The sequence below is a fragment of the uncultured Prevotella sp. genome (genome assembly GCF_946407605.1).
In the GTDB taxonomy this organism is placed as follows: domain Bacteria; phylum Bacteroidota; class Bacteroidia; order Bacteroidales; family Bacteroidaceae; genus Prevotella.
On record NZ_CAMJOS010000028.1, the window covers coordinates 1 to 44672 of the forward strand.

The 44672-nt window shown below is 50.1% G+C and carries 40 protein-coding genes; 20 read left to right on the top strand and 20 right to left on the bottom strand.

All coding sequences use genetic code 11. From position 1 onward, the window contains the following. The 4 genes from Q0R57_RS11155 to Q0R57_RS11170 all read right to left on the bottom strand — a co-directional run. A partial coding sequence (locus Q0R57_RS11155; RefSeq protein WP_294747488.1) for a 6-phosphofructokinase occupies positions 1-742 on the bottom strand: 742 nt, incomplete at its 3' end. 46 nt (positions 743-788) lie between these two features. After that, positions 789-2162, bottom strand: a complete 1374-nt coding sequence (gene nhaD / locus Q0R57_RS11160) for a sodium:proton antiporter NhaD (protein ID WP_294747491.1) — start codon at positions 2160-2162, stop codon at positions 789-791. 23 nt (positions 2163-2185) lie between these two features. After that, a complete protein-coding gene (locus tag Q0R57_RS11165; protein WP_294747493.1) occupies positions 2186-2794 on the bottom strand; it encodes an OmpH family outer membrane protein in 609 nt (202 codons plus the stop codon). Positions 2795-2809: 15 nt separating this feature from the next. After that, a complete protein-coding gene (locus Q0R57_RS11170) occupies positions 2810-3022 on the bottom strand; it encodes a hypothetical protein (protein WP_294747495.1) in 213 nt (70 codons plus the stop codon). A 67-nt stretch (positions 3023-3089) separates the two neighbouring features. Between Q0R57_RS11170 and Q0R57_RS11175 the strand changes: the two genes are divergently transcribed. Genes Q0R57_RS11175 through Q0R57_RS11185 form a run of 3 tightly spaced genes read left to right on the top strand, consistent with a single transcriptional unit; the run spans position 3090 to position 7883 of the window. Continuing rightward, positions 3090-4541: an aminoacyl-histidine dipeptidase gene (locus Q0R57_RS11175; protein ID WP_294747497.1), complete on the top strand. Its 1452-nt coding sequence runs from the start codon at positions 3090-3092 to the stop codon at positions 4539-4541. 19 nt (positions 4542-4560) lie between these two features. After that, the gene (uvrA, locus tag Q0R57_RS11180; protein WP_294747499.1) at positions 4561-7413 is read left to right on the top strand and encodes an excinuclease ABC subunit UvrA; all 2853 of its coding nucleotides are present in this window, start codon (positions 4561-4563) and stop codon (positions 7411-7413) included. Then, the gene (locus Q0R57_RS11185; RefSeq protein WP_294747502.1) at positions 7410-7883 is read left to right on the top strand and encodes a cytidine deaminase; all 474 of its coding nucleotides are present in this window, start codon (positions 7410-7412) and stop codon (positions 7881-7883) included. Before uvrA (Q0R57_RS11180) ends, Q0R57_RS11185 begins: the two co-directional genes overlap by 4 nt. 7 nt (positions 7884-7890) lie before the next feature. Here Q0R57_RS11185 and Q0R57_RS11190 read toward each other — a convergent pair whose 3' ends face one another. From Q0R57_RS11190 to Q0R57_RS11225, 8 genes are all read right to left on the bottom strand, one after another. Then, a complete protein-coding gene (locus Q0R57_RS11190) occupies positions 7891-9240 on the bottom strand; it encodes a right-handed parallel beta-helix repeat-containing protein (protein ID WP_294747505.1) in 1350 nt (449 codons plus the stop codon). A gap of 81 nt (positions 9241-9321) precedes the next feature. Continuing rightward, positions 9322-9879, bottom strand: a complete 558-nt coding sequence (locus Q0R57_RS11195) for an NADH peroxidase (protein WP_294747508.1) — start codon at positions 9877-9879, stop codon at positions 9322-9324. 125 nt (positions 9880-10004) lie between these two features. Continuing rightward, positions 10005-10484 carry a D-Ala-D-Ala carboxypeptidase family metallohydrolase gene (locus tag Q0R57_RS11200; protein WP_294747509.1) on the bottom strand — a complete coding sequence of 160 codons (480 nt, stop codon included), beginning with the start codon at positions 10482-10484 and terminating at the stop codon, positions 10005-10007. Beyond that, a complete protein-coding gene (locus tag Q0R57_RS11205; RefSeq protein ID WP_294747511.1) occupies positions 10481-10858 on the bottom strand; it encodes a hypothetical protein in 378 nt (125 codons plus the stop codon). The genes Q0R57_RS11200 and Q0R57_RS11205 overlap by 4 nt, the downstream gene beginning before the upstream one ends. Positions 10859-10877: 19 nt before the next feature. Continuing rightward, positions 10878-13157 carry a hypothetical protein gene (locus tag Q0R57_RS11210; protein WP_294747514.1) on the bottom strand — a complete coding sequence of 760 codons (2280 nt, stop codon included), beginning with the start codon at positions 13155-13157 and terminating at the stop codon, positions 10878-10880. Next, a complete protein-coding gene (locus Q0R57_RS11215) occupies positions 13154-13537 on the bottom strand; it encodes a hypothetical protein (RefSeq protein ID WP_294747516.1) in 384 nt (127 codons plus the stop codon). The genes Q0R57_RS11210 and Q0R57_RS11215 overlap by 4 nt, the downstream gene beginning before the upstream one ends. A 115-nt stretch (positions 13538-13652) precedes the next feature. Further along, positions 13653-13937, bottom strand: a complete 285-nt coding sequence (locus Q0R57_RS11220) for a hypothetical protein (protein ID WP_294747519.1) — start codon at positions 13935-13937, stop codon at positions 13653-13655. 142 nt (positions 13938-14079) lie between these two features. After that, the gene (locus Q0R57_RS11225) at positions 14080-15216 is read right to left on the bottom strand and encodes a hypothetical protein (RefSeq protein ID WP_294747521.1); all 1137 of its coding nucleotides are present in this window, start codon (positions 15214-15216) and stop codon (positions 14080-14082) included. Between the two features lie 677 nt (positions 15217-15893). On the opposite strand from Q0R57_RS11225, the gene Q0R57_RS11230 reads away from it, so the two are divergent. From Q0R57_RS11230 to Q0R57_RS11245, 4 genes are read left to right on the top strand one after another with little or no spacing between them, the layout of a single operon-like run. Further along, entirely contained in the window at positions 15894-16754 is an 861-nt protein-coding gene (locus tag Q0R57_RS11230; protein WP_294747523.1) for a BRO family protein, read from the top strand. A gap of 10 nt (positions 16755-16764) precedes the next feature. After that, positions 16765-17478: an SDR family NAD(P)-dependent oxidoreductase gene (locus Q0R57_RS11235; RefSeq protein WP_294747524.1), complete on the top strand. Its 714-nt coding sequence runs from the start codon at positions 16765-16767 to the stop codon at positions 17476-17478. Positions 17479-17528: 50 nt separating this feature from the next. Continuing rightward, positions 17529-18440, top strand: coding sequence for a hypothetical protein (locus tag Q0R57_RS11240; RefSeq protein WP_294747527.1), 912 nt, complete (start codon positions 17529-17531; stop codon positions 18438-18440). Positions 18441-18470: 30 nt separating this feature from the next. Then, positions 18471-18815, top strand: coding sequence for a hypothetical protein (locus Q0R57_RS11245; protein ID WP_294747530.1), 345 nt, complete (start codon positions 18471-18473; stop codon positions 18813-18815). A gap of 40 nt (positions 18816-18855) precedes the next feature. Here the strand turns inward: Q0R57_RS11245 and Q0R57_RS11250 are convergent, their stop codons facing one another. Then, positions 18856-19170 carry a nucleotidyltransferase domain-containing protein gene (locus Q0R57_RS11250; RefSeq protein ID WP_294747533.1) on the bottom strand — a complete coding sequence of 105 codons (315 nt, stop codon included), beginning with the start codon at positions 19168-19170 and terminating at the stop codon, positions 18856-18858. A 566-nt stretch (positions 19171-19736) separates the two neighbouring features. Here Q0R57_RS11250 and Q0R57_RS11255 point away from each other — a divergent pair. Both Q0R57_RS11255 and Q0R57_RS11260 read left to right on the top strand, forming a co-directional pair. Next, positions 19737-20339, top strand: coding sequence for a DNA-binding protein (locus tag Q0R57_RS11255; RefSeq protein WP_294747536.1), 603 nt, complete (start codon positions 19737-19739; stop codon positions 20337-20339). Between the two features lie 461 nt (positions 20340-20800). Continuing rightward, complete coding sequence (locus Q0R57_RS11260; protein WP_294747539.1) at positions 20801-21613, top strand: Fic family protein; 813 nt, start codon at positions 20801-20803, stop codon at positions 21611-21613. Positions 21614-22141: 528 nt separating this feature from the next. On the opposite strand, the gene Q0R57_RS11265 is transcribed toward Q0R57_RS11260, so the two are convergent. Further along, positions 22142-22891: a hypothetical protein gene (locus tag Q0R57_RS11265; protein WP_294747542.1), complete on the bottom strand. Its 750-nt coding sequence runs from the start codon at positions 22889-22891 to the stop codon at positions 22142-22144. A 113-nt stretch (positions 22892-23004) separates the two neighbouring features. On the opposite strand from Q0R57_RS11265, the gene Q0R57_RS11270 reads away from it, so the two are divergent. After that, positions 23005-24783, top strand: a complete 1779-nt coding sequence (locus Q0R57_RS11270) for a biotin/lipoyl-binding protein (protein WP_294747545.1) — start codon at positions 23005-23007, stop codon at positions 24781-24783. A gap of 103 nt (positions 24784-24886) precedes the next feature. Next, positions 24887-27283 (top strand): ferrous iron transport protein B, encoded by a 2397-nt coding sequence (gene feoB / locus Q0R57_RS11275; protein ID WP_294747548.1) that lies wholly within the window; start codon positions 24887-24889, stop codon positions 27281-27283. A 24-nt stretch (positions 27284-27307) separates the two neighbouring features. On the opposite strand, the gene uvrA (Q0R57_RS11280) is transcribed toward feoB, so the two are convergent. Further along, the gene (gene uvrA / locus Q0R57_RS11280) at positions 27308-30184 is read right to left on the bottom strand and encodes an excinuclease ABC subunit UvrA (RefSeq protein WP_294747551.1); all 2877 of its coding nucleotides are present in this window, start codon (positions 30182-30184) and stop codon (positions 27308-27310) included. Then, positions 30159-30866 carry a gliding motility-associated C-terminal domain-containing protein gene (locus tag Q0R57_RS11285; protein WP_294747553.1) on the bottom strand — a complete coding sequence of 236 codons (708 nt, stop codon included), beginning with the start codon at positions 30864-30866 and terminating at the stop codon, positions 30159-30161. The genes uvrA (Q0R57_RS11280) and Q0R57_RS11285 overlap by 26 nt, the downstream gene beginning before the upstream one ends. 76 nt (positions 30867-30942) lie before the next feature. Here Q0R57_RS11285 and Q0R57_RS11290 point away from each other — a divergent pair, with 76 nt between their 5' ends. The 4 genes from Q0R57_RS11290 to Q0R57_RS11305 are packed head-to-tail and all read left to right on the top strand — an operon-like array spanning position 30943 to position 35591. Next, positions 30943-32286 (top strand): LysM peptidoglycan-binding domain-containing protein, encoded by a 1344-nt coding sequence (locus Q0R57_RS11290; RefSeq protein ID WP_294747555.1) that lies wholly within the window; start codon positions 30943-30945, stop codon positions 32284-32286. Positions 32287-32292: 6 nt separating this feature from the next. Continuing rightward, positions 32293-33042 carry a porin family protein gene (locus Q0R57_RS11295; protein ID WP_294747558.1) on the top strand — a complete coding sequence of 250 codons (750 nt, stop codon included), beginning with the start codon at positions 32293-32295 and terminating at the stop codon, positions 33040-33042. A 2-nt stretch (positions 33043-33044) separates the two neighbouring features. Further along, on the top strand, positions 33045-34604 hold the full coding sequence (locus Q0R57_RS11300; protein ID WP_294747560.1) for a peptide MFS transporter: 1560 nt from the start codon (positions 33045-33047) through the stop codon (positions 34602-34604). A gap of 21 nt (positions 34605-34625) precedes the next feature. Next, a complete protein-coding gene (locus tag Q0R57_RS11305) occupies positions 34626-35591 on the top strand; it encodes an endonuclease/exonuclease/phosphatase family protein (protein ID WP_294747563.1) in 966 nt (321 codons plus the stop codon). On the opposite strand, the gene Q0R57_RS11310 is transcribed toward Q0R57_RS11305, so the two are convergent. From Q0R57_RS11310 to Q0R57_RS11325, 4 genes are read right to left on the bottom strand one after another with little or no spacing between them, the layout of a single operon-like run. Then, positions 35592-36173: a Maf-like protein gene (locus Q0R57_RS11310; RefSeq protein ID WP_294747566.1), complete on the bottom strand. Its 582-nt coding sequence runs from the start codon at positions 36171-36173 to the stop codon at positions 35592-35594. It abuts the gene before it with no gap. 35 nt (positions 36174-36208) lie between these two features. Beyond that, positions 36209-36727 (bottom strand): HAD hydrolase family protein, encoded by a 519-nt coding sequence (locus tag Q0R57_RS11315; RefSeq protein ID WP_294747569.1) that lies wholly within the window; start codon positions 36725-36727, stop codon positions 36209-36211. Beyond that, positions 36720-37493: a Rossmann-like and DUF2520 domain-containing protein gene (locus Q0R57_RS11320; protein WP_294747572.1), complete on the bottom strand. Its 774-nt coding sequence runs from the start codon at positions 37491-37493 to the stop codon at positions 36720-36722. The genes Q0R57_RS11315 and Q0R57_RS11320 overlap by 8 nt, the downstream gene beginning before the upstream one ends. Continuing rightward, the gene (locus Q0R57_RS11325; RefSeq protein WP_294747574.1) at positions 37493-38020 is read right to left on the bottom strand and encodes a nitroreductase family protein; all 528 of its coding nucleotides are present in this window, start codon (positions 38018-38020) and stop codon (positions 37493-37495) included. Before Q0R57_RS11325 ends, Q0R57_RS11320 begins: the two co-directional genes overlap by 1 nt. Positions 38021-38108: 88 nt before the next feature. Here Q0R57_RS11325 and Q0R57_RS11330 point away from each other — a divergent pair, with 88 nt between their 5' ends. The 5 genes from Q0R57_RS11330 to Q0R57_RS11350 form a co-directional block, all read left to right on the top strand. Next, entirely contained in the window at positions 38109-39092 is a 984-nt protein-coding gene (locus tag Q0R57_RS11330) for a GNAT family N-acetyltransferase (RefSeq protein ID WP_294747576.1), read from the top strand. Positions 39093-39193: 101 nt separating this feature from the next. Beyond that, on the top strand, positions 39194-41491 hold the full coding sequence (locus Q0R57_RS11335; RefSeq protein ID WP_294747580.1) for a carboxypeptidase-like regulatory domain-containing protein: 2298 nt from the start codon (positions 39194-39196) through the stop codon (positions 41489-41491). Between the two features lie 128 nt (positions 41492-41619). Further along, a complete protein-coding gene (locus Q0R57_RS11340) occupies positions 41620-43689 on the top strand; it encodes a DUF4842 domain-containing protein (RefSeq protein WP_294747582.1) in 2070 nt (689 codons plus the stop codon). Between the two features lie 164 nt (positions 43690-43853). Further along, positions 43854-44264 (top strand): methylmalonyl-CoA epimerase, encoded by a 411-nt coding sequence (gene mce / locus Q0R57_RS11345; protein ID WP_294747585.1) that lies wholly within the window; start codon positions 43854-43856, stop codon positions 44262-44264. A gap of 43 nt (positions 44265-44307) precedes the next feature. After that, the coding region (locus Q0R57_RS11350) for a carboxyl transferase domain-containing protein (RefSeq protein WP_294747588.1) at positions 44308-44672 on the top strand (365 nt) is incomplete at its 3' end.

Consider the following 44672-nt stretch of genomic DNA (forward strand, 5'->3'; position numbering starts at 1 on the left):
GACCCATCACCTTGATGAAGTGCCAGTACTTACGGGCAGAGTTACAGTCGCGCTCAATGTTACCAATCAGCTCAGAGTATGTCTTACAAGCGGTATCGAAACCGAAAGAGGTCTCAATCTGCTCGTTCTTCAGGTCGCCGTCGATGGTCTTAGGACAACCGATTACCTGTACGCCGTAGTTCTTGGCAGCATAGTACTCAGCCAGCACACAAGCGTTGGTGTTAGAGTCGTCACCACCGATAATCACGATAGCCTTGATGTTCAGCTCGCGGATAATCTCGAGACCCTTCTCAAACTGCTCTACCTTCTCCAGCTTGGTACGACCAGAGCCGATCATATCGAAACCACCAGTGTTACGATATTCGTCGATGATATCGGCTGTGAGCTCCATGTAGTTATGATCTACCAGACCGCCAGGACCCAGGATGAAACCGAACAGACGGTTCTCGGGGTTCAGCTTCTTAATCTGGTCGAACAGACCTGTGATGACGTTGTGTCCGCCAGGAGCCTGACCACCAGAAAGGATGACACCAACATTCATCTTCGTTGTGTTGGCCTCGGTAGCGGGTTCAAACTCCACGATAGGCATACCGTAAGTGTTGGGGAACAATTTCTTGATTTCCTCCTGATCGGCCACACTCTGGGTGGCAGCACCTTCTTTCACCTTCACAGCGCCCTGCAAAGCCTTAGGCAGTTTGGGCTGATAGGCGGCTCTTGCAATCTGCAATGCACTTTTCTCCATAGTCGTTTTCTTGAATTAAATAATAAATATGTTATTTTTGTTCGCTTTACACAAAACACAGGACCTCTGCTCCAAGGACAGCCAGTCCCAGCAACCAGCCCAGCAGCACCTTGAACGAGATGTTCTTGAAGTACCACCCGAAATGGATATGCTCCATCTTCATCAGGGCCAGGCCGCACACGCTGCCCACAGAAAGCAGACAGCCTCCCACCGCCGTACAATAGGCGATGATCTTCCAGTAGAGTCCGTTCTGGGCATAGTCGCCTGCATTCCACACATCATACATTGAAATACCAGAGGCAGCGATAGTGAACGAATCCACCAGACTGCTGATGATACCAGCCAACACACCTACAATCCACAGGTTGCCAAACGTTTCATCCACCCAGTCGGCCACATCGGTAAAGACGCCCGTCTCGGTAACGACTCCCAGACCCAGCATGATACCCATCACAAAGAGCATCTGCTGTATGGCCTCATACTGTATGACACGCGGAATACGTCGCTGCGACGTCTGGTCGGTATTCATCAGTTTGCGGTTAAACGCCTCGTTGACCACCCACAGCAGGGCCAGCACCACCAGTGCGCCGAGGAAGGCGGGCAACCGCGTAATACTCAGGAACGTAGGCACGAACCACAGTCCACCGATACCTACCACCAGCATCAGCATGCGCTGCCAGCGGTTCAGTCGCGTATCGTCGCCACGGAAGGGAGCAAAGCCCCACTCTATGTCAATACGGCTGGGCAACCGACGGCTAATCAGATAGGTAGGCACCACCCAGGCCACGATAGCCGGCAGAGCCAGATATGCCGAAAACTCGGTAGCCGTCACCGCCTCGTTAGCCCACAACAAGAGTCCCGTTGGGTCTCCAATCACCGTGAAGCAACCGCCACAGACGGCAGCCAGCACGATGGCCGAGCCGATGAGCATCCTTTGCGGACGACTCTTCACGATGCTATGCATGATGACCAGCATCACGATGGTCGTGGTGAGATTGTCCAGGTTAGCCGACAGGATGAATGTGGCCAGCGTGATGGTCCACAGCAGACGGTTAGGATTACGTGTCCTAATCCATTCGTTAATGAAGTCGAAGCACCCGTTGGTATTCAGTATCTCGATAATCGACATTGTAGCTAACAGGTACATCACAATGGCAGCAGCCTTTCCCACGTATTTCAGGAAGATGCTGTCATAGATAAAGTTCTTAACGGCATCGCTGCTAGCGGTCTCTTCGCCCAGGAATTCCGCATAGGCTCCCGGGTGCATATCCATCACGAAGTCAGTTCCCCAGATGATATAGACCACCCACCCTATGGCTGCCAGGAAGATGCTGATGGCAGCCTTGTTCACACCCGTGAGATGTGTGGTCGCAATCAGCAGATAGCTGAGCAGCAATAGCAGTACGATAATCAGCGTCATCGGAAACTCTTACTTCTTACCTTTTACTTCGTTTTGGTTGAATCAGCAGGAGCAGCGTCCTTGTTGTAGCGCTTGTTCATGCCATTCACCACCTCGGCGGTAATGTCAAAACGCTGATCGGCATAGAGCACAGCAGCCTTGTTGACAATCATGTCGTACTTCTTGTCCTTGTTATAGTCAGCCAGGAAATTGTCCAGACTATCCTGCAGGGCCTGCAGGAACTTCTGCTGCTCGTTGGCCAGCTCCTTCTCCAGACGCTGCTGCAATGCCAGGATGTTCTCCTGTTCACGCTGCAGACTGGCCTGCTCAGCCTCAGCCTGTTCGCGACTGGTGAAGCCGTTGCTCTGCAGTTTCTGCTGGAAGGCCTGAGCCTTACGTTCAAACTGCTGACTCTTGCTCTGGATGGTGTTGCGGGCGTTGGTACCCTTCTTCTCGAGTTCGAGCGACATCTGCTTGGCAAACTCATATTGTGAGGTCAGCGAGTCAATCTCGATGTATGCGATACGCATGCCAGAAGGCTGTGCTGCATTGTCGGCAGCAGGTTCGTCCATTTTAGGAGCAGAGTTGTTACAAGCGTTCATCAGTCCGGCAACAGCCAGAAGTGCGAAAGCACGGAAAATGTTCTTTTTCATTGTGACGTTATTGATTTAATTGTTTCTTTCTTTTACAGCCAGCCGACTCTTTGTCCGCTGTTCGCGATCTTGGTCCATCACACAGTGAATACCTCTCTCTCGCATCGCCTTCGAGTCGTGAATATGCTGCGAAGAAAAGCGTCCATCCTTGCGAAAAACCAGTTTTATGCACAAAAATGCCATCGAGATAGCAATTATTAACGTGCTTATTGCGATTATTTCATTCATTTTTACTACTTTTGCGGGTGCAAAGTTACGCATTTAATATCAAACATTAAAAATTAAAACATTAAAAATGAATAAAAGTGACTTAAAACCTGCCTCAGTATTCGAGCAGTTTGCAAAGATTAACGAAATCCCCCGCCCTTCGAAGCACGAAGAGAAGATGATTGAATACCTTAAGCAGTGGGGTGAGAGCCATCAGTTGGAGACCAAAGTCGACGAAACGGGCAATGTGCTCATACGCAAACCGGCCACCAAAGGCTACGAGAACCGTAAGACGGTGATTCTGCAGAGCCACATGGATATGGTGTGCGACAAGCTGGTCGATGTGGACTTCGACTTCAACAAGGATGCCATCCAGACTTATGTCGATGGTGAGTGGCTGCGCGCCAAAGGCACCACGCTGGGTGCCGACGACGGTATCGGCTGCGCCATCGAGCTGGCCATCCTCGAGGCCGACGACATTGAACACGGTCCGCTGGAGTGTGTCTTCACCCGCGATGAGGAGACAGGTTTGTCTGGTGCCGAGGGCATGAAGGCCGGCTTCATGACGGGCGATTACCTCATCAACCTCGACTCTGAGGACGAGGGCGAGATGTTCGTCAGCTGTGCCGGTGGCCGCAACACACAGGCCAAGTTCACCTTCAAGCGCGAAGAGGCTCCTGCCGGTTCGTTCTTCCTGCGTGCCCAGCTCAAGGGTCTCACGGGTGGACACTCTGGCGACGATATCAATAAGAAGCGCGCCAATGCCATCAAACTCTTAGGCCGTTTCCTGTTCCAGACCATGAACCGCTACGAGGGTGTGCGTCTGGCACAGTTCGATTCAGGTAAGCTGCACAATGCTATTCCTCGCGACGGACAGTTCGTCATTGCCGTTCCTAACGATGTGAAAGAGAACGTAAAGGCCGACTGGAACGTGTTTGCCGCACAGGTGGAGGACGAGTTCCACGTGACCGACACCCAGATGGTGTGGACAATGGAGTCTGCCGATGCCGAACCCGTCATCGAGGCTCAGGTGGCCAAGAACTTCGTGTGGGCGCTGCAGGCCATTGACAACGGCATCTACGCCATTTGTCAGGACCCCGAGCTCAACGGAATGGTCGAGACCTCGAGCAATATCGCTGCCATCCACTCTTCCGAGACCGAGATCAACATCCTCTCGTCGCAGCGTTCTAACGTGATGTCTAATCTCGACAATATGTGCGCCACCATCGTGGCTACCTTCCAACTGGCAGGTGCCGAAGCCCACAGCAGCGACGGCTATCCCGCCTGGAAGATGCGTGCCGAGAGTAAGCTGCGCGACACCGTCGTTGCCACCTACAAACAGCTCTTCGGTAAGGAGCCCATTGTGCGCGGCATTCACGCCGGTCTTGAGTGCGGTCTGTTCTCCGAGCGCTATCCCAACATCGACATGATTTCGTTCGGCCCCACCCTTCGCGATGTCCACACGCCCGACGAGCGTCTGTATATCCCCACCGTGCAGATGGTATGGGATCACCTGCTGTTGGTTCTCAAGTCACTCTAATACTCATTATTAATATAAGGTGAGTCAGTCATACATAGAAATCAAGGGAGCGCGCGTCAACAACCTCAAGAATGTTGACGTGCGCATACCCCGCAATAAGTTCATCGTCATCGCCGGCGTCTCTGGCTCGGGTAAGTCGTCGTTGGCATTCGACACGCTCTATGCCGAGGGTCAGCGCCGCTATGTGGAGAGTCTGTCCAGCTATGCACGACAGTTCCTTGGGCGCATGAACAAGCCCGAGTGCGACTTCATTCGCGGCATTCCGCCCGCCATCGCCATCGAGCAGAAGGTCATTGCGCGCAATCCCCGCAGTACCGTAGGCACCTCTACCGAAATCTACGAATACTTGCGCCTGCTCTTTGCTCGCATAGGCCACACCTTTTCTCCTGTCAGCGGCGAAGAGGTGCGCAAGCACACCACCGAGGACGTCATCAGCAAGATGCTGGAGTTCTCTCAGGGCACCAAGTTTATGGTGCTGGCACCCTTGAAGGTTCAGGAGGGCCGCACCACCGAGCAGCAGCTCAAGGCCTGCATCCTGCAGGGCTACAGCCGCATCTGCGTTGATAATGAGATAGTTAGGATTGACGATTATCTGGACTATATCGTATCACCAGACCCTGCGGTGTCTCATGTGGGACGACTGTTCCTCGTTATCGACCGCCTGTCGGTTGACGACTCTAAGGACAATATCGCCCGCCTGGTCGACTCGTCCGAGACGGCGTTCTACGAGGGTCAGGGCGAGATGCGCCTGCTGTTCCTGCCCTCAGGACTATGTTATGACTTCTCCACCCGTTTCGAGGCCGACGGCATCACCTTTGAAGAGCCCACCGACCAGCTGTTCTCCTTTAACTCGCCCGCCGGCGCCTGTCCTGAGTGTCAGGGCTTTGGCAGCATCATCGGCATCGACGAACATCTGGTCATCCCCAACACGTCGCTGTCGGTCTACGACGGCTGCGTGGTTCCCTGGCACGGTGAGAAAATGGGCGAATGGAAGAACTGGTTCATCCGCCATGCGGCCATCGACGACTTCCCCATCTTCGAGCCCTACTACAACCTCACCCAGCAACAGAAAGACTGGCTGTGGCACGGGCTGCCCTGCGACCACAACGAGAAAGAAAAGCCTTGCATCGACTCGTTCTTCGAGATGGTCAAGGACAACCAATATAAAATTCAGTATCGCGTCATGCTGAGCCGCTACAGGGGTAAGACCGCTTGTCCTACGTGTAGAGGTTCACGTCTGAAGCCCGAGGCCAACTACGTCAAAATCGACGGTCACAGCATCACCGATTTGGTGCAGATGCCTGTGGTTCGACTGCAGGATTGGTTCGCCCATCTGGAGCTTAACGAGCACGATGCTGAGGTAGCAAAACGACTGCTCATCGAGATTAAGTCACGATTGCAATTCCTTCTGGACGTGGGACTTGGCTATCTGACGCTCAACCGTTTGTCTAACTCACTCTCGGGTGGTGAGAGCCAGCGTATCAACCTCTGCACATCGCTCGGTTCCAGTCTTGTGGGCTCGCTCTACATCCTCGACGAGCCCAGCATCGGACTGCACTCTCGCGACACAGACCGACTGGTTCACGTGCTGCGCGAACTGCAAGCCTTGGGCAACACAGTGGTGGTGGTTGAGCACGATGAGGAGATTATCCGCCAGGCTGACTATCTCATCGACGTAGGTCCCGATGCGGGTCGCCTGGGTGGCGAGATAGTCTTTAGTGGAGAGTGTAGAATGGAGAATGGAGAGTTTGCTACCGCCTCTCCGTCTGCGCAGTCATCAATGGCGGCAGCAAACTCTAAACCAAGCCACACCCTCGACTATCTCAGCGGCAAGGAAACCATTCCCGTACCCACCTCGCGACGCCCCTGGAACCGCCACATCGACATTCTCGGGGCCCGCATGAACAACCTGCGCGGCATCAACGTGCAGATACCGCTCAACGTGCTCACGGTGGTCACAGGCGTCTCGGGCAGCGGCAAGTCGTCACTCATCAAGGGTATCCTCTACCCCGCCCTCAGGCGCCACTTGGGCGATATGTGCGATGCACCAGGCGAATACACCAGTCTGGGCGGCGATATCGACGCTATCCGTCGCATCGAGTTTGTAGACCAGAACCCCATCGGCAAGTCCTCACGCTCTAATCCCGCCACCTATGTGAAAGCCTACGACGCCATCCGAGACCTCTATGCCGAACAGCCACTGTCGCAGCAGATGGGCTTCAGCCCGCAGTATTTCTCGTTCAACGCCGACGGTGGCCGTTGCGACGAGTGCAAGGGCGCAGGCACCATCACCGTAGAGATGCAGTTTATGGCCGACTTGGTGCTCGAGTGCGAAGCCTGTCACGGTAAGCGTTTCAAGCACGACATCCTCGATGTGCGCTACGAGGGCAAGAACATCGACGACGTGCTGAATATGACCATCTCCGAGGCCATCGAGTTCTTCGGACAGCATAAGCAGAAGACCATCGTCAACCGCCTGAAGCCCCTCGAGGACGTAGGTCTGGGCTATATCCGCCTGGGCCAGAACTCCAGCACGCTGTCGGGCGGTGAGAACCAGCGCGTAAAACTGGCCTACTTCATTGGTCAGGAGAAGCAGGAGCCCACGCTCTTCATCTTCGACGAGCCCACTACGGGTCTGCATTTCCACGATATCAAGCGCCTCATGTCGTCGCTCGACGCCCTGATAGCGCGTGGCCACACGGTGCTGATTATCGAGCACAATATGGACGTCATCAAGCTGGCCGACCACGTTATAGACCTGGGACCTGACGGCGGCGATCGCGGCGGCAACCTCGTGGTGGCCGGAACGCCCGAGGAGGTGGCCCAGTGCAAGGAGAGTATCACAGGAAAATATCTTAAACCGAAAATATGAAAGAACTGAACCTAAAACCCGTCATCATGGAGTGTCAGATGGACGAGCTGCCCAGCGACGAACAGTATCTGGTGCAGAAAGCCATCGAGTCGACCAACAACAGCTACGCCAGGTACTCACACTTCTGCGTGGGTGCCGCCGTGCAGCTCGACAATGGCGAGGTGCTGCCAGGCTGTAATCAGGAGAATGCGGCCTTCCCTGCCGGCATCTGTGCCGAGCGGTCGGCCATCTTCGCTGCTGGCGCTCAGTATCCCAATGCCGCCGTAGAAAAGATTGCCATCGCAGCCCGCGAGCCCAACGGCAACCTCACAGCCGAGCCCGTGAGCCCTTGCGGCACCTGTCGTCAGGTGCTCATCGAGACCGAGACGCGTTTCCAGCGCCCCATCCGCATCCTGCTCTATGGGCGCAACCGCATCTACGTGATGGATGGCATCAGTCACCTCATGCCGCTCTCGTTTACTGAGTTCTAAAAAAGAGTTAATAGCAGCCCCAACCTTGGGCTGTCGATACCGAATCCAGGTGGAAGTCGTACTTCAGGTTCTCCTCGTCCACGAGTTTGAAGTGCATCTTTCCCTGTATGGAGTCTTTGGGCGTCTCCCAAAGAATATTCACAAAGGTAATGCTGTCGCTATCGCTGGGCTCCACCTTCGGCGTGCGCAGCAATGAGTTGTGGAACATATAGGCAAACACATTCGTTGTATCCGTTTGCTCGCCCATCACCACATCATCCTCATAGCCCGTCACGATGCTACTGTCGCACAGCAGTCCGTAGAGCGGCATCTTGTTGTGGAAGCGCAAGGCCGCGCCGCGACCGCCGGCAAAGGGATAGAACTGTGCCAGCGTGCAACGCCTGATGTCGGCCAGTCCGCCCACCACCTGCACGCAGTCGCCCTTCATGTTCGACACCAGACACTGGTAGAGCCTGATGTTGGCGTTGAAGCTCACCACACCCGCTCCGGCGCAGTTATGCACCACGCAGCGCTCCATATCCAGCCTGTACACCTGGTCGTCGAAGGCGGCCGAGTCGCACACAACGCCAAATTTTCCAGCATTACGTATTTCTGTAGCTCTCAATATGTTATTCGTTGACGATGAGCGGATTACGACACCGCCAGTCTGCCCCCACTGACCACTCACACGGTCGTATGGCAGGTAGTCGAACATATAGTCCAGACGGTCGCCGCGCATCACCACGCTGTCGGTCACCAGGCGTCCATACACCTCAATGCCCTTGCCGTCGTGGAAATACATCGTCGTGTTTCTAATGGTCAGCGTCACCGCGCTGTCAACGCGCAGACCGCCATACACCACCACCGGCCGCTGGCTCTCTATCAGCGAGTCGCTCTTCACCACCACATCGCGCATAAAGATTGCATCCCAGGCGTGACCCTGCAGCACCACGCGCTGCTCTACCCCGCTCTCCAGCTTGAATATCAGCTCGTCCTCTATCAGTTGAGGCTCCAGCTGTCCGTTCTCAGGTGCCGTCAGCTCCACAAACACGCGAATGCTGTCGTTCTTGCGCACCTCCAGGTCGCTGACTATCGAGCCCATGCTGTTGTCCAGATACGTGCCGTCCACGTTCACGCGGAAGCCCGTCTGGTTGCCCTGCTTCAGCCTCACGCTCTTCAGCCTGATGCCGTCGTCGGCGTTGTTATACACCCAGAAGTCGTAGGTGCGCGACCCGATGGACGAAAACACCGTATCCATCTTCACCGAGTCAACACCCATCGTCAGTCGTGCCGACGTGCTGGAGGTAAACGTGTCGTCGTCCTCACACGCCACCACCGCCGCCATTATAGCGAGAAAAAGAAAAAGCCGTCTTATCATATACAGATAAAACGGACTTTTCCTCATTTTATTGTTTCCTCCTTTTTACTTTTAGTCCAGTCTGCTTTCGCAGCCTTCACCTTACTTACCAAAGTACCTCTTCAGCAGTCCGGCAAAGCCAGCTCCGTGACGAGCCTCGTCCTTCGCCATCTCGTGAACGGTGTCGTGAATAGCGTCGAAACCGGCAGCCTTCGCGTTCTTGGCAATGCGGAACTTATCCTCGCAGGCACCAGCCTCAGCAGCAGCGCGCTTCTCCAGGTTGGTCTTCGTGTCCCATACGCACTCGCCCAGCAGCTCGGCAAAGCGAGAGGCGTGGTCAGCCTCCTCGAAGGCATAGCGCTTGAAGGCCTCAGCAATCTCGGGATAGCCCTCACGGTCGGCCTGACGGGCCATAGCCAGATACATACCCACCTCGCCGCACTCACCATTGAAGTGGTTGCGCAGGTCGTCTATCATCTCTTGGCTCACACCCTCGGGCTTGCCGTCGCCAATGCGGTGAACGGTAGCGTAGGTGGTCTCACCCTCGTCCTTCAGTTCGCTGAACTTCGAAGCAGGAGCCTTACAGATGGGGCACTTCTCGGGAGCTGCATCGCCTTCATAGATATATCCACAAACGGCGCAAATAAATTTCTTCTTCATACGTAATACATTGTTTAAGTTAATAATTGGGAAATCTTTTGCAAAGATACAAATTATTTTCGACACTCGCAACTTTTTCCCCAACTTTTTTCAATAATTGTTGCTATTGTTGCGGCACTTGGTATTTATGTCTGTATTAAACGTACCCTGCGCCTGTTGCCACTTGGCCTTACTGCAAAGTGCAGCCAATAGGTGCCCCTGGGTGAACGCTCTAACAATAACTCGTCGAAGTCCTCTTGCCTCTCATCGCTGATATCCAGCAGAGTGCTAGCATAATGGATGAGTTGTTCGAGGCCTGTAACGTGGATATCCACAGCACACCCCGTCAGGTGATTCGAATCCGGTACGCCCCCTACTGCCCTATTCACCTCTGGACTCCTATATCCACTATTAATGATGATTGGCTCTTCACTCCCCTCCCTAAGCAGGGAGGGGCTGGGGGAGGGTCTTCTTCTCAGCTCTTCCAGCCAGCCGCAGAGGCGCTTCAGGTTATTTACTTGTGCCTCGTTGGGCACGTTCTCTAAGTTCGCACTTGTCTTGCAGAGCTCCCCCAGCGTGAAATGCTGGGAGAGTCGTGCTTGCTTGTTGATTTCTACATTAGTCATAACTTCTTAACTCTTAACTTCTTGTTTACGTTAATTGGCGTGCTTTCAGGGAAAGCGATGCTGTAGGCTTTATCGAGGGCTTTCAGGTTTATCTTGTAGAAGCTGATGCCCGTTTTGAGAGATACGATAGCACGGAGTAATTCACGATGCTTACGGGGATAGAGCGAAGGTGCCTGCAACTCGTCCCAGCCTGCTTGATCGCAGAGGTTGCACACCTTCCAGATAAAGTCATCGTTGGCTTCGGCAGGAAACCACGACTTCAGAATACGACGGATGCAGAATCGCTTGCATTGCCCTCGGAGGAGCTGCCTCGTGCGCTCCAGCTTACGCCAGAGCACCACGAAGCATTCTTGATTATTTTCAACTCTAATCATAATTCTCAATTTTCAATTCTCAATTAGTTGAAAACTTCTTCTTGTACGATTCCGTCTTCACGTATCGTCCTGAGACCTCGTCATAGACAATGTACCCGCGACTCTGCCAACTGCGCAATGTGCCGTCACCGCTACCGCTCTTGCCCTGTTGCTGACGCATTTGTCGGTACTGGTCTTTAGTGAACTCATCGGACAACAGTTCCAGCAGGTTCTGAGGGCCAGACTGACGCTGAATTTCAATTTCCTCACGCAGTTCTTTCTCCAGCTGCTGACCAAAATACAGCATCTTGCACCAGAGGTTGTACTGCTGAGTCCACCTAACAAAATCCGCGATCTCCTTCGACCACTTGTAGCCGTGAGCCACATAGAGCACCATTCCTTTCAGCCAGGCAATCACGTTGGCACGATAACTGAACACGCGGTAGGCTTCGCTCTCATAGAGCTTTGCAGCATCCTTGTTCTCCTGCTTCATCTCTAGCGACAACTTCTTTGATTGAGGGCATTCAATCAGTCCGTTAGCTGCCTCCAGGCGGTCGATGTAGGGCTTCAGTTCTGCGGCAAACGTGTGGTCGTAGATGCCCAGAATAGGCTCCGCATCATCGTCCTCATCAGTCCTAATAATGGTCGATACATCCAGTCGGCTCACGGTACCGTCATTCACCATTCGCAAGAAAAATTTCTTTGCATTGGGAGGGGTCGTTGACGCGTTAAAGTTCCACCTTAAGGGTGCTATACCGCTGACCGAATCGGCCCCTACGCGCTCCTGGCCGGCATCAGAATTGTCAAAGGCTTTTCTGATCAGCAAGCCTACCTCATCCACCGTACCCTTCGATGTCACCTTCTTCAACCCCTCTATCTCGTCAACAATCGTATAGATAAATCGCTGACCGTTGTTGTTGGCATCTACGATGCGCTGATTAAAGACAGCGTCTGTCAAATTATCAATCAACATCTGAATACAAATATCAGTTGGTCTCGGGTCTTTCTTCTGCTTCGCGCCCGGGTTCTTCTGCTTCCAATCAGCCTCGCGCTGACGGTTAGGCTGGTCGCGCTGCTTGATGTCCTCCATGATGTACTCGATAGGCTTTTTGATGGTGCCTTTACCGATACTCTGACGACCTATCAGGACGTTCATGAAGGTAGCCTCGTGCTCCACGTTATCCCAGTAGCGGAACTTCACCCCGTGCAGATGAGCACCCAGCCCAGGGAATACCGCATTGGCCACAGCGGGCTTGTAGAACCAGGGGACGTTCTTCGTCAACAGCCTAATCAGCGGCGGCAACTTCTTGGGCATTGCTGGTGGCGTAGTCAGCGTACCACCACAAGCCTTGACTGCCTGCTGCGACTTCAACGACTGTAGCACCTGCTTCAACCTGTAAGGCATACCCTTGCGCGGCTCCTTCAGCGCATTCTCAATGGTCTTGCGCCACTCTGCCTCTTCCTCAGAAGTACACAAAGGGGACGGTTCTTTTTGTGTACTTTTTGCCCAGTAGTTGGGAATAACCTGCATCAGTTTTTCCAGCGAGTAGCCGCAGATGCTTCGGATGGTCACCGCCAGTTCAAATGTCAGCGCATTACGGTCGCCCTCCACAGGTTCCTTGCCACCATTGAACAATTCCCAATACTTCGCGATGATGTCCGCATACAGTACCCCGTTGTACCTCGCTTCAGGGTCGTAGGGTACTGGACACGGATAGTTCGGATTTGAACTGCAACACTGCAACGCTGCAACATCTTCATTTCGAGTACTCCCCTCTCTAAGCAGAGAGGGGCTGGGGGTGAGTCTGAATATCGCATCATCCAAATAAATCAGCTCCTGCTCAGTAGTGGTAAAAAACACGCGGGTAATGTCCTTTGCCTGGGCATCATAAGCAACCTCCAGCAGTTCCGATGCCCACTTCAAATTATCCACTTGGTCTAACTCAGGGCGACGCTTAAACACCAGATGATAGCCAGCCCCTCGGGCACTCTCCTCCAGCATTAGCAGGCCCAGTTCATCCTTCTTGGCGAGGATGCGCTCACGAACTACAGGCATCTCCTCTTTCGTCAAGTGGTCAATATCCATCCCTACCGTCGTGCTCATACACTTCGAGCCTTTCAGCGTGCCATCCTCATTAGGCAGGCAACTGTAGTTCATCTGCACCAGCTGCGACTTACGACTTTCTTCACCCGAACGGACAGCCTTCAATGTCTGCTGTTGTTTCTCGCTGTTGCGGCTCTGCAGATACTCCTCTCTCGAATGGATGGGGCGCATAAACTTTGCGCCACCATCGCCTTTGTAAATCTCGAATACACTCATACTGCCTGCTGTTTCAAAATCAATTCACGTATCACCTTTCTTGCTATCGCTCCGGCCTGCCTTACCAGCTTCTCGGGCAACTGCTCCAACTGATCCTCGTCGAGCGAGAAGTAGAAGTACCACCTCTTATCCTGTCCTTGCGACAGCGAAGCGTTATCATCGCGGAAGAGGGCCTTGTTGCGTATGCGCTTGGGCTTTTCCGTCATATACACATTGCCGTCACGCTTGATCTCCACCTTGAAAGTTCCTGAGAACGCCTGCATCTCAACATCCTCGCAGCACATAAAGTCTGCCGTCTTGAGTCCGTTTTCCAACATGCCTAAAGTCAAAAGACCATCGAGCATTATCTGTTTCTCTGTTGTAATAATAATTTTTTCCATAATAATCGTTTCGAAATTTGTGAGTGTCAGGAGAAAAGCGAAGATTTTAGTTTGAGCTCAATTACATCCAGATACGTTTTCTCCGTTCACGCCTTCGACCCGATTAAACTTTTTGTTAGCTGTTTATTTTTACGATATCAGTTACTAAGATTTCTTGGAACGTCTGTCCCTGATATTCGTGTGTAGAGAAACGAAGGGTGGCCACAACCACATCACCTTCGTAGAACCTGCACGCCGCCAGATTTCCCAGCATGGCGCACACATACTCGTTTTCAAACTTGCCGCCGCCCAGCTCCTTCAGCACAATGTTGCACTTCTGGATCTGGCCAGCCTCATTTTTACTTGACTGTACGCTAAAGGCCTCGCCCTGACGTACCACTTTTAAAATTTTTGTTTCCATAATGTATCAATAAGTCAAATAACACTGTCAATCAATCGTTGACGGTGCAAAGGTACAAACATACAAAAACAAAAAGCCCCTATATAGGGCCTATAATAGGGGCTATATAGGGGACTTACTATGCTGTTTATCAGCGAGTTAGCTAATTCTCAAAAATCTTGTCTATCTCTTCCGAACGTGCGGGCGACTTGCCCGTTTCCTGCATGTCCCATTTCTCCTGTGCCAGGTTGTTGATGTGCCACAGTTCTTGAAATGGTTTCCACTTTGAGCGCATCTGCAACTTGTCGGAAAACACATCGGCAATATACATGGCCTGCTTTCGTGACGTGGTGGGCAGCAGCTGGTAACATTCATCAACAAAGCCAGCCTTCTGCAACCCCTTCCAATAGTTTATCGCAATGCCGGTAGCCAACACATCGGGCAGCAGGCTATTATCTTCGTTCTCCTGCGGGGTGGCCTGCAACTTCTTGTATTCCTCCTGCGCCAACGAGATCTTGTACATATACTTCAGAAAGGCGTTTCGGTGCGCCTTGGCATTCTCCTCCTTACGGTTCGTATAAAAATGGCGCCCTACCTTCGCAGCGTTAACCACCAGACAACCGTCAACATAGTCAACCAACTTGCGAAACTCAGAATAATGTTTATGAACCGTCTTCTTCAGTTTATGGTCATCGTCCAGCAGACTGAAGTCAAACTCGGCAGGATAGCGCGTAGCACGCTGTATGTGTTCCACCTTGGTATTGAACACACCCTTTTCGAACATGTGTACTAGCTTCTCCGTCACATAGTCGTTGATATCCTCCATGCTGGGCTTCCCGTTGCACACGTCGTACAGCCATTCGTCAAAAGTCTGGCGAACCCGACGGGGCGTTCCCGAACTCAGATAACGGCGTTTCTCCTGCTCATACAGCCTGGCATACTCCTCATCCTTATGCCGACGCGCCAGTTGGTCGGCTATCAGCCCCAACGTGTTGCTCAGCACACCCAGCGCCTCGTTCCCCAGCTGTGTGTTCTCCTGCAAATCCTCCCTCGCGGCCGTCAGCTCCATAGCAAGCACACGCTCCGACTGCTCCGCGTAGTCAATCTCTGTGTCGGCATCGAGCACAGCCTCGCGGCTCACAACCTCGAGTACCTCCTTCGTCAACGTCTCGTTAACCTCCGTCACGTCGGCCACTAAACCCATCAGCCGGAACTTGCTTCCGGCCGTCACTTTCTCAACTCGGACCCTCTCTATCTCTTCAAAAAGGCCGGTAAACATATCGTTAAGGTCTATCTTCATATATTATTTCATTTTTTGCAAGGGAGTGCAAAGATACAAAAATTCCTGCTCACTTCTTACAGCAAGCAGGAACTATTTTTATTAAAAAAATCTAATGTCCTTTATTCGCCCTATTTCATGATTATCTTCTTGCCATTAATGATATTGATACCTTTCTGAGGCTCAGACTGGCGAACACCATTCATGTCGAAGTGTTTTGAATAATTACAAACCATTGTAAATCAGCTAATAACGAAGTAAGTACAAAATTGAAAGGTACAAAAAAGTGTAATTTCAATCTGGGGATGTTCGGCATGATTGGAGCACGAAATTCGGGTTGAAAAACCAAATAAAATTTAACATTTCATTGAGATTATTTAACGGTTGATTCTGGAACTTTTTAGGCTGTTTGTAAAGTCAGGATGACAGTAATGGGTGGAATTTACACCTTCATAACGTTGCCTTGCAACGTATAAACTGAGGTCAAAAAGGGGACGTTTGTACCGACGTTGTACCACGACTGCGATAATTGGCTGTTAGACAGCGTCGGTTAATAATTCAAGCCGAACTCATGCATGGCATTTTGATTCATTTTAGAGGGAAATGTGCACTATATCGTGTTAAAGTCTGTCATATCAGAACCTCCTTGAAGAATATTTTGTAACTTTGCAACCAAATTCACATAGGATTGTATCATCATGAACGAGAATTTCGCTATACAGCTCTTTGAGGGCAAGAAAGTTCGCATCGTATGGGATGCAGAACAGGAGAAGTACTATTTCTCCGTAACGGATATAGTGCAGGTCTTGACAGATTCCGTGAATCCGCGTGATTACATAAAGAAGATGCTTAGACGTGACCCAGAACTGAAATCCAAGTGGGGGACAATTTGTCCCCCTGTTGAAATGTTGGCTCCAGATGGCAAGCGACGCAAGACGCAAGCCGCTGATCTTGAAGGCATTTTTAGAATCATCCAGGCCATACCCTCCAAGAAAGCCGAACCGGTGAAACAATGGCTTGCTGAGTTGGGCAGTATGCGCGTTGACCAAATGATTGACCCGGAACTGACCTTTCAGATGGCCGTCGAGGACTATCGTCGCCAAGGCTACAGCGACCGCTGGATAAACGAGCGCATGCGCTCCATCGAGATGCGCAAGGAGCTGACCGATGAGTGGCATCGTTCCGGCATACATGAGCCTAAGGACTTCGCCATTCTGACAAATGTGCTGACAAAGGCGTGGAGCGGCATGACCACAGGCGAATACAAGCGTTACAAGGGGCTGACCAAGCAGAACCTGCGCGACAACATGACGAATGTGGAACTGGCACTCAACACACTTGCCGAGGTAGCTACCACGGAGTATTCTCGCCAATCTAATCCGCAGTCGATGGCCGAGAGCCAACGTATTGCAAAGGAAGGCGGCGAAGTAGCACGCGAAGCACGCGAGACGATGGAACGCCGTCTTGGCAGAAGCGTTGTTTCTTCTGAGCGTGCATCAGACTACATAAGGCCAATTGAGGACAAAGGGCAGAACGCTCTGCCCAAGGAGGACGAATAAGAACAATTCTATGAACATCATCATCATTGGAGCCACATCGGGCATTGGCAAAGCCTTGTTTGAGAAATATGCCATTGACGGAAACCGTATCGGTATCGTTGGGCGACGAACACACATGCTGGATGAACTCCGCCAGCAACACCCGGAATGCACTATCACGGCAACGGCCGACATCACCAAACAAGACGAGGTAGAGAGAGCCATCCATGACTTCACCAAAGAACTCGGCCATGTGGATTTAGCCATAGTCTGCTCTGGAACGGGCGAGATTAACCCCACGCTTGACTACGCATTGGAACGCCCTACGCTTGACACCAACGTGATGGGTTGGACATACGTCATTGACACGCTCTTCCATTTGTTTGAGCAACAGGCGCACGGTCATCTTGTTGCCATTACGTCGGCTGGTGGACTGAGAGGTGAGCCGATGGCACCAGCCTACAGCGCGACGAAGGCCTATCAAATCAACTATATGGAAGCCTTGCGCAAAAAGGCTTTCAAGTCAGGCGGAAAAGTCATCGTCACTGACATCCGGCCAGGTCTTGTCAATACGGCAATGGCCAAAGGCGAGGGTCTCTTCTGGGTGATGCCTGTCGAAAAGGTTGCCAGCCAAATATGTGCAGCCATTCGCAAGCGCAAGTCTAAAGTATATGTCACAAAGCGTTGGCACGTTCTCGCCATTATCAACAAGAATTTACCATTCACATTATATAAAAGAATGTAACTTCGTATTTTAGAAAATAGATAAATCGGAATTTACTTAAATACCTAATTATGAATAAGACAACTCAACTTGTTTTCGTGACCATAGCTTTAGTATGCGTTGGATGTTCGCAACAGTTTTGGGACAACCTTAAGATGATAAACGACGGCTATCAGAATGCTTTCACTTATCAAGGGGCACTCGAGAAGAAATACGCAGCAAACGGTTCCTATCAGGTGGAATCATATTCGTTGGCTGACAATGATGAGAAGATAAAGAGCCACGACATCTATTATCCAACGGTGTTGAAGACATCCACAAAGAAATGGCCACTCGTCGTCATAGCCAACGGTACAGGAATGCCAGCTAAATTTTACCCCGCCATCTTCAAACATCTGGCTTCGTGGGGTTTTATAGTTGTAGGCAATCAGGAAGAATGGACATGGGAAGGCAAGTCGGTGAGCAAATCGCAGGAAGTAGTCATCGCTGAAGGCAAAAACCCTAAGAGTCCGCTCTACAATAAGGTTGACACGGAACACATAGGACTTGTCGGTCACTCTCAGGGTGGTATGGCTGTCTATACAGCAGCATCGCGATTCAGCAACAGCCATCGCTACAAGGCACTATGCACACAAAGCGGCACGGCGGTCATGCTGGCCGACAGTCTCGGATGGGATTTTCTGAAAGGAGTAAAGGCCCCCATGCTGATGATGGGTGGCTGCGGAGGTGTTGATGCCAATGCGCTCAGCAAGCTTGATGATATGGTAAAATCATACAATGCCATCGGCTCGAAGCAGAAGGTTCTTGGAAGGATCAAGAATACGGATCATGGCGACATGCTAAAACGTGGCGATGCCTACATGACAGCATGGATGCGTTATTGGCTCTGTGGCGACAAAGAAGCCGCAAAGTGCTTTATCGGAACATCTGCAGAAATACTGTCCAATGGAAGCTGGCAGGACGTTAGACGGACAGGCCTTTAAATTCCAATTTAACGAATAACAAACAGCTTTATGGTTATCAAACAATTCACCCAGGAAGGAATAGACCTCGTTGCAAAGATGGCTGCGGGAGTCTGGGGTAAGGAACAAGGTGCTCATAGTTCTGAAGTAGCCCGTATCTTCTGCCAGCATTTGACCAGATACAGTTTGTATTCTGCTGATTTGGCATTTCAGGCAGAAGACGAAGAAGGCCTTCAGGCCATCGCCTTTGCATGGCTGCCAGGCGACACCAACGATGCTGCTTTATGGTTGCGGAGCCAATTTCCCAATATGACATACACAAAAAGAACCGTCCCTTTTGTGTACCTTTTGTGTATTGCTTCATCAATGGTCTCGTCTGCTCTTTCAATCCTGTAGCGGACAAGTGAACACCTGCTCTGTTCGTCTAAGGTCTCGTTCATATTCTTATGCCTTCATTCATTACATTAATATAGAAGGGAGTCTTAAACGGACGATTCTCCCATTGTTTGCGGAGCATAATCATTGGACTGACAAGGACGCCTGTGGCCAACTCAATTTCATACAGTTCGCCTGCCAATTCATCCTCATGCTTCAAATCACGGCGGTCTCCATCGAGCAGTATCAGCACGTCAATGTCGCTGTCGGGACGGGCATCGCCACGAGCCTCAGAGCCATAGAGGATAGCCGTCGCAGTTGGGTCAACGCGCCGTATAGCCTGACTAATTTGATTGACAATGTCTTTCCTGCTCATATTCGCCATTATATGTTTCACATTGCAAAGATATAAAGTATTTCTGAAACTTCCAAATTTTCGCTGAGAAATTACTGTGTTGCAGTTGTTGCAGTGTTGCAGTTCCAAAATAGGTTATATGAAAGTCAAAAATTAACTCTATATTTATATATAAATATAGAAGTATTTTTAGGGTGTGGGAATAGCTTCTCGAGAACTGCAACACTGCAACAACTGCAACAGTTTTTGTCAATATATTCTGGAATGAAAAAAATATCGCAGAAAAATGAAAAATTTCTTGTGAAGTATTCGTGAACCGCAATGAAAAGTTTTTACCTTTGCATTGTCAAATTGAAGAAGCGGACAGGCGGTCTTTAAAGGTAAAAATTGCGAGGATTAAATCTAGAAATTGCGCGCATTAATGGTAACAATTGTTTTCCTTAATGGTACCTTCTGGAAGTGAAACAAGGCGACAACGAGAGAATTAACAAAATTATTTACAAACATTTGAGCATTCCCGTCAAGCGGGAAAGCGGCGTAAGCCAAAAGGGCTCAATGTATTAAACTATTTAAAAACTAATTGAATTATGGCTATTAAAGTAATTGCACAGCGACGTGAAGTAAAGCTTGGTAAGAACCCTGGAAAGAAGTTCGTGATGCGTCCCGACCTCTACATCCCCATCCAGGAAAAGAAGGTGTTCGCAGAGGCCAGTACCCACAGCGGTATCTCTGCAGGTGTGATCAAGGCGGCTTGGGATGCCGCAGGTGAAGTAATCCGCACGTGGGCCACTGAGGGTCACAGCGTACCCCTGCCCGGTCTGGGAACGATGCGCTTCGGCGTCCGCTCTAAGGCAGTGGCTGACCTTGAGGACGTGAAAGCCAACCTGATTAGCACTCGCCGCATCATCTTCACCCCCAACGTGGACGTGAAAGACGAGCTGAAGAACACCAGTATCCAGATCACCTGTCTGGACGAGAACGGCAACGTGCTGAAGCGCGTGACCAGCGGCGACAGCGGCGAGATCGAGGACCCTGAGGAGAACGGTTCTACGGAATCTGGGAACAACGGATCTACGGAGAACGGCGGCAACAACTCGAACACGAATCCCACGAATCCCACGAATGGTGACAACACTGGAGGCAACTCTGGTGGCGACGGAGGCAACTCTGGCGACGACGGGTATAATTAAGGTGAAAGGTGAAAGGTGAAGGGTGAAGGGAGGATAGTTGAGTCATCCGGAGGGCTCGACACTCCTCAACCAGAAAACATTAAAGATTAAACATTAAGATTTTAATTATGAAAAAGAACAACGTTATCGAGATTGTGGCGAAGGTTCTAGTAGCCGCACTCACAGCATTCCTCACAGCCATAACAACTACCAGTTGCTTGGGACATGGACCAATAGCATTGTAAGAGGAAAGAGGAGCAAACAGAGAGATACACCGGCCCAGAGATGGGCCGGTGTGTTTGATATTGGTTTCTTAATTTATGCGAATTTTTAGGGTATTAGTGCATTGTTCGGGAAGAAAATAGTTACTTTTGCAGGAGAAAAAGGGTGCAAAATGGGCGAAAAAATGGCATTTGTGCACGATAAATTCAACATAGAATACCAATAACGAAACAAATATGTAAAGTTTTATGATAAAACCAATGTACCAAGTATCGGCAGAATCAATTAAGTTGATTGCCGAAATTTCAGAACAGATTGGAATACTGGAGACACTCACCGGTCACAAGCCAGAAGCGCGAGAAGAGGCGTTTAATCCTTTCGTGGAAGATGATCTTTTCCGTGCGCACGAAAATATGGTGGACGCATTGAGCGAGGGGATAGGTCGATACTATCAGAACGACCAGCGCATCAATCTGCACATGAAGATGCTCTTCGACTGGTTGAATAATACTGACGAGCATCCACTCATCAGCAGTTGCATTTTTCATTACGAAATGACCGCCATTCACCCCTTTTCCGAGGGTAATGAACGCCTGGGATTGTGCTGGCAGTGGTTGCTTTTGGTGCGTTGGCGCCCCATTCTGGCCGGTCTTCCATTCGAAACGACGGTAGTAGAGCGCCAGCAGGAATATCGCCGCGTATTGGCTTATATCGGTGAAAACGCAAAAACGAGCCATTTCATCGAGTTCATTTTGCGCTGTTTGCTGGATATCATACAACAGGAGGTAAAGAATAAAGTAGAGAATAAAGTAAAGAATAAAAGTAGAGAAAAAGTACAGGATAACTCGCAGAAAAAGGCCGTAGATGAGGACATTGAGACCCATTTGACCAAGTCAGAAGGGCGTATAGTCAAGCTGCTGGCCGAAGATCCTCGTATTACCATAGGAGCTATATCCCACAAACTACAGCTGTCAGAGGCCGGCGTAAACAAGGCTTTAGCGGGTTTGCGCAAGAAGGGAATCATAGAACGTATAGGCGCCAACAAGAACGGCTCCTGGAAAGTAAACATCTAACGTTTTACTAAAAGATATATTTTATAAAATACTCGGAATCAAACTATTATAATTAAAAGCAAAGAGAGGATTGCAGTCAACTGCGGTCCTCTCTTTTGACTTCTGAGCCGCACTTTTACCCCCTCTGACACCAGCCTCAGCGCCCTCGACGACTGCGATTCCGATTATTTTACACTTTCACGCGCTCAACATCTTCCATTTTCACCACCCTCTTAATGAATTTTTAGCCACACCAACCAACAGTCTCCTAACCCTTCTTTAACACTCCCCTACCCTTCGACCGAAATCTCGTCATCAAGAAAAAGCACCTATAGCCACCATAGACCTCAGCCTCAACCAAGCGACCCAAGCAAGTACGAACGACCGCTCGTTAGTCCTGCACACCAACGCATAACAAAGAAAATAATCTTGACAGAAAAATAAAGGCTCGCCAAGCGGCAAGCCTTATAATAATGTTAAATATTTTCTTTCGTGTTAATTTGACACTATTACAATCTCACACCCCGAACCGACAAAAAACGGGTTGTGTTACTCCTCTATCTTCTTATAGTAAGCGTGAGGTCCGTCGGGGAATTGGAAGACGAGAGAGTCGGGTGTAAGCATCAGGAGATGGGTGGTGTCGACAGAGAGAACGGTTTCGTTGCCCAGCGTGTCGAGGCCGACCTCAGTGAACAGAAAATTGCCCCCAGCGATGTGCCACTCACGATAGCGCTTCAGCTTCGGATATTCTACGGGCAGCACCTCGTCGGTGGTGTGGGCGCGCTGCGAGCCACGGGTGAAGCACATATTGTCGGGCTTGATGACGAAGGTGTACTCCTGGGGGATGCTGAGCAGCTCGCGGATGGAATCGGGCAGGCTGTTTTCCTTCTGACGCTGCGAGAGGCCCTCCATATCGGCACGCTCGCGCAACGTGGGCAGCACCTGACGGCCCCACTGTCCCATGAGGTCCTCGATGACAATAACCATATCGGCCAGCGTGCTGTCCTGCGCGTTGGGCACGATAGCCAGTTTGTCGCCAATGCGAATCTGTCCAAACACCTGATGGCAGCGTGAGGCCTCAAGGATATTGAGGGTATCGGGATCGCTGCCGTCGTAGTCGAGGGTCAGGAACACGAGGATGGTGTCGTTACAACCGTCGCAGGCCAGTCCATAGATGGTCTCGTCGGCTATAGCCTCAGCATTCTCGGTCTGCAGCGCAGCGGCTTCCCCACCCGCTTTTTCTCCGGCACAGCCCACCATGAGGGCCGTCATCATCATCGGAAATAATGCTTTCTTCATTGCTTTCTGTCTAATTTTGGGGCAAAGTTAATAATTATTTCACAATATACAATTGATAATTGACTTTTTTTTTGTACCTTTGTCGCGTTTTATGAAATCATCATATACAGATTATGGCAAAAAAGAAAATTAAGTTTAGTCTCGTCTACCGCGATATGTGGCAGTCGTCAGGCAAGTTCCAGCCGCGCAAGGACCAGCTGGAGCGTATAGCACCCGTTATTATCGACATGGGCTGTTTTGCCCGCGTAGAGACCAACGGTGGCGCTTTTGAGCAGGTGAACCTGATGGCAGGTGAGAATCCTAACGACGCTGTGCGCGCCTTCTGTAAGCCCTTCAACGAGGTGGGCATCCAGACCCACATGCTGGACCGCGGTCTGAACGCCCTGCGAATGTATCCTGTGCCCGATGATGTACGTGAGCTGATGTACAAGGTGAAGAAGGCCCAGGGTGTGGATATCCCCCGTATTTTCTGTGGATTGAACGATACCCGCAACATTATCCCATCGATCAAGTGGGCCAAGGCCGCAGGCATGATTCCCCAGGCCACACTCTGCATCACCACCAGTCCGGTGCACACCGTAGAGTACTATAGCAAGATTGCCGACGAGGTGATTGCTGCCGGTGCCGAGGAGATCTGCTTGAAGGATATGGCCGGTATTGGTCAGCCCGCCATGCTGGGCGCTCTGACGAAGGCCATCAAGACCAAGCACCCCGATATCATCATCCAGTATCACGGCCACTCTGGCCCCGGACTGTCGATGGCTTCTATCCTCGAGGTCTGCAACAACGGCGCCGACATCATCGACACCGCCATCGAGCCACTGAGCTGGGGTAAGGTGCATCCGGATATCATCTCGGTGCAGTCGATGCTGAAGAACGAGGGCTTCGAGGTAGAAGATATTAATATGAACGCGTACATGCAGGCGAGAACCCTGACTCAGGAGTTCATTGACGACTGGCTGGGCTACTTCATCAATCCCGCCAACAAGCACATGTCGTCGCTCCTGCTGGGCTGCGGACTGCCTGGCGGCATGATGGGAAGTATGATGGCCGACCTGGGCGGCATACAGACCATGATCAACAAGCTGCGCGAGAAGAAGGGCGAGCCCGTGCTGACGATGGACGACATGCTGGTGAAGCTGTTCAACGAGGTAGAGTACGTATGGCCACGCGTGGGTTATCCCCCATTGGTGACCCCGTTCTCACAGTACACCAAGAACATCGCCCTAATGAACCTGCTCACAATGGAACAGGGCAAGGGTCGCTACGTCATGATGGACGACGCCATCTGGGGTATGATTCTGGGCAAGAGCGGCAAGATTCCTGGCACCATCGCTCCCGAGCTCGTAGAGCTGGCTCAGCAACAGAAGCGCGAGTTTACCGATGTAGACCCGCACACGCTGATTCCCAATGCCCTCGACGGCTTCAAGAAAGAGATGGACGAGAACGGCTGGGACTACGGTAAGGACAACGAAGAGCTGTTTGAACTGGCTATGCACCCCGAGCAGTACCGCCCCTTCAAGAGCGGACAGGCCAAGAAGCAGTTCCTGGCCGACCTGCAGAAGGCGAAGGACGCCAAGCTGGGCTCGAAGATGAGCGCCGAGGAGCTGGCTGCCTTCAAGCACGCCAAGGCCGATGCGCTGGTGGCTCCCTCTGCCGGACAGATATTCTACGAGTTCAACGGCGAGGGCGAGTGTGCTCCGTGCGTAGAGCCGTTTATCGGTCAGAAGTACGAGGAAGGTCAGACCTTCTGCTACCTGATGGAGAAATGGGGCGAGATTGTTCCCATCCCCGCAGCACTCGGCGGCAAGCTCGTTGAGGTGAGCGCCAAGCAGGGTGCTAAGGTGAGCAAGGGCGACGTGCTGGCCTGGATTGAGCGTACAGAAAAGTAAGTACACATCATCATTATTAGGTATAAGCCATCGATTCTTTCATGTTTCGATGGCTTATTTAGTTTTTATTTTGTAACTTTGCAGCCGAATAGCAGAAAGGCGTATGAAGTTGTCGGAACTGAAAACGGGCGAGAAGGGCGTCATCGTGAAGGTATTGGGTCACGGTGGCTTCCGCAAGCGCATCATCGAGATGGGATTCATCAAGGGAAAAGTAGTAGAGGTGCTGCTCAACGCCCCGCTGCAAGACCCCGTGAAATACAAGGTGATGGGCTACGAGGTGTCGCTGCGTCATCACGAGGCCGAGCAGATAGAAGTGGTGAACGAGGGTTCGCTGCAACAGACAACCATCAACGAGGCCGAGATTGTTGTTGACAACGAGACGATGCTGCAGCACCGAGCCCTGCACGAGCGCAGAACCCTTAACGTTGCCTTAGTGGGCAACCCCAACTGCGGCAAGACATCACTCTTCAACTATGCCTCAGGAGCACACGCCCGAGTGGGTAACTACTCAGGAGTGACCGTCGATGCCACAGAGGCACACGCCTCGATGTTCGGCTATGAGTTCCTGCTGACCGACCTGCCCGGCACCTACTCCCTCTCGTGTTATTCGCCAGAAGAGCTCTACGTCAGAAAGCACCTCAGCGAGAAGATGCCTGACGTAGTGATCAACGTCATCGACGCCTCGAACCTGGAGCGCAATCTCTACCTAACCACTCAGCTGGTGGACATGAACGTGAGAATGGTGTGTGCGCTGAATATGTACGACGAGTTTGAACGTCGAGGCGACAGCGTGGACATCAAGGTGCTATCATCACTTTTCGGTATGCCGATGGTACCCACATCGTTCAAGAGCGGTATGGGCGTCAAGGAGCTGTTCCGCGCCGTCATCCAGGTGTACGAACGACAGGAGTCATCGCGACATATCCACATCAACTACGGACACGAGATTGAGCAAGGTATCAGTCATATACAGAAATACCTCAAGGCCGACGAGCACATCAGTCAGCGATACTCTACACGCTATCTGGCCATCAAACTGTTGGAGCACGACAGCGACGTGCTGCAATATGTGGGCAACCACCTGGCCGACGAGCACAGACCCGAAGACCGCAAACAACTGCTGCAGGCGCGCGACGTTGCTGCCGCTCGTGTGCAGGAAGAGACGGGCAGCGACTCGGAAACGGCCATCATGGACGCCAAGTACGGCTTTATCAACGGCGCTCTGAAAGAGGCACGCTACAAGACGGGGTCGAAGGAAGACACCTATCGCGTGACTCACATGATAGACAACGTGCTGTCGAACCGCATTCTGGGCTTCCCCATCTTCTTCGCCATCCTCTTCGTGATGTTCCAAACCACCTTCGCCTTAGGACAGTACCCGATGGACTGGATTGAGGCAGGCGTCGACTGGCTGGGCGGCTGGATAGAGGATGCAATGGTCGACGGTCCGCTGCGCTCCATGCTGGTAGAAGGCGTCGTGGGCGGTGTAGGCAGCGTCATCGTGTTCCTGCCGCAGATTCTGATTCTTTATTTCTTCATCTCGCTGATGGAGGATTCGGGCTATATGTCGCGTGCGGCTTTTATCATGGACCGCCTGATGCACAAGATGGGACTTCACGGCAAGTCGTTCATACCGCTGGTGATGGGATTTGGCTGTAATGTGCCCGCTGTGATGGCCACTCGCACCATTGAGAGCCGACGCTCGCGCATCATCACCATGATGATACTGCCGTTTATGTCGTGCTCGGCGCGTCTGCCCATCTATATCATGATTGCTGGCACGTTCTTCGCCCTGCAGTACAGGTCGTGGGTCATGATATCACTCTATGCCGTTGGCATCGTAATGTCGGTCATCGTCAGCAAGATTCTTTCCACATTCGTCATCAAAGGCGAGGACACACCCTTCGTGATGGAGCTGCCGCCCTACCGCTGGCCTACGGCAAAGGCCATAGGACGCCATACGTGGGAGAAAGGTAAGGAGTATCTGAAGAAGATGGGTGGCATCATCCTGGTGGCCTCCATCATTGTGTGGGCGCTGGGCTATTTCCCACATAACGACGAGCTCTCGCGTCAAGAACAGCAGGAACAGTCGTACATCGGCAAGATGGGTAAGGCCATAGAGCCTGTGTTCACGCCGCAGGGCTTCAACTGGAAGCTCGACGTGAGCCTCATTGCAGGTGTGGGCGCCAAAGAGATTGTGGCCTCATCGATTGGTGTGCTGTATAGCGGCGACGACTCGTTTGCCGACGATGATACGTTCTCGGACGACTCGGAGAAATACACACGACTGCACCAGCTGATGACTGCCGACGGACTCACGCCGCTGGCTGCCTACTGTTATCTGCTCTTCGTGCTGATATACTTCCCCTGCGTGGCTACGATTGTGGCCATCAAGAACGAGACGGGCTCGTGGCGATGGGCGTTGATAGCCGCCATCTACACCTCGGTACTGGCATGGGTAGTGTCGGCTGTGGTCTATCAGATAGGCCGCCTCTTCTAACGTCAATCAGACAGTCTCTTCTGATTACTTTTTCAGTTCTTGTTTCAGGAAACGGGGCGTATAACCCTTCTTGCTGCGTGCCACCTCTTCGGGTGTGCCCTCGCTGAGGATCATACCACCTTTGCGTCCGCCCTCAGGTCCCATATCAATGATATGGTCAGCCTGACAGATGACGTCGAGGTTGTGCTCGATGATAATCACGGTGTTACCTCTATCTACGAGTTTACGAATGACCTGCATCAAGATGCGGATATCATCGAAATGCAGACCTGTAGTGGGTTCATCGAGGATATAGAGCGTGCTTCCTGTATCGCGCTTCGACAGTTCCGTAGCCAGTTTTACGCGTTGACTCTCGCCGCCCGAGAGTGTCGTCGAGGGCTGTCCCAACTTGATATAGCCCAGACCAACATCCTGGATGGTCTTGATTTTACGCAGTATTTCGGGCACATTCTCAAAGAACTCCACAGCCTGGTTGATGGTCATATCGAGCACGTCGGCAATAGATTTGCCCTTATAACGCACCTCTAAGGTCTCGCGGTTATAGCGTTTCCCGTGACACTCCTCACAGGGCACCTGGATATCGGGCAGGAAGTTCATCTCGATGGTCTTATAGCCGTTACCGCCACAAGTCTCACAGCGACCGCCCTTCACATTGAACGAGAAGCGGCCAGGCTTATAGCCGCGAATCTTGGCCTCGGGCAGTTCTACGAAAAGGGTGCGGATATCGGAAAATACGCCAGTATAGGTGGCAGGATTAGAGCGGGGTGTACGACCCAACGGGCTCTGGTCAACATTCACCACCTTATCTATATATTGCAGGCCCTCGATGCTGTCGTAGGGCTTGGGTCTTTTCAGCGAGCGGTAGAAATGATGGGAGAGAATAGGTTGCAACGTCTCGTTGATAAGCGTCGACTTACCCGAGCCTGAAACACCCGTCACCACAATAAGCTTACCCAAGGGGAAGGTGACGTCGATATGCTTGAGGTTGTTGCCGCTGCAGCCTTTCAGTACAAGACTATGGCCATTGCCATCATTCCTCTTTCCACTCTCCTCATTCCACTTTCCACTCTCCACTTTCCTCTTTCCACTAAGATAACATGCCGTCAAAGTATCAGTCTTCAGCAGCTCCTGGGGCGTTCCCTGAAACACCACTTCACCACCCTTGCGGCCAGCACGCGGACCAATATCCACGATATAGTCGGCAGCCAACATCATGTCGCGGTCGTGTTCCACCACAATAACGGTATTACCCAGGTCGCGCAACTCTTTCAACGAACGGATAAGACGCTCATTATCACGCTGGTGCAGACCGATGGAAGGCTCATCGAGAATATAGAGCACGTTGACCAGCTGGGAGCCAATCTGCGTGGCCAGACGAATGCGCTGACTCTCACCACCCGACAGCGAGGCCGACTGGCGGTTGAGGGCCAGATAGTCGAGGCCCACATCCAACAGGAAGTCGAGACGGGTGCGTATCTCCTTCAGTATCTCGGCGGCAATCTGCTGTTGCTGAGCATCGAGATGTTCCTCCACATGATTCAACCATTCGCGCAACTCGCTGATGTCCATAGCTCCCAATTCTGAGATGTTCTTATCCCAGATGCGATAGGAAAGGGCCTCACGGTTCAGTCGCTGCCCGTGACACTCAGGACACTCACATTCTGCCAGAAACTGGTCGGCCCATTTCTGACCCGTAGTGCTCTCGTCGCCCTCCATAATGTCACGCAGGTATTTGATGATGCCATCGAAGTTGACGAAGTAATCACTCGAGGTATGGACCAGCTCTTTGTCGATGCGGATATCCTCTAACGAACCATAGAGAATCTCGTTCATGGTCTCGTCAGGAATTTCTTTTATTGGGGTCTTCAGCGTCAAGTCGCTCTTCTTCAGAATAGACTCTATCTGCCAGAAAATCAGCTGGTTCTTGTATTTACCCAAAGGAGCGATTCCCCCTTCATAGATCGTCTTACTGCTATCGGGAATCACTTTGTTGAGGTCAATCTCGCTGACCACACCGAGACCCTTACAACGGGGACAGGCGCCCTGCGGCGAGTTGAACGAGAAATTGTTGGGGGCTGGGTCGCTATAGGAGATGCCTGAGGTGGGACACATCAGTCGTTTGGAGAAATACTTCACCTCGTTGGTATCTTTATCAAGAATCATTATCAGACCCTCGCCCTGCTTCATAGCTATCTGCACGCTCTTCCTCAGACGCTCGTCGGGTTGGTCGTCAGCCTCATCCTTCACGCATAGTTTATCAATAACCACCTCGATATCGTGGTTCTTATAGCGGTCGACCTTCATGCCCAGCGTAATCTCTGTCACCTCTCCATCGATACGCATAGTGAGATAACCCTTGCGACGCATGGCCTCGAAGAGCTCACGATAGTGACCCTTACGATTGCGTACCAACGGAGCCAGGATAAAGATTCTGCGACCGGCATAGTCGTGCTGAATCATCTCTATCACTCGTTCCTCGGTATATTTCACCATCGGCTCACCAGTCATATAGCTGTAAGCCTTACCCGCACGGGCATAAAGCAATCGCAGATAGTCGTAAATCTCGGTGGTAGTGCCTACGGTAGAACGCGGGTTCTTGTTGGTGGTCTTCTGCTCAATGCTGATAACGGGCGACAGACCGGTAATCTTATCAACATCAGGACGCTCCATACCCCCAAGAAAATTGCGGGCATAGGCCGAAAAGGTCTCGATATAGCGACGCTGACCCTCGGCAAAGATGGTGTCGAAGGCCAACGACGATTTGCCGGAACCACTCAATCCGGTAATGACTGTGAGCGACTGACGGGGTATCTCGACATCAATATTCTTCAGATTATGGACACGAGCACCCCAGACGCATATCTTTTCGTCATCCTTAATCTCCACTGGTACTTCCTCCATCTGAATGTTTCCTCAACAGGTTGACGTCCTTGCGGATATTGTATTCCTTACCATCGGCACCGCGAGCTTTCACAATGACGAAATACACGCCGTCCTTGCAGTCCTTACCACGATAGGTTCCGTCCCAACCCTTAGAGATATCGGTCCAGTCGAAGAGACGCTGCCCCCAACGGTTGATGATATAAGCATGAAACTCCACAATACTCTTATAGTCACGCTTAGCCTTATACACATCATTGATTCCATCGCCATTAGGAGAGAAGGCGTTGGGGAACTCCAACCAGCTCTCGGCAACGAAGATTTTAATCTCGGCAGAGTCGACAACGACGTCTTCGTCACCAACATCGGTCTTCAGCACCACCAGATAGGTGCCAGACTCATTGAACGTATACTGCGTATCTTCCTCGTAGCGTACAAACAGCTCCTCATAGCCGCTGTTGCCTTCGAGACGACGGAAATGCCATTCGTAGGAGGGTGAGTAATCATCCATTCCCGACGGATTAGCCGTAAACGTCACCTCAAGCGGTGCCTGACCGTCGTCAATACTGGTAACTTCCTGGGTTAAGCCCTTGCTGTCAACATAAGAAGCCTTAGGCGACACTTTGGGTGTCACTTGCTGTGCTCCCGCTGTCAGGGAGGTCAAAAACAAGATAAAGAATGATAATATAAACTTCTTTTTCATATTTCTTTCCGTTTTGTGGGCAAAGTTACAAATTTATTTTGTACTTTTGTCGGCGAAAACAGAAAAAAATGAAATTATGAGGCATTTATTAAGATATTTTCTGATATGTGCGTTCGCCGTATCGCTACCTTTGTCAGTATCATCTCAGACCACAGGCACTCATGAGGTGAAGAAAAAGGAAACCATGTACAGCATCTCAAAGATGTATGGTATCACGGTAGAAGAGCTGGTTCAAGCCAACCCGGGAATGGAGAAGCCCGACTATAAACTGAAGAAGGGCTCGGTGATTGTCATTCCCCTGCGACAGCAAGAAGCACAGCAAGTATCTGCGGCGCCGACAGTCGTAGAGAAGGGTGATGTGCGCAACCGAGCCATCCGACTGGGTATCATGTTGCCTCTGCATAAGATTAACAACGACGGCAAGCGAATGGTGGAATACTATCGCGGATTGCTCATGGCCTGTGACTCGCTGAAGAAAGAGGGCATCTCAGTAGATATCCATGCATGGAACCTGCCCGAGACCGCCGACATCACACCACTGCTGCAAGATCCTGCCGCAGCCAACTGCGATATCATCATCGGTCCGCTCTATTCCAAATTCGTAACATCACTGGCCGCCTTTGCCCAGCAGCACGACATTATGTTGATGATTCCGTTCTCTATCCATGCACCAGAGATTTACACCAATCGTAATATCTTCCAGGTGTATCAGATACCCAACGATTTGGTGGAGTCGACAGCACGCCGCTGTTCTGACTGGTTCAAGGACTACCACCCCATCATTGTTGACTGTGGCGATACCACCAGTACGAAAGGGGCGTTTACGGCTACGCTGCGCCGACAGCTGGAGGTGAAGAACATCCAGTATAATGTAACGAGTCTGAAATCAACCGACGCACAGTTTGCCAGCGCCTTCGTGATGGGCAAGCCCAACCTGGTGGTTCTGAATTCGGCTCGTTCGCCTGAGCTGTTGTCCACATTCGGCAAGCTCAGCGCCATCAAGGCTGCCAATCCTGACATACAGATTTCAATGTTTGGCTATACAGAATGGATGATGTACACACAGTATCAGCTGGAGAACTTCTATAAATATAATGTGTATATCCCAGCTCCGTTCTACACCAACCTGATGTCACCACAGTCAGAGCGTTTCCAGCAGCTATACCGCAAGAATTTCAGTCAGGACATGATGAATGCACTTCCTCGCTTTGCGATGACGGGTTTTGACCACGCACTATTCTTCCTGCGCGGACTTCACAAGTACGGCAAGACTTTTGACGGTGCTGCCGGACGTTTCGGCTATCAGCCCTTGCAGACACCGCTGAAATTTGAGCGCATAGGCAATGGCGGTCTGCAGAACAGAGCATACATGTTTATCCACTATAAGGACGATCGTACCATCGAGACCGTGAATTACTAAAGAGGTATGAAACGTGTAATACTCCTTTTATCACTCACTCTCTGCATCGTCAACGTATCTTTCGCCCAGGTAGGCGAACATCGTGATGAGCTGGCCATTGGTGTTAATGGCGGCTATATGATGAGTAACGTGGGCTTTATGCCTGAGGTGCCGCAAGACATGCATACCGGTTTGACCGGCGGACTGACCCTGCGCTATACCTCAGAGAAATATTTTAAAAGCATTTGCGCCATCGTGGCTGAATTGAACTTTGCTCAGGTAGGATGGAAAGAAAGAATACTAACGCCTAACGACGACCCTGTCATCAACCCAATCACAGGCATTGCTGAGGCTTATGAGCGAAACATGACCTACCTGCAGATTCCCGTTTTTGCACGTATGGGCTGGGGCCGCGAACGCAAGGGTATACAGGTATTTGCACAGGCTGGACCTCAAGTGGGATTCTTCCTGGGTGAGAACACAAAAACCAACTTCACCAAACCCAACCTCGCTGAGCGCACGTCGCAGATTGTGGCTCAGGACTCGATGTCGGTGGAACGTAAGGTAGAATACGGTATTGCGGCGGGAGCAGGTATCGAGTTCAGCATCAACAACGTAGGACATTTCATGCTCGAAGGCCGTTACTACTACGGACTGGGCGACATCTTCGGCAACTCGAAACGCGACTATTTCGGACGGTCGAACCTGACAAATATCGTCATCAAGATGACCTATCTCTTTGATATTCACAGAAGTAACAACCCTAAAATCAAGTAAACATGTTTAAAAACCATCCTAAAGGGCTTCTGCTCGCAGCCCTCAGTAATATGGGCGAGCGCTTCGGCTACTACATCATGAATGCCGTGCTGGCATTGTTCCTGTGTTCTAAGTTCGGACTCTCTGACGGACAGAGCGGATTCATTGCAGCTATGTTCCTCACAGCCATCTATGTGCTCAGTCTGGTGGGCGGTATCATTGCCGACCGCACTCAAAACTATAAAGCCACAATTGCGTGGGGTCTGGTGGTGATGGCATTAGGATATATCCTGCTGGCTATTCCCGTGCTGTCCACTCCCGATAATATTTCTTGGCTGCTGCCCTTCACCATCTTTGCCTTATCACTAATTGCATGCGGTAACGGTCTCTTCAAGGGTAACCTGCAGGCCATCGTCGGACAGATGTACGACAATTTCGAGGCTGACGCCAAGAAGGAGAGTCCTGAAAAACTGAAGTGGGCACAGGGTCAGCGCGATGCAGGCTTCCAGATTTTCTATGTCTTCATCAACATTGGTGCGCTGGTGGCTCCTTTTATCGCACCGCTGCTGCGTAGCTGGTGGCTCAACTCGCATGGTTTGGAATACAATGCTGACCTGCCTAAGCTATGTCACGAATACATCAACATGGGGGCACAGATGCCTGCCGACCATCTGACCAACCTCAATGAGCTGGTGGCAAAGGTGGGAGGTAATGCCTCTGACCTCTCGGCATTCTGCACCCAGTATCTCGACATCTTCAATACGGGTATCCACTATTCGTTTATCGCATCAGTGGTAACGATGCTCATCTCGCTGGCTATCTTCCTGATGTCTAAGCACCTGTTCCCCACCCCAGGAAAGAAAGAGGCTGTGGCTTCGGAAGGTTATACAGAGGAAGAGAAACTGGCAATGGCAAAGGAAATCAAACAGCGCATGTATGCCCTGTTTGCCGTGCTGGGTATCGCCGTATTCTTCTGGTTCTCGTTCCACCAGAATGGACAGTCGCTCTCGTTCTTTGCACGCGACTTTGTGCAGACCGACGCTATTGCTCCTGAGATATGGCAGGCTGTCAACCCCTTCTTCGTCATTTTCCTGACACCTATCATCATGTGGATCTTCGCATCCCTGACAAAAGCCGGTCGAGCCATCTCTACACCTCGAAAGATTGCCTACGGTATGGGTATTGCCGGTATCGCTTATCTTTTCTTGGCCATCTATTCGGCTATGCAGGGCTATCCCTCTGCCAACGAGTTCACCGTTCTTGCCGACTCTGCAAAAGCTGGCCTGAAGGCAGGACCCTGGGTGCTTATCGTCACCTATTTCTTCCTGACGGTAGCCGAATTATTTATCTCGCCTCTCGGTCTGTCATTCGTATCAAAAGTAGCTCCTAAGAACCTGCAGGGTCTCTGCCAGGGACTGTGGCTGGGTGCTACGGCAGTGGGCAACGGTCTGCTGTGGATTGGTCCGCTGATTTACAACGAGTGGCCCGTATGGATTTGCTGGACAGTATTCCTGGTGGTTTGTGTCATCTCCATGGGAGTGATGTTCGGTATGGTGAAGTGGTTGGAGAGAGTAACCAAGTAAGTGGAAGTATATAAAAGAATAATGATAAAGGGAGATAAAGGACTATGGTCTTTTGTCTTCCTTTTTCTTCTATTCCCCTCTGTCGCTCTTTGCCAACAGCTGACATTAGTCGAATTGAACTGTGAAAACCTGTTCGACACTCAACACGACGAGGGAAAGGAGGACACAGAATTCCTTCCTGAGGGAGAAAGACACTGGACACCAACCAAATATTGGGGAAAGGTAAACAGAATAGGACAGGAGATTCTTTCCTGTTCTGACAATCTACCAGACTTAGTGGCTTTGATTGAAGTGGAGAACGACTCCGTCCTCAAGGACCTAACAAGAAGATCATTGCTCCGTAATGCCGGATATCAGTACCTGATGACAGAATCGAAAGATGTGCGAGGGCTTGATGTCGCTTTCTTGTACCAGCCCTTCCATTTCCGTCCACTCTGCTATGATTCTTTCTCGGTGCCACTCATGAAGAACATGCGTCCAACGCGTGATATTCTTTATGTTCAAGGACTGTGCATATCGGGCGATACGCTTCATGTATTTGTGGTTCATAGCCCTAGCCGTTATGGTGGAGAGAAAGAGACTCGTCCCTATCGACAGCAAGTGGTTAAAACACTTCAACAAGCGATGAAGGATATCAGCAAGGATGCGAAGATTATTGTATTAGGTGATTTCAATGATTATGCCGACAGCCCTTCTCTGAAACGGCTTTATGAATCAGGACTGAAGAACATCACTGCCGATATCAAGGGCAGGAATGGTTCTCCTGCAAATTACCGTTATCACGGAGAATGGCACTCACTTGATCATGTATTGGTATCTCCTTCCTTATCTACAAAAGTAGAGACATCGTACATCAACGATGCCAGCTTTCTTTTGGAGGAAGAACCAGAATATGGAGGAAAACGTCCGCGAAGGTCTTTTCACGGTTTTCGTTTTCAACAAGGATATAGTGACCACCTGCCCTTGGTGGTGCACTTCGTATTATAATTATAAGGTAAGCAATTCGCTATAGATGCGCTGAACGGGCAAGCCCATCACATTGTAATAGCTACCATGAAGACCGATGCATCCCACATAACCTATCCACTCCTGAATACCATAGGCACCAGCTTTATCAAAAGGACGATAGGTCTCAACATAATACTGAATCTCCTCGTCAGAGAGCTGTTTAAAGGTAACATCAGTAGTTACCGAGAAACGACGCTGTTGGGTCTTCGTAGTGAGGCATACACCCGTAGTAACCTGATGAGCACGACCACTCAAACGATGCAGCATCCTTGTGGCATCGGCAGCATCAACAGGTTTACCCATCACCTCATCATCAGCAATCACAATGGTATCGGCTGTAATTATCAGGTCATTGTCAGCTATCTGATTCCGATATGCCTCAGCTTTCTCTTTGGCAATAAACTCGGCAATCTGTGAGACAGACAAATCGTCGGGATAGCTCTCTTCAATATCGGGCAACACCTTAACCTCAAATTTGATGCCCAATCCTCCTAGCAATTCCCTACGGCGCGGAGAGTTGCTTGCCAGAATAATATGATACTTTTCTAGATTCTCAAGCATAACCAAAACCTTTATCCACTAACTATGAACCGTCATTACCAGCCGAACGCTTTCTCGTTCATCACCCATTTACCCTGAGCACGCAACGTCTGCTCTATCACATCGCGTCCGCAGCCATAACCACCTTTACGGTCGCTTACATAGATGCTGGCCTCTCGCACTTCGACGCAGGCATCCTGTGGACATACGGGACAACCTACACGCTGCATCACCTGCAGGTCGGGAATATCATCGCCCATATACATCACCTCATCATCCTTCAAGCCATATTTTTCGAGAAAGGCCTCATAGGTCTTAATTTTTATGGAGCAGCCCACGAAAACATCACTAACTCCTAATCCTTCGTAGCGCACTCTAACGGAATCAACATTTGCTCCAGTCATGATGGCGATATGAAGTCCCAGTTTAACAGCAAGCTGAATAGCATAGCCATCTTTTATGTTTACAGTACGCAAGGGCAGTCCATCAGCACCCAACGTAATGGTTTCTGCCGAGAGGACACCATCAATATCGAAGATGATGGCCCGTATTTTTGATAAATCGTAGTTAATCATTGGCGAGTCTATGTATGCTTTTACTCATAATGTCATAAATCTCCTGTATGTCGGCATCGTCGGAAAGTAATGCTTTCTGTGCCTCAATCACGTTTTGATCGTAACGGATGGCTGGTCCTGTTTGGGCAGCAAATGGATGCATAGAATGCACTTTTAGTGCTGTCTCATCTATCAGCGGTAGCATCACCTCAAAAGGAAGTCCATGCTGCTCTAATATCTTTGCTGACAGCGCATAGCAATGGTTGGCGAAGTTGCAAGCGAAGACAGCTGCCAAATGCAGATGCTTACGGTCTGCACTGCTAAGGACACGCACCTCTCGACTAACGCTTTCGGCCAATCGACGGGCCATATCAAGAGCCACATCATCTGCGCCCTCTATAAATATAGGTACGCACGAGAAATCCACCAACCGTTCTTTAGAAAAGGTCTGCATGGGATATAGCACACCCCCATGCTGGGTATATCCGGAAAAAACGGTTAGAGGCATCGAGCCGGCAGTATGAAGAAACACCTGATTCTCCCTACCCTTGCACAACGGCGGGATAACTTCTGCCAAAGCTGCATCTTTGATAGCTACCACAAAAGCATCAGCCTGAAGGGGCAGAGCGTCCAACTTATCAGTTGCCTGGCAGCCTACTTTCGCGCCCAACGCCTGAGCAGAAGCGATGGTACGACTCCACACAGCCAAGATACGATGTCCGTTTTGCTTCAAGGCCGAAGCAAAGTTTGTAGCCAGGCGTCCTGCGCCAACAAATACGATATCCATTAATACTTATCCACGTGTACGTTCTCCCACTTCAGCTTATACTCGTTCTGTGGCTGACGTTCATCTGCCTTATGACCAAAGGCCACAACACAAAGCACATTAAGATTCTCAGGGATATCGAGGATGCCACGAATCACCGTATCGGCACTGGTACCGTCACTCAAGCCGCGGCCACGCATCTGTACCCAGCAAGAACCCAATCCCAGCTCTTCTGCCTGATACTGCATAGAGATAGCTGCTATGCTACCGTCCTCTACCCAGCAATCATTCTGCATGGGGTCGCCCAACACAACAATAGCCAACGCAGCATCCTTAATGAGCTGACTGCCTGCATCTTTGGCATCAGCCAGTTTTTCCAGATCGCGCTTATCGTCAACCACCACGAACTGCCACCCGCGGTTACTCTTTGCTGTAGGCGACATCAATGCCGCACGGAGTATCAATTTTACGTCATCACCGTCAATTTCGGCAGATGTAAACTTGCGATGCGAACGACGCATCTGTACCAATGTTTTGAAGTCTGTCATAGTCTTTAAAAATAAATTACCATGCAAAGGTAATAATTTCTGGTAAAAATACGTTCAATTTAAGAAAGATTTAGTATTTTTGCTGCCGATGAGCGAACTGGCCATAAATATATATACCAGCAGCAACCAGTTGCCGCAGGGTCTCATGGAGGAAAACATCTTCCATAGTCCTACATTCTTCAAACTGGCCAAGCAAACCCCACGTCACAAGCCTTATATGGTTACTGTTGAGACAGAAAATGGTGCTATCGTTGCACAAATGCTGGCCTTGATACGCTACCACTCCTCGTTTTTCCCACCCTATCTATACAGACACTGTCGCATTATAGGCGAGGGAGTCTATTCACCACAAGCACCTCTAAGCACACAAGAGTTATTCAGCATGATGCTAAAGAAACTGACAGAAAAGGTAGGACGATGGACGCTCTATACGGAGGTCAGTAACTTGAGTAGTAAGATGTTTGCATATAAGGAGTTGCGTGAGAATCAGTTCTTTCCTGTAAGATGGGTCAGCATTCACAACTCACTTCATTCACATACTCCGGAAGAGCGCATCAGTGAGCGTATGCAGAAACGTATTGATGCGGCTTATAATCGTGGTGTTGTGACCGATGAGGTGAAAAGCGATAATGACTTTAAAGCCTTTATGCGTCTACTGCGTCATCACAACTGGCTGAAGCCTAAACGTTATATTCCTGCCGATGAGCTATTTGAGGGATTAAGAAAGAGTGAAGATGCGCAATTGTTCGTCACCCGCTATCATGGGCATATCATTGGTTGCTCAGCAGTAGTTTACAGTCAGCGACAAGCCTATCTATGGTATGCCGCCTATCGCCGCAAATCATTTGCCTTTGTTCATCCTGACATCCTTACCATCTGGCACACCCTGAAGACAGCCCATAACCGCGGCTTCGAGCATATGTTTTTCCTGGATGTAGGACTGCCGTTCCAGAAGAATGCCTTCCGTGAATTCATTCTCACTTTCGGCGGCAAACAGACCAGTGGCTACCGTTGGTTCCACTGCTCCATCGGCTGGGTGAATAGGCTGTTATCATGGTTTTATCGCGACTGACACATAATAAAACGTCCCTTTCTGCGTTATATCCTTTGATGAGACAACTCACCATACGATATACTCTTGTTCTCGCCATGATGATGACGAGCATTATTTGTATGGCCCAATCATTCACACTAAAAGGCAAGGTAATTGACGATGAAGGCAATGCTTTGGAGTTGGCCACCGTATCGTGTCTGGAACAAGGTGCCGTCACGATGACAAACCTCAAAGGCGAGTTTCAGCTGACACTCCACACTGCCGACTCGGTTGTTGTCAAGTTTTCTATGGTGGGCTATCAAGAACGCAAACGCGTACTACGTAATCCACGAACCACCCAGACCATACAGATTGAACTACACAGCAAGAACGAACTGGGTGGCGTCACCGTTACTCAAAGACGTCGTCAGACAGACCAGATGGAGCATCTGGACATTAAAGACATCAAAGGGGTGCCCTCAACAACCGGCAATGCAGTAGAAGAGCTGATTCAACAACAAGCCGGTGTATCTACCCATAATGAATTGTCGAGCCAATATAACGTTCGCGGTGGTTCGTTCGACGAAAACTCTGTATATATAAATAATGTAGAGGTATATCGTCCATTACTTATCAGAAGTGGACAGCAAGAAGGACTATCTGTTATCAATGCCGACATGGTTGAGAATGTGAGTTTCTCAAGTGGCGGATTCTCAGCCAAATATGGCGACAAGATGTCGAGTGCACTGGACATCACCTACCGTCGCCCCGAGTCATTTGAGGCTTCGGCAATGGCTTCGCTCTTAGGCGGCAGTGCTTATGTGGGTACATCTAACAAAAAATACTCGATGAGTCATGGCTTGCGCTATAAGACCAACCGCTATCTATTGGGATCATTGGAGACTACTGGCGAATACCGACCCAACCAACTGGATTATCAGACCTATATCACCTATGAGCCTAACCGCCGATGGACTTTGGAGCTATTAGGCAACATCTCTGAAAACCACTACAACTTCAAGCCAAAGGATCGAGAAACATCATTTGGTACAATGAAAGATGTGAAGTCATTTAAGGTCTACTTCGACGGACAAGAAAAGGACATCTTTCGTACGCTTTTCGCCACAGCGGCCATCACCCGTCACATCAGCGACTCAACACACATCAAGCTCTTATGGTCGGCCTATCACACTAAGGAACAGGAACGTTATGACATCCAAGGACAATACTGGCTAAACGAAGCAGAAAGTGCTGAACAGTTGGGAGTTGGCACTTACGCAGAGCATGCCCGCAACTATCTGACAGGCAATGTGCAGAGTTTGAAACTGATACTGAACCGAAAACTGCAACAGCACGATATTGAAGCGGGACTGACCTATAAATGGGAGCATATCAAAGAACAGAGTCGGGAATACGAAATGCGAGACTCCAGCGGTTATTCCGTCCCCCACACAGCCAATCGGTTGGATTTGATTTATACACTCTCATCTAATAACGACATGAAGTCAAACCGTATTGAGGGTTATATACAGGACATCTTCCGTTGGCACAATGGAGACACACACTACACCTTAAACTATGGTGTTCGTTTCGCCCATTGGTCGTTCAACAAAGAAACCATCCTTTCACCACGTGTTTCTTTGGCCATCGTGCCAAGTTACAATCAAGACCTCACCTACCGTTTTGCAACAGGTTTATACTATCAGGCACCATTCTATAAAGAACTGCGTGACACAACCACTGTAGCTGGCATCACTGTAGCTACGCTAAACAAAGACATAAAAAGTCAAAGGTCATTACAGTTCATCGCAGCAATGGACTATCGGTTCAAGATGAACGAACGTCCCTACAAATTCACCGCAGAAACTTACTACAAAGCCCTGTCAAACCTCATTCCCTATAATGTGCAGAATGTGAAGGTGACCTACTATGGCCAAAATCTATGCACAGGCTATACAGCTGGCTTGGACCTTAAATTATATGGAGAGTTTGTTCCCGGAACTGATTCATGGATATCGTTTTCTCTGATGAGCACCAAACAAAAGATGAATGGTCAATGGATTCCCATGCCTACCGATCAACGCTATGCGTTGAACTTGCACTTTACCGACTACTTTCCTGGCACTGAACGTTGGAAGATGACCTTGAGGCTATCTTATGCCGATGGTCTTCCTTTCGGAGCACCGCACCGCGGACTGGACTCACAGAGTTTCCGTGCTCCAGCATACAAACGTGCCGACATTGGCATGAGTTATTTAGCACTACACAACTTTAAGGCCATTAAGAACATTTGGCTCGGAGTTGACTGTCTAAATCTCTTTGGCATTTCAAATGTTAATAGCTACTATTGGGTCACCGATGTCAGCAACCGCCAATGGGCCGTGCCTAATTATCTGACAGGTAGGCAAATTAACGGCAAAATCATCGTCGAGTTGTAATTCCTTTTACAAATAGGTCTCGCAATTATTAAAAAACCTTAAATTACTGTCAAGTTTTCACTCATATTACCCAAATCACTTAAAAAATGATTACTTTTGCAGTCAGATTTAACAAAAGTAATAAGAGTATGAAGAAAATTGTTTTATCAGCAATTGCAATTGCCTTTACCTTATGTAGTTGCACTAGTCATGATGAGGGTAACGTGAATGAGTACAATAATGCACTCATTAAAGAAAATGCTCAGAAGGTTTTCGGAAACATTGATGCCGCTCAGGATTGGAACTCTATCAAACAGGGTTCTGTCACCATTACGGCTGACGCTAATCTGGACAATATCGAAAAGGTTCAGATTTTGACTGAATCACCTTTCGGCAACAAAGATGCTGCTATTCTGAACGAAGCAAAAGTTGAAAAAGGCCAAAAGGTTACTTTGGTATATGATGCTCCCAATGTGTACGACAAGCTGTTTGCCGCCTGTGTAAGCAGCGAAGGCAAGTATTTTGTTAAAGTATTCAATATAGGCGAGTCATCTGTCAGCTTCAAGAGTACTGCTGCTGCCCGCATGACCAGGTCTGGTGAGAGTTATCCCACTGCTGCTTCTATCGTACTGGGTACTCCCACCCCATCATTCAATGCTCAGCGTGCCATCCAGTCGCTGGCTTCCGAGGACCACAAGGTACTGATTTGCGACAACGTTGGCGGTGGTACTTACAGAGCTTACGACCTATGGGCCGATGGTACATGGGCCAACGAGAAGATGTATGCCATTTCTGACGCATCTACACTCGGCAGTGGCTGGACATTTGAGAACGGTACCATCTATAAGGCTGTTGACGATGATGTAGACATATCCACCGTCAAGGAGATTGTAAATGGATTCCTCGACAAGTTCAATGCCGTCCACAAGACTAACGGTAAGAGCAACAACTGGGAGAACATCGTTGAGAGCACCCCATACTTCGTGCTGAACAAGAACTATTTGATTGCCACCGGTCAGCCTGTCACCATCACACCAATCCAGATGAACACCACCGAGGGTATGTTCAACTCGGTTTACTACTATTACTTCAACCCAGAAGTGACAAAGGACATGACAGCCGAGGAGGAGGCCAACTATATCAAGAAGCTTCCTAAGTACAAGGCTGTCAACGGATTCTCTAGCGATAAGTTCAAGAGGGAAAAGCAGTATCTTCTCCCCTATTATGGTGATGGTGTTCCCGCAGCAGGTGCTAAAGCTCAAGACATCAGCATTCCTGCAGGCTACAAGATTGGATTCCTGAACCAGAAGGCAAAGAACCCGACGTATCCTAACTACACCGTTGGCGATATGACTCCAGAGGCCTACAACTACTGTGGCAGTGGCTGCACATATAGTGACGGACGTCTGAACAAAGAAGTAAACCACATCATTGGTCATTTCTTCTCAGCTATCGACAATAATACTAGCCAGACCACCCAGAAGGTGTATGCAAATAGCACTCAAACTGCTACAGATAAAGGTTCTACCGTAAACGGCATGAAGTGGGATAGTCCCCGTGTGGCTATCTTCAGCGCTAATGACCATGCTTATATGTGCTTTGAAGACGGAGCTGACTGTACTTTTGGCGATATGGTTATTGAGATTACCCTTGGTGCAAAAGTAGAGAACGAAGTAATGACATTGTTTGGCGAGAAGTACACCATGTGCTTCGAGGACCGCTTAGAGAACGCTGACTATGACATGAATGACGTTGTCCTTCAGGCCGTTCGTCTGAACGAGACCAAGGTTCAGTTGTCGCTCATTGCCGCTGGTGCTAATGATGAACTTTGGATTAAAGGCCTCGATGGTTCTAATCTCGCAAGTAAAGAAGTTCACCAGCTGTTCGGCTACGGCAAATCTACGGTGTTTATCAACACAACGAAGGGTGGCGAGAAAAAAGCTCCTATCGTTGAAGAGTTTGACATTGCCAAGACTCAGAGCATCAGTGATTTCCTGAAGAAGATCACCATCAAGAACGAGTCTACGGGTAAGACCATCGCTATACCTACGAAAGCTGGCGAGCCTCCTTATGCAATTATCGTTCCCGTCGATTTCAAGTATCCTCTGGAGACTAAGGCCATTACCGAAGCCTATACAAACTTCAGCATCTGGGCAAAAGATGCCACAAGACCCGGTAATTGGTACTTGAATGGAGTAGAAGGTCTTATCTACGAGTAATATTATTGATAAGCATAGATACGATTTCCAACTATATGAAAGAGATTATTGCCAACAACAGCGCAATAATCTCTTTTATTTTATAAAAAAGCCAAAAAAAAGATTGGTATCTCACATATCTTTTGTAACTTTGCACCACATTTATAGTTTAAACTTCAAATAGTATGAATATCTCACACATTGAGCATCTGGGCATCGCCGTCCAGAGCATTGAAGAAAGCCTCCCGTTCTTTACAGACGTGCTGGGCTTAGAGTGTTACGCAACAGAAGTCGTAGAAGACCAGAAAGTAAAAACCGCCTTCCTGAAGTGTGGTGAAGTGAAACTAGAACTGCTGGAGCCCACATCACCGGAAAGCACCATTCAGAAATGGTTGGACAAGGGCAACAAAGGAGTGCATCATGTAGCCTTCTGCATAGAAGACGGTGTAGCTAAATCTCTGGCCGAGGTCAGCGAAAAGGGTGTACGCCTCATCGACGAGAAGCCCCGCAAGGGTGCCGAGGGTCTCAACATCGCCTTCCTGCATCCGAAATCCACATGTGGTATTCTGACCGAACTCTGTGAGCACCCAGAATAAATCATCGTAATAACGATATAACGTAATAACGCCAAATAAAACAATGAGCAAACAATTAGACAAGATTAAGCAACTCATCGAGAAGCGCGAACAGGCCCGTCTTGGTGGTGGTGAAAAAGCAATTCAGAAACAGCACGAGCGTGGCAAATATACTGCCCGTGAACGTGTGGAGATGCTCCTCGACGAAGGCTCGTTTGAGGAATACGATATGTTCAAGGAGCACCGTTGCCACAACTTCGGCATGGAGAAGAAGCAATTCCCTGGCGATGGTGTAGTAGCTGGTAGCGGTACTATTGACGGCCGTCTGGTTTTCATCTTCGCACAGGACTTCACTGTTCATGCCGGTTCTCTTTCTGAGACCATGAGTCAGAAGATCTGTAAGGTCATGGATATGGCCATGAAGATGGG

What these genes read in the sequence shown, in the direction of transcription:
- uvrA (WP_294747551.1), bottom strand. Translation starts at nt 30,184, where the DNA reads ATGGAGGAAGTACCAGTGGAGATTAAGGATGACGAAAAGATATGCGTC.
- Q0R57_RS11255 (WP_294747536.1), top strand. Translation starts at nt 19,737, where the DNA reads ATGGCTATTAAAGTAATTGCACAGCGACGTGAAGTAAAGCTTGGTAAG.
- Q0R57_RS11270 (WP_294747545.1), top strand. Translation starts at nt 23,005, where the DNA reads ATGGCAAAAAAGAAAATTAAGTTTAGTCTCGTCTACCGCGATATGTGG.
- Q0R57_RS11315 (WP_294747569.1), bottom strand. Translation starts at nt 36,727, where the DNA reads ATGATTAACTACGATTTATCAAAAATACGGGCCATCATCTTCGATATT.
- feoB (WP_294747548.1), top strand. Translation starts at nt 24,887, where the DNA reads ATGAAGTTGTCGGAACTGAAAACGGGCGAGAAGGGCGTCATCGTGAAG.
- mce (WP_294747585.1), top strand. Translation starts at nt 43,854, where the DNA reads ATGAATATCTCACACATTGAGCATCTGGGCATCGCCGTCCAGAGCATT.
- Q0R57_RS11305 (WP_294747563.1), top strand. Translation starts at nt 34,626, where the DNA reads ATGATAAAGGGAGATAAAGGACTATGGTCTTTTGTCTTCCTTTTTCTT.
- Q0R57_RS11200 (WP_294747509.1), bottom strand. Translation starts at nt 10,484, where the DNA reads ATGACTAATGTAGAAATCAACAAGCAAGCACGACTCTCCCAGCATTTC.
- nhaD (WP_294747491.1), bottom strand. Translation starts at nt 2,162, where the DNA reads ATGACGCTGATTATCGTACTGCTATTGCTGCTCAGCTATCTGCTGATT.
- Q0R57_RS11165 (WP_294747493.1), bottom strand. Translation starts at nt 2,794, where the DNA reads ATGAAAAAGAACATTTTCCGTGCTTTCGCACTTCTGGCTGTTGCCGGA.
- Q0R57_RS11260 (WP_294747539.1), top strand. Translation starts at nt 20,801, where the DNA reads ATGTACCAAGTATCGGCAGAATCAATTAAGTTGATTGCCGAAATTTCA.
- Q0R57_RS11265 (WP_294747542.1), bottom strand. Translation starts at nt 22,891, where the DNA reads ATGAAGAAAGCATTATTTCCGATGATGATGACGGCCCTCATGGTGGGC.
- Q0R57_RS11220 (WP_294747519.1), bottom strand. Translation starts at nt 13,937, where the DNA reads ATGGAAACAAAAATTTTAAAAGTGGTACGTCAGGGCGAGGCCTTTAGC.
- Q0R57_RS11340 (WP_294747582.1), top strand. Translation starts at nt 41,620, where the DNA reads ATGAAGAAAATTGTTTTATCAGCAATTGCAATTGCCTTTACCTTATGT.
- Q0R57_RS11170 (WP_294747495.1), bottom strand. Translation starts at nt 3,022, where the DNA reads ATGAATGAAATAATCGCAATAAGCACGTTAATAATTGCTATCTCGATG.
- Q0R57_RS11310 (WP_294747566.1), bottom strand. Translation starts at nt 36,173, where the DNA reads ATGCTTGAGAATCTAGAAAAGTATCATATTATTCTGGCAAGCAACTCT.
- Q0R57_RS11240 (WP_294747527.1), top strand. Translation starts at nt 17,529, where the DNA reads ATGAATAAGACAACTCAACTTGTTTTCGTGACCATAGCTTTAGTATGC.
- Q0R57_RS11285 (WP_294747553.1), bottom strand. Translation starts at nt 30,866, where the DNA reads ATGAAAAAGAAGTTTATATTATCATTCTTTATCTTGTTTTTGACCTCC.
- Q0R57_RS11190 (WP_294747505.1), bottom strand. Translation starts at nt 9,240, where the DNA reads ATGATAAGACGGCTTTTTCTTTTTCTCGCTATAATGGCGGCGGTGGTG.
- Q0R57_RS11300 (WP_294747560.1), top strand. Translation starts at nt 33,045, where the DNA reads ATGTTTAAAAACCATCCTAAAGGGCTTCTGCTCGCAGCCCTCAGTAAT.
- Q0R57_RS11325 (WP_294747574.1), bottom strand. Translation starts at nt 38,020, where the DNA reads ATGACAGACTTCAAAACATTGGTACAGATGCGTCGTTCGCATCGCAAG.
- Q0R57_RS11215 (WP_294747516.1), bottom strand. Translation starts at nt 13,537, where the DNA reads ATGGAAAAAATTATTATTACAACAGAGAAACAGATAATGCTCGATGGT.
- Q0R57_RS11320 (WP_294747572.1), bottom strand. Translation starts at nt 37,493, where the DNA reads ATGGATATCGTATTTGTTGGCGCAGGACGCCTGGCTACAAACTTTGCT.
- Q0R57_RS11330 (WP_294747576.1), top strand. Translation starts at nt 38,109, where the DNA reads ATGAGCGAACTGGCCATAAATATATATACCAGCAGCAACCAGTTGCCG.
- Q0R57_RS11195 (WP_294747508.1), bottom strand. Translation starts at nt 9,879, where the DNA reads ATGAAGAAGAAATTTATTTGCGCCGTTTGTGGATATATCTATGAAGGC.
- Q0R57_RS11335 (WP_294747580.1), top strand. Translation starts at nt 39,194, where the DNA reads ATGGCCCAATCATTCACACTAAAAGGCAAGGTAATTGACGATGAAGGC.
- Q0R57_RS11185 (WP_294747502.1), top strand. Translation starts at nt 7,410, where the DNA reads ATGAAAGAACTGAACCTAAAACCCGTCATCATGGAGTGTCAGATGGAC.
- Q0R57_RS11225 (WP_294747521.1), bottom strand. Translation starts at nt 15,216, where the DNA reads ATGAAGATAGACCTTAACGATATGTTTACCGGCCTTTTTGAAGAGATA.
- Q0R57_RS11230 (WP_294747523.1), top strand. Translation starts at nt 15,894, where the DNA reads ATGAACGAGAATTTCGCTATACAGCTCTTTGAGGGCAAGAAAGTTCGC.
- Q0R57_RS11235 (WP_294747524.1), top strand. Translation starts at nt 16,765, where the DNA reads ATGAACATCATCATCATTGGAGCCACATCGGGCATTGGCAAAGCCTTG.
- Q0R57_RS11205 (WP_294747511.1), bottom strand. Translation starts at nt 10,858, where the DNA reads ATGATTAGAGTTGAAAATAATCAAGAATGCTTCGTGGTGCTCTGGCGT.
- Q0R57_RS11290 (WP_294747555.1), top strand. Translation starts at nt 30,943, where the DNA reads ATGAGGCATTTATTAAGATATTTTCTGATATGTGCGTTCGCCGTATCG.
- Q0R57_RS11295 (WP_294747558.1), top strand. Translation starts at nt 32,293, where the DNA reads ATGAAACGTGTAATACTCCTTTTATCACTCACTCTCTGCATCGTCAAC.
- Q0R57_RS11175 (WP_294747497.1), top strand. Translation starts at nt 3,090, where the DNA reads ATGAATAAAAGTGACTTAAAACCTGCCTCAGTATTCGAGCAGTTTGCA.
- Q0R57_RS11250 (WP_294747533.1), bottom strand. Translation starts at nt 19,170, where the DNA reads ATGAGCAGGAAAGACATTGTCAATCAAATTAGTCAGGCTATACGGCGC.
- Q0R57_RS11210 (WP_294747514.1), bottom strand. Translation starts at nt 13,157, where the DNA reads ATGAGTGTATTCGAGATTTACAAAGGCGATGGTGGCGCAAAGTTTATG.
- Q0R57_RS11245 (WP_294747530.1), top strand. Translation starts at nt 18,471, where the DNA reads ATGGTTATCAAACAATTCACCCAGGAAGGAATAGACCTCGTTGCAAAG.